We start from the raw sequence: 55,615 nt of genomic DNA, 5'->3' as shown, positions 1-55,615 counted from the left end.
CCGTCGGTGCCGTTCTTGAAGCCGATCGGGCAGCTCATACCCGACGCAAGCTGCCGATGGCTCTGGCTCTCGGTCGTGCGCGCGCCGATCGCGCCCCACGCGATCAGATCCGCGATGTACTGCGGGCTCAGCAGGTCGAGGAATTCCGTCGCCGTCGGCAAACCGATGCTGCTGACGTCGAGCAGCAACTGGCGCGCGCGCCGCAGGCCTTCGTTTATCCGGTAACTGCCGTCGAGACGCGGATCGTTGATGTAGCCCTTCCAGCCGACCGTCGTGCGCGGCTTCTCGAAGTAGACGCGCATCACGATCAGAAGGTCGTCGGAGAGCGCGTCAGCGGCGATTTTCAGGCGGCGCGCGTAGTCGAGCGCCTGATCGTGATCGTGGATCGAACACGGACCGACGATCGCGACGAGGCGATCGTCGCGACCGTGCAGGATATTGGCGATTTCGGCGCGGCTCTTTTCGACGAGCGTCTGCACGGCGGTGGGCACGGGCAGTTCGTCGAGCAGCAGCGCGGGGGAAATCAGCGGGCGCACGGCGCCGATGCGGACGTCGTCGATGCGCGTCGTGTCCTGGGTGGAGTCGGCCAAGCCGACTTCCTGGTCGCGTTGCGGGTTGTCGATGCGAGTCAAGGCGGTTCTCCCGGGGCGTGCAGTGAGCAAGTCGCGATTATCGCATTCGTTCGTTGCTCGCCCGGGTCATCGTGCCGCGTGCCTCAAAAAGGCGTGGTATCGACGATCGAACCCGTGCGCGCCGCCTCGACGATCGCCTCGGTGATGCGCAGATTTTGCAAGCCGTCGCGCGCGCTGACGATCGGCTGCGCCTCGCCGCGCACCACGCAGCCGAAATGCTCGATCTGATGCTTGAGCGGGTCGTCGCGCGTCATCTCGGCGACGCTCACGTCGAACGGCTTCCACCACGAGCGGTCCTCGGCGCGGCCGTACGTCTTGAGACGCATCGTCGGCACGGCGAGCGAACCGAATGTGCCCGCGATCACGTAGCAATCCTCGTCGGGATAGGTTGCGTAGGCCTTGTTCTCCTGCGAGGTCTGCTCCCAGCTCCGCGCGCTCGCGGCCGTATCGGACAGCATGAAGGTGCCGAGCGCGCCGCTCGCGAAGCGCAGGTTGATCGCGACCGTATCCTCGACCGGAAAGCCGCGCGTCGCGTGCGAGGCGAACGCCTGCACCGCGACGATATCGCCGCAGAGCATCCGCAGGTTGTGTACCTCGTGGATCATGTTGAGCAGGATCGGGCCCGCGCCCGGCTCCTTGCGCCACGGGGCATCGGCGAAATAGTGGTCGGGCTTGAAGAATACGGCGCTCCCCATCACCGCGACGAGCTTGCCGAGCCGCCCCTCGTCGATCAGTTGCTTCGCGCGCGCCATGACCGGGCTGTGAGCGCGATGATGACCGATCAGGATTTTCGCGCCCGTGCGCTCTGCTTCCTTCACGAGCGTCTCGGCTTCCTCGACGGTCGGCGCGACCGGTTTTTCCAGCAGCATCGGCACGCCGGCCTCGATGCATTTCAGCGCGTGCTCGACATGCAACTGGTTCGGCGTCGCGAGCACGACGCCGTCAGGGCGGTCCTTCCCGAACAGTTCGTCGAGCGAGCGATAGAGCGGCACGCCGGCCTTCGCGGCGATATCGACGGCGCCCGGCGAAGGATCGACGATCGCCGACAGCGTGCACGTCGGGCTCGACTGGATCACGCCCACGTGCGCGAGTCCGATATAGCCGGCGCCTGCCACGGCGATGCGTGTTTTGGACATTGCTGCGTCTCCTTGATATGACGATCGGTGACGATCGATCCCGATTGCACGATGCCTCGGGTTGGAGCTAGATTAATATGCATCCAGTTGAACACAATGCGGCCCCATGGAAAATCACAGTGCGCTCATAGCGAACAATGACGCGTTCCTGCGCGACCTCCAGTTGTTCTGCCTGGTCGCGCGCCGGGCGAGCTTCGTCACGGCATCGACGGAAATGGGGATCTCGCCCTCGCACGTCAGCAAGCGGATCGCGATGCTGGAGGCGAGCCTTGGCGTGAAGCTCTTCGCGCGCACGACGCGCCGCGTAAGCATCACGAGCGACGGCGAAGCAGCGTTTCAGTGGGCGCAGAAGATCCTCGAAGACGTGCAGGGCATGGCCGACGCGTTCGCTAGCCGCGCGAGCGGGCCGCGCGGCCTGCTGCGCATCGCGACAAGTTTTCGCCTCGGACGCAATCACGTCTCGCCGATCCTGTCGCTGTTGCGCAAACAATATCCCGATCTCGAGCTATGGCTCGAACTGCTCGACCGACGCGCGGACATGGTCGCGGAAAATTTCGACATCGATATCCGCGTCGGCGACGTACAGGAGCCGCACCTGATCGCGCATCGGATCACGGAGAGCGTGCGGATTCTGTGCGCGGCGCCGGATTACATCGCGCGCCGCGGGGCGCCGAAGCATCTGACAGAGCTTGCGCAACACGACTGCCTGCTCTTTCGCGGACGCGACGACCGCTTCGGCGTCTGGCGCCTGACCGGCCCGCACGGCGACGAAAGCGTCAAGCTAACGGGGCCGATGGCGTCGAATCATACCGATATCGTGCTCCAGTGGGCGCACGCCGGGCACGGCATTCTGATGGCGTCGGTGTGGGACGTCGCGGAGAGTTTGCGCACCGGCGCGCTCGTGCGCGTGCTGCCGAATTACCGGCAACAGGCGGACGTGCTCGCCGTGACGTCGACGCGGGCGTCGTCGTCAGCGAAGATTCGCGTGTGCGTCGATTTTCTGAAGGAACAGCTGACGAGCGGACCGTTCGCGCTCGTCACGCAGGGGGTTGGCGGCGTGTGAAACAGCGTTACGTCATGCGGCGTGGCGCATCGCGCTTGCGCCGCTTTGAGGTTTTGGCTGGCGGTGGTCGATTTCCGCCATTCCATAGTCGAGCGCGAAGCTGCGCGCCGTGCCTGCGCACGGAAAATGGCCCAGCACGCCGCTCGCGCGCTGCACGCCGTTGCATTCCTTCACGATCAGCATCGCCGCGTATTGACCCTCGTCGTACGCCGCGAGCGGTATGAGGAAAACATCCTTGTATGCGACCTCGGTATTTCGCATTGTCGATTCTCTCCAGGTTCGTCTGCCTTTTGCGCTCCCGGTAATGGTTTCCCGGTGCGTCGTTATGTTTATCATTGTGAGTAAACATAATTACCGACGCAGTCGGGGTTTCCCCTAAGGAAAATGTTTTTATTGCTGTTATCTGATGAAATATTCGCGCAGTAATGACTTCCTTCAGACGAAGAAGTCCTGCGGGAAGGTAATGTCGATGCGCAGGTCGTCCATCTTCACCGATTCGATGAGCGCGCCGAATTCATCTTCCGAGGACACTTCGACCGGCAGCGCAGTAGCGGGATCGAAGCGCAGACGATAGCGATGCACGCCCGCCACCGTCCGGCCGGAAGCGCCTTCGACCACTAAATGAGCGCCATCGATACGCATCACGCCGCCCTTTCCGAGCGCACGGACGTTACGCAGCAGCATGCCCAAATCGGACTGATCGACGCGATGCCCGTGCGGGCCGCGAATCATCGGGTTGCCGGGATCGAGCGCCAGAGAGGGAAAGCGGGGAAAGCCGAACGGCCAGACGCGCGCCGCCTGGGTTTCTGGACTGTAGATGAGCGTCGCGCCCGCGTGGGGGCGGACAAAATCCATCCGGATGAAGCCGGGCTTGCGAAAGCTGTAGCGAAGTTCGATCGCGTCGCCGTCGGCGGGGTGCGAGCGCAGGATCAGTTGGTAGTTCGTGAGCGCGTCGAAGCGCGTTTGGCTGCCGCCAGTGGATCAACGGAGGGCTCGCCGGCGGGCATCGTCAGGCTCCATCGCGAGGCTTCGCGTCCTCGCTCGCCATCCGCAGATACGCGGCCGCGAGCCGCCGGAGTTCGTCCTCGCTGGCGTCCTCGATGCCGATCAGCTTGTCGCTCGCCGCGCGATGCGACGCGATCAACTCATTCAACTTCAGATGCAGCGCGACGCTGTCCTTGTTCTGGCTCTGCTGGATCAGGAACACCATCACGAACGTGACGATGGTCGTCCCCGTGTTGATCACGAGTTGCCAGTTCTCCGAGTAGTGGAAGAACGGCCCCGTCACGCCCCACACCACCACCGAGGTCACCGCCAGCGCGAACGCGAGCGGGGAACCGGCCCAGCGCGTGACGGCGCTCGCAAATGCGTCGAAGGCCCGGGTGAGCGGATGGCCCGCCGCGTAGGCGGGGCTCGATGTATCGGGGACGGTCGCGAGTTCGTCGGTCGAAAGCGTGGCTTCCTTGCGCATCGTATTACTCCTTGTCTTTGAACATCGTAAGAGCAAGGCACATGCCTTACATCGACATTTCATAGACACACGGAAAACGTCAGTGCGCCACCTTCGCCGGCACCGCGCGACGCCTGAGCACCCTCGCCTGCAACACGATCACGAGCAGCAGAAACAGCCCGCGAATCACCGATTGCCAGTACGCCGACAAGCTGATGTACCCGAGCCCGTTCTCGAAGTTCAGCAGGTTGAACACGAGCCCGAGCAGTGCAACGCCCGCGATCGTCATCGCGATCGATCCTTCACCGCCGGTCAGCCGCGTGCCGCCCAGCACGACCGCTGAGATCGCGAACAGCTCCCAGCCGACGCCTTCATTCGGCTGCCCCGCGCCGAACTGCGCGGCGAGGATCGCGCCAGCGATGCCCGCGAGCAGCCCGCTCACCGCATACACCGCAACCAGCGTGCGGTCGACGTTGAGCCCCATCAGCCGCGACGCCTCCTCACTGCCGCCGATCGCGAGCGCGTGCCGCCCGAAGCGCGTGCTGCGCAACGCGATCCAGCCGAGCACGGCGAAAGCCGCGGCGACGAGTCCCGGAATCGGCAGATCGAACAGATCGCCCTGGCCGAACGCCGCGAAATTCGATTCCGCCGAAATCGCGACCGCGTCGTTGTGGCCGAGCAGCAGCGCGAGCCCGTGCGCGCCGAGGCTCGTCGCGAGCGTCACGATGAACGGCAAAATCCGCATGTGCGTGATGACGAGCCCGTTCAGCACGCCGACAGCCAGCCCCGCGCATGATCCCGCCAGCACCGCCGCGACGCCGCCGTGCGGACTCGCGAGCGCCGCGACCACGCTCGCGAGCGCGGCCACGGCGCCGACCGACAGGTCGATGCCGCCCGTGATGATCACGAACGCCATGCCGACGGAGATCAGCGCGAACATCGCGTTGTAGCGCCAGAACGACGTGATGTTGTATGCCGACGCGAAATGCTCGTAGCGCACCACGCCGAGGACGAGCAGCGCCACGAGCGCGATGAGGATCGGAAGGTTCTTTTTCATGTCGATGGCCTTTAAGCGCTCAGTGCCGGCGCCGCTGCACGTACACCGCCGCGATGATGATGCCCGCCTTGAGCACGAGCGCCGCCGCATCGGGAATGCCGTGCGCGAGCAGCGTGTAGCGCAGCAACTGGATGATGAGCGCGCCGATCAGCGTCCCCGCGATATACGCCTTGCCGCCCGTCAGCGCCGTTCCGCCGACCGCCACGGCCGCGATGGCGTCGAGTTCCGAGCCGAGCCCGATCACGTTCGCGTCCGACGAAGAATTCACCGAAATCGAGATCAGCCCCGCGAGTCCGGCGAGCGCGGCGCACACGGTGTACGCGATCATCTTCACGCGCGCGGTGGGGATGCCGCTCAGGTACGCGGCCTGTTCGTTGCCGCCCGTCACGAGCAGGTACTTGCCGAAGAGCGTCTTCCTCACGATCCACGCGAACAGCGCGACGAGCGCGAACATCAGCAAAATCTGAAACGGCACGCCCGCCACCTTGCCCAGCGCGATCCACTGGAACGCGGGGTTATTGAACGCCTGCAAGCTGCCGTCGGTGACGACCTGCGCGATGCCGCGTCCCGCGATGAACAATACGAGCGTCGCGACGATTGGCTGGACTTCGAGCCGCGTCACTAGAAAGCCGTTGAAGACGCCGCACGCAGCGGCCGCGAGAATCGGCAGCGTGAAGGCGAGCACGAGGCCGAGCGGCCCCTCGATGTTCATGAAGAGCATCGGCGCGAGCGCACCGGCAATCGCCATCGACGCGCCCACCGACAAATCGATGCCGCCCGTCGCGACAACGAGCGTCATGCCGATCCCGACGATCACGATCGTCACGACCTGCGTCAGATTGACGTTGAACGTCTGCAGCGACCAGAAGTGATCGGTGAAGATGAGGTTGAACACGATCATCGCGACGAGCACCGCGATTTCGCGCTGGATCGTCAGGCGATGTTTCTTCTTGGGCGTCGCCTCTGGCAGCGCCACGGCGGCGGGTTTTTGCGTCATGGCTTGGTTCCTTCGCTTGTCCCCACCGCCTGCGCGAGCGTCGATGCTTCGCCCGAACCGTAGGCAATCGCATCCATGATGGACGCCTCGCTCATGCGCGCGCCGTCGAGGCCGGCGACGGTTTCGCCGTCGCGGATCACGACCGCGCGGTCGGCCACCGCCGTCAGTTCTTCGAGTTCCGACGCCGAGAGCAGCACCGCGAGCCCCGAGTCGCGCAGCTCGCGCACGATCTTCGCGACGTCGGCTTTCGCGCCGACATCGATGCCGCGCGTGGGTTCGTCGAGCAGCAGGAGCTTCGGATCGGTTGCGAGCCAGCGCGCGAGCAGCACCTTTTGCTGGTTGCCACCGGAGAGTTCGCGGATCGGCTGGTCGGGCGAACGCAGCTTGATGCCGAGCGATTCAATGAAGCCATCGACGATCTCGCGCTGCCTCGCGACATCGACGACGCCGCGCTTCGTCAGCGTGCGCAGGCACACGAGCGTGAGGTTGTCGCGCACGGAAAGCTCCGGCACGATGCCTTCGGCCTTGCGGTCTTCGGTCAGATAAGCGATGCCGCGCGCGATCGCGTCCTGCGGCGACTTGAGCGCGACCGGCTTGCCGTCGATCGTCAGCGTGCCGCGCTGCGGACGGTCGGCGCCGAAGAGAAGGCGCATCGTCTCCGTGCGGCCCGAGCCAAGCAGGCCGGCGAGTCCGACGGCTTCGCCCGCGTGCACATCGAGCGTCACGTTGGTGACTTTCGCGCCGCTCGCGAGGCCCTCGGCGCTCAACGCGACGCCACCGCGCTTCGCCAGATTCGCCTCTTTCACGGCGCTGTCTTCCTGCACGACGGCAGCGAGCGTGCGCCCGAGCATCGTCGTCACGAGTTGCAGCTTGTCCATGCCTTCCATCGCGCTTTCGGCGACGGTCTGGCCGTCGCGCATCACCGTCACGCGGTCGCAGAGCGCATACAGTTCGTCGAGCCGGTGCGACACGAAGATCACCGCGCGGCCATCGTCGCGCAGGCGCCGCACGACGTTGAAGAGCAGTTCGACTTCGCGTTCGTCGAGCGAGGACGTGGATTCGTCCATGATGACCATCTTCGCGTCCGACGATACCGCGCGCGCAAGCGCCACCATTTGCTGGATCGCGGTCGAATAGTCGCGCACGGGTTTTTCGACGTCGATCTGCAAGCCGAACGAGTCGAGCAGCGCCTTTGCTTTGGCGCGCACGCTCTTCCAGTCGATCATGCCGAAGCGGCGCGGCTCGCGGCCCAGAAAAATGTTCTCCGCGACCGAGCGAAACGGCACGAGGTTGATTTCCTGATAGATCGTGCTGATGCCCGCCTCGCGCGCTTCCTTCGGCGTGCGGAAATCGACATCGCGGCCATCGAAACGGATCGTGCCGCCCGAGCGCCGGTAGGCGCCGGTGAGAATCTTGATGAGCGTCGACTTGCCCGCGCCGTTCTGGCCGATCAGCGCATGCACCTCGCCCGCCGCGACCGTCAGCCGCGCGTGGCGCAACGCCGCCACGCCGCCGAAACTGATGTCGATGTCCTGCATGTCGAGCAGCGGGCGCGCGGTTTGTGCCGGCGTTTCCATGTGCTGCGTCTCCTTCTGTCTTCGGTTCGCTTCAACCTTGAGTTGTCGGCCAGTCGCGCATGGCGACGCACCGCCACATCGGCGGCCTGCGACCTTCCGCACTAGCCGTCTGGCCCCCTCGGCGCCAGATGCCGCGCGCACGCATCCCCACGAACGAGGACGACCGCTTGGCACCGCTTGAGTCCAGCGTACAAAAGGAGCGGCCGCCCGCGGAAATCCGCAGACGCGCCGCTCCAAACACCTTCGCTATTACTCTTTCCAGCTCGTGTGCGCGATCAATACCCGTACTGCATGCTTTCCTTGACGTTGCTCTTGTCGTAGAAGCGGTCGGAGACCTTCACCCACGGCGGCACCGTTTCGCCCTTCGCGAACTTCTGCGCCACGTCGCAGGCGAGCGGCCCGAAGAACGGGCTCGACTGCACGCTCGCGCCCAGTTCGCCGGCCGCGATTGCTTCGAGTCCGCCCTTGGTCCCGTCGATCGTCACGAGCACGATGTCCTTGCCCGGCTGCTTGCCGGCCGCCTTGATCGCGGCGATCGCGCCGAGCGCCATTTCGTCGTTGTGCGCGTAGACGGCGGTCACGTCCGGATGCGCCTGGAGCAGCGTTTCCATGACCTGGCGGCCCTTGTCGCGCGCGAAGTCGCCGCTTTGCGACGCGATGATCTTCATGCCCGGATTCTTCGCGATGACTTCGTCGAAGCCCTTTTTGCGGTCGTTCGCGGCGGACGCGCCCGTCGAGCCTTCCAGTTCGATGATGGTCGCCTTGCCGCTCGTCGCCTTGACGAGCCAGTCGGCGGCGCGGTGTCCCTGGTCGATGAAGTCCGAGCCGATGAACGTGATGTAGTCGCGCCCGGCCTTCGCCATCGACTGGTCGACGTTACGGTCGACGAGGATCACCGGGATGCCGGCCTTTTTCGCCTGCAACACGACCGGCGCGAGCGGCTTTTCCTCGCGCGGCGGGAACACGAGCAAATCGACGTGCTGCGCGATCATGCTCTGGATGTCCGCGACCTGCTTAGCGGGCGAGCTGTTGGCGTCGGTCATGACCATCTGCCAGCCGCATTTCGCCGCGATGTCCTTGAAGCTCTTAGTCTCGGCGAGACGCCACGGGTTGTTGCTCTCGGTCTGCGCGAAGCCGACCTTCAATGGCTTCTTGTCGGCGATCTTGGGCAGGGCTTCGTCGGCGGCGCTGGCGATGCCGGCGGCTCCGAGGCCCGCGACAAGCGACAGCGCGACGAGCGATGCCGCGAGCGGACGAATGCCAGTGGCGCACCGGCGTGAGGTTTTTGTTCCAAGCGACAGCATGTCTTCCTCCGATAGGGATGTTTGCTTGTTCTGTGCTGCTGATGCTCACTGCGGTTGTTGTTCTTATGGCTTCCGAAGTCCGTCGATTATTTCACCCTGTTTTATTAATGGTCAATCACTAATATTATTAGTTGCGAGCTGTTTTGCTTCGGTAATTACCCTGACCGACGCGCGTTCGACGAGCGGTCCGTCGAGCTTCACCGTTCGATGCCGCACCGGTGCGCCGGCCGCGCGGTTGTGCTCTTCCTGCAGCAGCGTTTCGACCGCCCAGCGGCCTAGCTCGTAGTTCGGCAGCACCACCGTCGAAAGGGGCGGATGCGTGTGGCGCGCGATTTCCTGGTCGTCGTAGCCAAGCACCGAGACGTCTTCCGGTACGCGCAGGCCGAGTTGTTTCAGCGCCTCGATCGCGCCGAGCGCCATCAGGTCGTTCGCGCAAAAGATCGCGGTCGGCGGGTTGGGTTCGCGCATCAGCGAGAGCGTCTGCTCGAAGCCGGTGCCCGAACTCCAGTCGCCGTCGCGCACGAGTTCCGGCGCGTAGGGCAGGTCGGCGGTGGCGAGCGCCGTGCGGTATCCCTTCAGGCGGTCGCGTGCGGCGTCCTGCCACGGCTCGCCGTTGATATAGCCGATCCGCCGATGCCCAGCGTTCAGCAGGTGATCGGTCGCGGCGTGACCGCCCGCGACCTCCGCCGGCACCACCGACGACAGGTTCACGTCGCTCGTGTAGCAGTTGAGCAGCACGGTTGGCACCTGCGAGAGCGCGGCGGGCGGCGTCACGCGCCGCGTGTAGACGGTCGCGTAGATCACGCCGAGCACGTTCGGGTTCGTGAGCGTCGCATCGAGGACCTGCTGCTCGATCTCCGCGTTGCCGTGCGTCGAGTAGACAGCGAGCATGCGGCCGTGGGCGAACGCGGCATCGCGCGCGCCGTCGATGTTCACCACCGGATGCGGGCTCGTCGAGATTTCGTCGGCGAGATAGACGATCAGGTTGCGCTCGCCGGGGGCGTCGAGCGCGAGCGGCTCGCGCGCCGTCATCCGGTAGCCGAGTTCCTGCGCGGCCTTGAGCACCTTGTCGCGCGTCGTGCCGGAGAACTTGGCGCCGCTCGCGTTGTTCAGCACGAGCGAAACCGTCGATTGCGAGACGCCGGTCAGCTTCGCGATGTCGGTCATCGTCGGGCGGCGTTGCGTGGATTTTTTCATTGTGTAGGCCGCTCGCTGGCGGCTGATGCCTGCATTCTTGCGTCGCACGTTACCACTAATAATATGCACGGACAACGCTCGAAAACGTTGTCGGTGTTATTACTAATAATATTGACGGGGCTGTGTGGCGCGTGCGATTCTGCGCGAATTGCGTGCAACTCCATTGCATGGAGCCAGCGTACGGCGCGTGGCTGAAGCAAGCGCGCTCAGGCTTAGACGCTTGGGATCGGAGTACGGCGCTGGAGCGCCAACTTTGAACGACAACGCCAACTCGGCCGACAGAGCCAAGCCTGGCCGACAAAGGAGACGACGCTATGCCCCGATACGACGAAAGCGCCCGCGATACGCTCGCCGCCGCGTTCGAACGCGATGGCTTCGTCATGCTTCCCGAGCACTTTCCGCGCGCGACGCTCGAAGCATGGCGCGCCGCGTTCGCCCCGCTCCTCGCGCCGCATCGAAGCGCGGGCGACGGCAATCGCGGCCCGGGGCGCTTTTACGTGACATTGCCGTTCGAAGGCGAATTCGCCGACCCGTCGATCTTCTGCGACGACGACGTGCTCGGCATCGTCGAACGGGTGGCGGGTCCGGACCCGGTGATGTGCCAGCTCGCCACTGATACACCCGTACGCGACTCTGTGTTCCAGGACTGGCATCGCGACACGCCGCCGCTCTTCGACAACTTTCCGGAGACGCCGTCGTTCCAGCTTGCGGTGAATTTTCCTCTTGTCGATGTGGACGAGGAGAACGGATCGCTCGAAACGACGCGCGGCACGCATCGCATATCGCGTGAGGACGCACTCGCGGGCCTGGCTGACGGTCGCTACCCGCCCGAGCGCGTGCCGATGCGCCTCGGCGACGTGATGATTCGCGACGTACGCGGCCTGCATCGGGGGACGCCGAATCTCACCGACACACCGCGACCGATGGTCGTGATCGGCTATAGCCGCGCGTGGTATTTCCGGCCGGAAGTGCGTATCGATGTGCCGCGCCATGTGTTCGCCACTCTGCCTGCGCGCGCACGACGACTCTTGCGCTACAACCCGCAAGTCGAAGAAACGACGCGCATCTTCGACGAAAACTACCGGAACTTCGCATATTGAGCGCCGCACTCATCGAACTGCGGTTTGGCGCGCGTCACGTGCTGATCGCGCCGGACGTGGGCGGCGCCATCGCGGCGTACTTCGACGAAACCGATAAAGGCCCGCTCCACTGGCTGCGCCCTGCGACGCGCGAAGCGCTTGCGGCGCGCGATCCGCTCGGGATGGCGAGCTTTCCGCTGCTGCCATACTGCAACCGCATCCGCGAAGGGCGTTTCGTGTTCGACGGCCGCGCGATCGATCTCTCGGGCGACGGCAACGCCTTCGATCACGCGCTCCACGGGCACGCATGGCGCCGGCCGTGGCGCGTGGTTTCATCGACGGAGACGGCGGTCGAATTGCATTTCAGCCATGAACCCTCCGCCGAGCCCGCGCACCACTGGCCGTTTCGCTACGAAGCGGTGCAGCGTATCGCGCTCACCGCCGAAGCGCTGACCGTGACGATGACGGCGCGCAACCTGTCCGACCGGCCGATGCCGTTCGGCATGGGCCATCACCCGTACTACCCGCGCACGTCCGCGACGCGCATCCACGCGCGGGTTGCCGCGATGTGGCACGCGACACCCGACCTGCTGCCGACGCATCTCGCCACGCATCCGAGCGTCGACCGGCTGGCGTCGCCGGAAGGCATGCCCGCCGACTCCTTCGATCTCGACAATAACTACGCCGGCTGGTCGCGCAGCGCGACGATTGCGTGGCCGGACGAGGCGCGCGCCGTCACACTGCGCGCCGAGGCGCCGTTCGACCACATGGTGTTGTACGCGCCGTCGAGCGAGCCGTCGCTGTTGTGCGTCGAGCCGGTGAGCAATACCGTCGACTGGATCAATCTCGATGCCATGCGCGACGTAAAAGGCGGCTGTGTGCTGGCGCCAGGGGAATCGGTGAGCGCGTCGTTTGCCTGGGTGCCGTCTCGATAGGTCACGCGGGGCGATATGTTCGTCCGTTCGGCAGCCGCCGCGGTCAGTCGAGCGCCACCGAGCGCATCGACCGTCACGTCGGGCAAAGCGCGCAACCGCGCGAGGCACCGCAGGTCGCGGCGTTTGCCGAGAACGACATCGCGCCCCCGGCGGCGCTTCATCCAGATCGCGCCGTCGCTGCTGCGTTACGTCGCAGTAGTCACGCCCCGCCCAGCGCGTCGATGACCACGTCGAGCAAAGCGCGCAGCCGCGCGAGGCGCCGCAAATCGCGGTGATAGCCTAAAAAGACATCGCGCCCCGGTGGCGTTTCGGCCAGTTCGACACGCCGCAGTTCCGGCGTCGCGTCGCCGAGCGGGCAAGGCAGCACCGCGAAGCCGATGCCCTCCGCGCACATCCGCGCCTGCGCCTCGCGGTTGTTGCTCGTGAACGCGATACGCGCCTGCGGCAGCATCCGCTTCACCCACGCGACGTCCGGCAGCGTGCCGAACGCACTGTCCATGCTGATGAGCGCGTGGCCGTCGCCGCTGCCCGCGCTCGGCGGTACGAGATCGAGGTGTCCGTAGAGCGCGTAATCCATGTGCATGAGCTTGCGCTGGATGACGTCGGGCTCGTCGAACGGCGTGATGCGAAAGACGAGATCCGCCTCGCGCCGCGCGAGGTTGTAGCGCCGGGAATCGGTGACAAGCTCGATCGCGACGCCGCGCTGACGCGCCAGAAACCGCGCAAAAACCGGCGTAAGCACGTGCACGCCGAACCAGTCCGACGACGAAACACGCAGCAAGCCCGTCAATTGTTCCTCGCGGCCCGCGAGCGAGCGCGAAAACCCGAGCGCTTCTTCCTCCATCCGCTCCGCGTAGCCGAGGACGGCAGTGCCTTCGTCGGTCAGGATGAAGCCGTCAGCCGTGCGCTGGAAAAGCGTCTGTTCGACGGCTTCTTCCAGCGCGCGCAGGCGCCGGCCCATCGTCGGCTGCGTCTGGCCGGCGAGTTTCGCCGCCCCGCCGAGCGTGCCCGCCCGCGCGATCGCGAGGAAGATGCGGACGTCGCTCCATTCGAGTGCTCTGTCATTCATTTTCGTTTGGATGTCGTGCAAATTCGTCGATTGTCGTGCGGTATGGCATGGATGATTATGAACGCATCGCAACGTTTTTGAGAACCGATCATGTCCATGCAAGTCCTCGTCCTCAACCGCTACAACGGCCCGCTCGAACTCACCGAACTTTCCAGGCCCGAACCCGGCGCGGGGCAGGTCCTCGTGCGCATCGCGGCAAGCGGCCTCAATCCGCTCGATACCAAGATCCGCGCCGGTGGCGCCGCGCATGCCAGGCATCCGCTGCCGCTCGTGCCCGGCATCGACATGGCGGGTGTCGTTGAAGCGGTCGGCGCGGGCGTCACCGCGTTCCGCCCCGGCGACGAGGTGTACGGCATGACGGGTGGCGTCGGCGGGATTCAGGGATCGCTCGCGCAATACGCGGCCGTCGATGCCGCACTGCTCGCGAGAAAACCCTCGAATCTCTCGATGCGCGAGGCCGCCGCGCTGCCGCTCGCGTTCGTCACCGCGTATTCGGGAATCGTCGATCGCGCCCGCGTACAGGCCGGGCAGACCGTGCTCGTGCAGGGCGGCGCGGGCGGTGTCGGCAATGTCGCCGTGCAACTGGCGCGTTCGCTGGGCGCGGGGGTCTCTGCGACGGTGAGCGCGCGGGATGTCGAGATCGTCGAGCGGCTGGGCGTCGCGGCGATCGATTACCGTGCGCAGACCGTCGAGCAGTATGCGGGGGCGGGGTTCGACGTCGTCGTGGATACGGTCGGCGGCGCGACGCTCGATGCTTCGTTCGCGGCGGTGAAACATTTCGGGCACGTGGTGAGCGCGCTCGGATGGGGCACGCATGCGCTCGCGCCGCTGTCGTTTCGCGAGGCGACTTACTCGGGCGTGTTCACGCTGTATCCGCTGTTGAGCGGCGAGGGGCGAGCGCATCTCGGCGAGATGCTGGGCGTCGCGACGCGGCTCGCGGAGGCGGGGCAACTGGTGCCGCGGCTGGATTCGCGGCGGTTCGAGCTGGCGTCGGCGGGCCTCGCGTTCGACGCGATCACGGATGGGACGGCGCGGGGGAAGATCGTGGTCGATGTGATGTGATGAAGCGATTCGGCGTCGCAAAAAGGCCATGCTGAACGCCTCGGAAACCTGAAAAGCGGCAGGGCGTTGCGAGCGCGGCGGGCATATCCTGCGGCGCGACCGGATGACGCCCCAGCCGCACCCCAAAACCCGCCTCCGCTATCGCAGCATCCCAAACACCCCCACTCCGTTCCTTGTCCCGACATACACCTTGCCGTTCGCGATCGTCGGCGTGATGAACTTGTTGCCCTGCCCGAACTGGTCGCGCGCGCCCGACTGATTGCTGTTGTACAGCTCCGTCGCGAGATTCGTCGCGTCGTAGGCGTGCAGCACCGCGATCGTCCCGTTTTCCACCGCCCACACGACGCCGTTCGCGTTGCCATTCGCCGAGATGCTCGGCGTAGTTCCAGGCGAGCCGAATGTCTTCGGCGTGCGGCTGACGGGCCCCGCCGACAGCCGCGCGTTCGCGACGCTGAACGCCTTCAGCGAATCGCCGATCGAGCCGATGTACACCGTCCCGTTGAAATATGCCGGCATCCCGAATTCCGGACCCGTGATCTGCCCGCGAATCTCCTGATAGATATGGTCGGCGTTCGAATCGAACTTGCCCATCGAATCGCGGTTCACCACGTAGATGATCGAGTTCTTGCCCGCGCCGAGCGCGAGATGCCGGGTCACGCCGTTTGCATCGGTGAGATCGGGCAGAACGAGCACACCGCCAGAACCCAAATCCTCGTCGGCGTTCGACTGCTCAATCGTGTTCGACGCCTGAAAATAATCGGTGACCGTCATCGAAGGCGAGGGGCCGAGTTTCAAAAAGCCGTTGCCGTAGTCGCCGAGCGCGGGATGTTCGGCGGCGTTGAGCGTCGGATCGAAGGTGCCGTTGGCGTCGAGGAAATAGATCGACGTCCCGTCCGACGCCATGCCCGCGCCGCTCATCCAGATCGCCCCGCCCGAGCCGTTCGGCGTGAGGTTGAGCACGCTCGTCTGGGCGAGGGTGTCGGCGCTGTAGGCGATCACCCAGCCCGTGTAAGGCTGGATGTCGCAATGCGACGTCCAGCCGGTGTAGATCACGCCGCCCAGCAGCAGCAGCGACTGGCGCTCGGCGTACTGGCCCGGATCGAAGATCACGCGGCCGTTCACGCTGTTCGCGCCGTTGCCCGGAAAGGACGCCGTGATCTCCGTCGGACCGCCGAAAAGCTCCGCACCGGTCGTGAGGTCGAGCGCGTGGATGCGCTGGTGGTAAGCGTTCGCGCCGTCCTTCGACATCCCGACGACGTAGATCGCGCCATTCGGCCCGCGCGACCGGTCGATGACGGGTGTCGCCGTGATGCCGATCTGCGGCGTGATTTGCGGGCAGCCGTGGTCATCACTGGTCGTTTCGCCTGGGCCGAGCGTCGATTTGCGCCAGAGCACCGTGCCGGTGTCGGCGTCGAGGGCGTAGACGCTCGCGTTTTCGGTGGCGACGTAGAGCACGTTGTGCGTGCCGTTAGCGATTTTCAGGGCGGCGAGGTAGAGCGGCTGGGCATCGACGGGGCCATCGACGCTGAAAACCGCGAGCTTGCCGAAGGATGCGGCGTTGACCGTCGCGGGCGTCAGTACGGTTTCGTTCAGATGCTGGCCCGTGCGGGCGATGTCGTTGTGGTACGTGGCGACATCGGCTGCGTTGACGACCGGTGTGCCGCCCGAACCGCCGTTCGTGCCGCCGTTCGTGCCGCCGCTTGTGCCACCGTTCGTGCCACCGCTTGTGCCGCTTCCCGAGCCAGTGCCTGTGCCGCTGCCGGCCCCCGTCCCGCCGCCCGAAGCCGGACTAGCCTCCGATGCCGCGCCCGAACCGCTTGCCGGACTGGAGCCACCGGTCGTCGTCGATACTGGCGTCGAACTGCTGCCGCCACTGCAACCGGCGAGTGCGATTGCAAGCAACAGCGCGGAGAAACAAACCCAAAATCGGCCCAAGCAAGGCAAGCGGCTCATGAGCATTTCCCCTTCCGACACGCGAAAGCGTTCATCCGGATTATCGTCCGCTACGTCGGTATCGGCCGGACATGATCGGTTTCGGGCGTTTTTTTGGCGGATTCCACGGAGAACGCGGCGGATTGCTGCGTGCTCCGATCCCACGCGCGCGCAAGGCATTTGCCGGATAGGGTGCGGCGATGCCTGCGCTTGACGACGATGCCCAACGATGAGCAAACCTCGTACCGGCGCCGCTTCGAATGCAGTCGTAGAATCGTCGAGTCGAAACCCCTCACACCTCAGCGAGACCCGCCGATGAACGCCAACGCCTCCGAAGACTCCACTAGCCAGGCCGAGATCTGGCTGATCCGCCATGGCGAGACCGAATGGAGCCTGTCGCGCCAGCACACCGGCCGCACCGACATCCCGCTCACCGAGCACGGCCGGGCGCAGGCGCAAATGCTCGCGCCGATCCTCGCGCAGGAACATTTCGACCTCGTGCTGACGAGCCCGATGTCGCGGGCGATCGAAACGTGCCGGCTCGCCGGCCTGGGCGATCACGCGGAAGTCGAGCGCGAGTTGCGCGAATGGGACTACGGCATCTACGAAGGCCGCACGACGCCTGAAATCCGCGAGAGTGCGCCGGGCTGGTCGGTGTGGGAGTCGCCGATTCCCGAAGGCGAGAGCATCGGCGAGATCGAAGGGCGGGCGCGGGCGTTGGTGCAGCGTTTAGCGGCATCGCCGGGACGGATCGCGCTTTTTTCTCACGCACACTTCCTGCGCGTGTTCGCGGGCTGCTGGATCGGTGATTCGGCGGCGCTCGGCGCGCATCTGCTGCTCGATACGGCGACGATCAGCATTCTCGGCTTCGAGCGCGAAAACCGCGCGATCCGGCAATGGAACGTGCGGCATCCGGATATCAAATAACCGGCGCGCGCCCCATCCAGAGCGCGCGTCCTCACGGCAACGCGTAAGCGATCACATAATCCCCCGCCTTCGTCCCGAGCGACCCGTGCCCGCCCGCGACGACCACCAGGTATTGCTTGCCGCGCGCATCGTTGTAGCTCATCGGTGTGGCCTGCCCGCCTGCCGGCAGGCGCGCCTGCCAGAGCTTCTTGCCGTCGCGCACATCGTAGGCGCGCACGTAGTAGTCGAGCGTCCCTGACAGGAACGCGACGCCGCCCGCCGTCACGATCGTGCCGCCCAGGCTCGGCACGCCGAGCGGCATCGGAATCGGCAGTGGCGCGCTATCGCGGATCGTGCCGTTCTTGTGCTGCCACGCGATCTTGCCGCTTTTCAGGTCAACGCCCGCGACATAGCCCCACGGCGGCGCCTGGCACGGAATCCCGAGCGGCGACAAAAACGCGCTCAGTTCGAACCCGAACGGCGTGCCGCTCGCCTTCTTGATCCCGCTCGTCTCGCTGCCCTTGTTGCCGCCGTCCTCCGACGGAATCTGCTCGCGCGGAATCAGCTTGGACGTGAACGCCATGTAGTCCGGGTTGGCGATCAACACCTGATGCACCGGATCCACGGAGATGCCGCCCCAGTCGAACACGCCGAAATTGCCTGGATAGACAAGCGATCCCTGCAGCGACGGCGGCGTCAGCGGCCCGTCGTAGCGCAGCTTCCGGAACGCGATCCGGCACCACAACTGATCGAACGGATTGGTGCCCCACATGTCGCGCTCGCGCAGTTGCGGCGGATTGAAGTTGAGCGCCGAGACGGGCTGCGTCGGCGAGGTGTGGTCGCCCGGCGCTGCGCCTTGCGGCACGGGCGTCTCGGTGATCGGCACAAGCGGCTGGCCGGTTTCGCGATTGAGCACGTAGATGCTGCCCTGCTTGGTCGATGCGATCAGCGCCGGCTGCATGCCCTGCGCGGTCGGCAGGTCGACGAGCGTCGGCTGGCCGCCGACGTCCATGTCCCATAGGTCGTGGTGCGTGAACTGATAGTTCCAGCGCAGCTTGCCGGTCGCGACATCGAGCGCCACGACGCCCGCGCTGAAGCGCTCCGCTTCCTTCGTGCGCAGGCCGCCCCACTGGTCGGGCGTCTGGTTGCCCATCGGCAGATAGATGAGGCCGCGCTTCTCGTCGACGCTGAATACCGACCACATGTTCGGCGAGTTGCGCAAGTAGGTTTTGTCGGCGGCGATCGGCTCGGTCGCGCCGGGATTGCCCGCGTCCCAGTTCCAGACGAGGTGGCCGTCGCGGACGTCGAACGCGCGCACGACGCCCGAAGGCTCGTTCGACGATTCGTTGTCGGAGACGTGGCCGCTCAGGATCACGAGTCCGCGCGTGACGGCGGGCGGCGAGGTCGAGTAGTAGCCGCCGGGAGTGAACGGGCCGATGTTCGCGCGCAAGTCGATTTCGCCATTCTTGCCGAAGCCGGAGCAAGGTTTGCCGGTGTCGGCGTCGAGGGCGATCAGGCGGGCGTCGGCGGTGGGCAGGAAGATGCGTTTCGGGCAGTCGGCTGGCGTGGGGGGTGTGGCGGCGGTGGCGACTTGGGCTGCCGGGGCGCCGGGGGAGATCGCCGATGCAGCATTGCTCGCAAGCGCGGCCGTGTCTGCCGACGGCGCGTGAGGGCTTGCCGATGGTGCACCGCTCGTGAGGCTGGCGGGCTCGGTCGAAGGCGCCGCGCCGCTGGAGGAGGCCGCGCCACTCGGAGGCGTGGTGATGCTGGCCGTGATTGCATCGGTCGAAGGCGCGGCACCGCTTGCGGAGGCCGCGCCACTGACTGGCGCGGTAACGCCCGCCACGGTCGCATCGTTCGAAACTGCTGCGGCACGGTCACTCGCCGCCGATGCCGCCGACACCGCCGGATGCAATGACGCATCCCAGTACGACACTCCGCGACACGTCATGTGCTCCCAGTGCTTGAACCCGACGGGGCTCTTGATCTGCGGATCGAAGCGCCAGCGTTCCTTGCCGGTCGCGGCATCGAGCGCAATCACGCGGCTGTGCGGCGTGCAGACGAAAATCGTGTCGCTGACCTTGATCGGCGTGTTTTCGTCGGTGGTTTCGATGGGATCGTCGGGGCCGGGCATGTCGCCGGTGCGGAATTCCCACGCCACTTTCAGGTTGCCCGCGTTCTCGGGCGTGATCTGCGTGAGCGGCGAGTAGCGCTGACCGTGAGGCGAGCCGCCGTAGTCGGTCCAGTCGGCAGGGGCGCGCAGATCGTCGGGCAGCGCGCCGGAGGCCGCGCTCAGGTCGATGCGGCCGGGCCGGTCATGCGGATCGTAAAAGCTCGTCACGATGCCGAGCAGCACCGCGAGCACGGTCGCGGCGGCGAGCGGCGTGCGCGCGGCGCGGGGCGTCGCGGGCGGCCCGAACAGCGCGCCGCGATGCACGACGGGAATCAGAAGCCAGAGCGCGAGGACGACCCACACGCCGAGGCGCGGGAGCAACTGCCAGAAATCGAAGCGTGCCTCGGCGACGGCCCATATCGTCGATGCGAACAGCACCAGCGCGAAGAGCAGCAGCGCGGAGCGGCGCCGGATCAGGAGCAGCAGCCCGGTCACCAGCACGCCAATGCCGGCGATGAGGTAATACCAGGAGCCGCCGAGCATGACGAGCCCGACGCCGCCGATCGCGAGCAACGCGCCGATGACGATGAAGATGGCGGCCGTGACTGTCGTGAGCGGATGAAGTCGTGCGGTGGCGGACATGCGGCACCCTCTGGGCGATGAATGACGGAACACGGCCGACGTTGACCGAGGTTCGATGTGTTTGCTGGGGTGCGGACAGCAATCCCCATACCAAAGGGGGTTCACTGACGCCTAGGCGAAGCGGTCTCTACCGTTTCAAGCGGTGCTTGCTTTCTGGGGCGACGCAAGCGATTGGGCGCGGATGCGCCGGGGCGGAGATGGAAGGAAGTGAATTGAAAAATTCGCGGTAAGGCAAAACCAGACATTGGTTTGCCTTTCCAACGGGTCGGGAACGCGAGTATTGCTTGTCCCAGGGACGGTAACGCCAATAGACCGATACGATTCAAAGGAGCCCAAGCAAGCGCATTACATCAAACGCTGTAGGCATCCCCCCGCCCGTGCGCCGGCGGCCGCGCGTTGTCGAGCCCCTGCTTCAAATCCCACCGTTCCGAAAACCTGGGCGCACTCAGCCAGTGAATGAATTCATCCTGCCAGTTCCCCCAGGCGTTTTCGTCGAAATCGAATTCCTCGTCGATGCGGCCGCCGTCTCGCAAATAGGCCCCCACGAGACACTTGCCGTTCCAGTAGGCGACAGCCACGTCGGTCAAATCGGCGGTCGTGCCGGCTGGCAGGTCGCGCAGGAACATCGCAAGCTGTGCCCGGAAGGACGCGAATTCACAGGAGGCCATCGACAACTCCGCTTTGTCTGGTACGAGTCAGTGAAGAATGCACCGGGCCAGAAAGTCCGTCAATTTCCCGTCGTGTGGCGCGGCACATTCGCCCAGGGCCCGCACGACCCCGTTCCGAATCCGCTACCCATATCCCTAGCCAAATGCACCTTTATTAAGATCTTTCTCGAACTCCGACGTCCATTTCGTGCCGTGTCCCGTTCGATACGCCTTTTGCTTCAGCGTCGACTTGCGCACGATCGTGAGGTGCCCCTGCAACGGATAGACATCGTCGACGATGTCCATGTTGACCGTTTCCTCCAGCATGAAATCGTCTTCGTTCAGCTGGTGTCTACTCAGGATGACCAGGAAATCCGCTTTTTCGTCCTGCGCGATGACAGACATTTCAGCCTCCGCAATATTCCGCATGCGACCGTTTCAAGTTAGCACATGCATCGCCGCCCTGCCGAGGATGCCGCGCGACACGGTTAAGATGAGCGCCGGGTCGATCATCGGACGAAGGTCATGACACGCAGATTTGCAGCGTTATCGCTAAGCATTCTTCTTGCGACGGCCGCGACCGCCGCCTCGGCCGACGACACGGCGTGCGGCACGCTCGAAGGCGCCGACGCCGGGAGCGGCGCGTTTTCGTTGAACGAAGGGGAAGCGGTCGATCTGGTCAGCGCGGGCAAGCGGGTGCGCGGCATGCTGCACGTCTATCGCGACGACGCGGTGTTTCGCATCTACTGGCAGCCGGACGGCAGCCCTGAGAATTACGTGCTGGCGAATGCTGGAACCGACAGCGTCCGGCTCATCGCGACGCCGCCGCGTGGATCGCCCGTTCTGGAAGGCCCGGGGATGATGCCGAAGCAGCAAGTGTTGTCGTGTCCGAGCCTGTGAACCGCTAAGGCTTCGCAGCCGGAACATTTCCACCAGCGGCGGCGCGCCCCGGCGAGGGCGAGGGCGAGGGCGAGGGCGTCGTCGATAAAGTCGAGCCGCCGCGCATGACAGTCTGGTCGTCGTCGGCGGCTTTCGGCTTTTTTTGCTCCGACTGCTTCGTCAGCGCCTGCGTCTGAAGCAGCTTCTTCGTGCGGTCGTTGAGTTCCGCGTGAGCCGCCGCCGACGCGCAGCACGCGCCGATCAGGCAAAGCATCAGGATTCTGTTCATCGACGTCTCCTTGCGGGCGCCGGATGACACCCTGTTACTTGCTGGCGGCGAGCACCTTGCCGAACGCCTCCACCACCGGCCCGACGTTCGTCTCGTTCAGCCCCGCGACGCACATCCGCCCCGAGCGCAGGATGTACACCCCGAACTCCTCGCGCAGCCTGTCAACCTGCGCCGCCGAGAGCCCGGTGTACGTGAACATGCCACGCTGCTTCACATAACGCGACAGCGCCTCGCCGCGCACGTGGTCGCGCAGGCCGTCGTGGATCGCGACACGCATCCGAGCGATGCGCTGGCACATCGCCGCAAGCTCGCTTTTCCACGATGCCTCAAGCGCCGGCGTAGTCAGCACACGCGTGACGATCTTCGCGCCGTGCGTCGGCGGATTGCTGTAGTTCGAGCGCACCGAGCCGGTCAACTGGCCGAGCACGCGACCTGCCGCGTCCGCATCCTCGCAAATCACGTGCAGGCCGCCGCAGCGTTCGCCGTAGAGCGAAAAGTTCTTCGAGAACGAATTCGCGACGAGCGCCGTCACACCGCGCCGCGCCAGTTCGCGCACGGCGAAGGCATCGTCGTCGAGGCCGGCGCCGAAACCCTGGTACGCCATGTCCACGAAGGGCAGCAAGTCGCGCGCCTGAAGCACGCCGATCAGCCGCTCCCACTGCGCGCGGTCGAGATCGACACCCGTCGGGTTGTGGCAGCACGCGTGCAACAGGACGATGCTTTTTGCGGGCAGCGCGTCGATCGCGGCGAGCATCGCGTCGAACTTCAGGCCACCGGTCGCTTCGTCGTAGTACGGGTACGTATTCACCTCGAAACCCGCGCGCTCGAAGATGAAGCGATGGTTTTCCCACGTCGGATCGCTGACCCACACTTGCGATTTCGGGAAATAGCGCTTGATGAAGTCAGCACCGACTTTCAGCGCGCCCGAGCCGCCGAGCGTCTGCACCGTCGCGATGCGGCCGTCCGCGCGCGCCGGGTTCTCGCCGAACACGAGCGCCTGCACGGCGTCGCGATAATGCGCGAAACCGGCCATCGGCAGATAGGGTTTCGGGCCCGGCTCGTTCAGGATCGCCGCCTCGGCTTCGTGGACGGCGCGCATCACGGGCAGACGCCCCTCGTCATCGAAATAGATGCCGATGCTCAGATTGACCTTGTTGCTGCGCGGGTCCTTCTGGAAATCTTCGTTCAGGCTGAGGATCGGGTCGCCGGGATATGCATCGATATGTTCGAACATGATGTTTGCTTGTCGGTCGGAGCGGGAAAGCGGACGTCGTACCGACGGCCGCCGGGAAAGGCGCCAGACATGGCGCCCGGCTCAATCATCGATTATCGGCCACGGAAGGTTTGCGCGCCGTGACGGCCGTCGCGCTCGAAACAGCACCATCGCGCGAACGAAAGCGGTAGCTGATCGCGAGCACCAGCAGCCACACCGGAATCAGATACACGGAAAGCTGCAGGCCCGGCGTGATGTACATGATGACCAGAATGCCCGCCAGGAATGCGAGACACAGGTAGTTCGTGAACGGATAGCCGAGGCTGCGGAACGTGGTCGTCTGGCCGGCCTTGCGCTTGTCGCTGCGAAACTTCAGGTGAATGATGCTGATCATCGCCCAGTTGATGATGAGCGCCGATACCACGAGCCCCATCAGCAGTTCGAACGCCTTGCCCGGCATGAAGTAGTTGATCAGCACGCAGGCGCCGGTCGCGAACGCCGAGACGCCGAGCGCCGCGAGCGGAATACCGCGCCGGTTGACCTTCAGCAGCGCGCGCGGCGCGTTGCCTTGCTTGGCGAGGCCGTAGAGCATGCGGCTGTTGCAATAGACACCGCTGTTGTACACGGAAAGTGCAGCCGTCAGCACGACGGCGTTCAGCACGTGCGCGACGACGTTGCTGTTCATCGCGTGGAAAATCAGCACGAACGGGCTGCCGCCGGTCGCAACCTTTTCCCACGGATAAAGCGACAGCAGCACGCCAAGCGCGCCCACGTAGAAAATCAGGATCCGGTAGATCACCTGGTTGGTCGCGCGGGGGATGCTTTTCGAGGGATCGTCGGCTTCGGCCGCCGTGATGCCGACGAGTTCCAGCCCGCCGAACGAGAACATGATCACGGCCATCGCCATGACGAGGCCGCTCATGCCGTTCGGGAAGAACCCGCCGCGTTGCCACAGGTTCGTGACGCTGGCTTCGGGGCCGGCCGTGCCGGAAAACAGCAGATAGCCGCCGAACCCGATCATGCCGACGATCGCCAGCACCTTGACGATCGCAAACCAGAATTCCATCTCGCCGAAGGACTTGACGCTCGTCAGGTTGATCGCGTTGATGAGCCCGAAGAACACGAGCGCGGAGACCCACGTCGGCACGCCGGGCCACCAGTACTGGACGTAGATCCCCACCGCCGACAGCTCCGCCATGCTCACGAGGATGTACAGCACCCAGTAGTTCCAGCCCGACATGAAGCCGGCGAAGTGCCCGCAATACTTGTTGGCGAAGTGGCTGAACGAGCCGGCGACGGGTTCGTCGACGACCATCTCGCCCAGTTGCCGCATGATCAGGAACGCGATGGCGCCCGCGATTGCGTAGCCGAGCAGCACCGAGGGGCCCGCCATCTTGATCGTCTGCGCGATGCCGAGGAAAAGCCCTGTGCCGATCGCGCCGCCGAGCGCGATCAACTGGATATGACGGTTCTTGAGCCCGCGCTTGAGCTCTTCGCCGCCAGCGTTGCCTCCGTAGCCTTCTTTGCCTGAAACCATCTGTACTTGTCTCCGTTTTTCGATTTTGTGCGGGCACGAATTCGGGTGGATTTCGCGCCGCGCGCCGCCCGGCGTTCGTGGCGCCGGGTTTCGCATACCGGTTGCGTCGCTATTGGCCTGCGCGCAATTAAATTTCCGAGTCAACGTTTGCCGCTTATGTCGCCGCGTGCTTCCGCAGCGGGCGATTTTAGCTTATGCGCCTCTCGTGCAGCGGCACCCAGTGTATATTTGAGATGGCAAAATAGGATTTCATAAGGCACGCTGGCAAACCCTGACTGATGCACCGAAAACGCCATCTTCCCCGCTAAAAGGAAATAAAAGTGCATAACGTGACGCTCGACCGTATCGACATGCGTCTGCTCGGCGCGCTGCAGGAAAACGGCCGGATGTCGAACCTCGAACTCGCGCAGGCGATCAAGCTTTCGCCCGCGCAGACCTTGCGGCGTCATCGGAGGCTGGAGGAAATCGGCGTGATCCGCCGCTATGAGACGCGGCTGGACGCCGAGAGCCTCGGTTTCGGCGTCGTCGCGTTCATCCAGGTGACGATGGAGCGCGGGCATATCCGTGACCTGATGAAGTTCAAGGAGTTCGTCGCGAAGCTCGCGCAGATCCAGGAGTGTTTTTCCGTCACCGGCGATATCGATTACGTGCTGAAAGTGGTCGCGCGCGATCTGAGAGCGCTGTCCGAATTCCTGCTCGACACGCTCATGCAAATCCCCGGCGTGAGCCGCGTCCAGTCGATCGTCTGTCTCGACGAACTGAAAGGCACGAGCGCGATGCCGCTCGAAGTCTGACCGCTTCTTTCCCTGGAAAGACGGCGACACGATCAACGATGAATTGAGGCGAAAAACCCGCGCTGTTCCAACGATTGGATTCGAGGCCGAGACCCCACACTTGACTCATCCACTCAAGAGGACGCCGACATGTCGCACAGCATCGAATACATCGCCGAGATCGAACCGCGCAGCGCAACCGCCCTGAAGTCGGTGTCCATTCTCGATCTCCCCGCCACCGAAGCTGATCTCATGCTCGCGCTCGACAAGGCGTCGGCCAACATCATGCGTCTTGCCGGCAAGCTCGGCTGGACCGCGACGGGCAGCGCCGCCAGCGCCCGCGAAGACGAGCTGGCACTCAAGGAACAACGCGCACTGGCGCACAAGCTGATCGAGCGGCTGCTCGCGCTGCCCTCGGCGCCCGTGCGTCACTGATCGACCGCAACACCTTTCACTCGCGCATCGAAAAGCGCACTTGCCACGTTTCGGGGAAAAGCAATGAACTGGATGATCGTTCTGGGAATCTGGATGATGGTCGCGTTTTGCGTCGTATTGTTCGTCCGTGGCGCTCAAGTGCGCGATCCGGGTTTCGAGCGCCGCGCCGATGCGGATGACCGCGAAGCCTTCGCGCTCGGCCGGGGCCGCACGCTCAGCCTGGATTGAGTCCGGCTGATTAAAAAAGCCGCGTCGAGCGACGCGGCGGTCTGCTTCAAATCTTCAATCTTCAAGTCACTTCACATCACATCGCGGAAAGCGCGGCCCGCAGGCCGAGCAGATAACTTTCCACGCCAAATCCGCAAATCTGTCCTTTCACGATCTCGGCGAACACCGACTTGTGGCGAAACTCCTCGCGCGCGTGGATGTTGGACATATGGATCTCCACGATCGGCACCGTCAGAATCGCGAGCGCATCGCGGATGCCGTAGCTGTAGTGCGTCCACGCGCCCGCGTTGATCAGCACAGCGGCAGCGTTGTCAGCGTAGGCCTTGTGGATACGGTCGCACATGTCGCCTTCGCTGTTCGTCTGATAGCTCTCCACTTCCACGCCCAGTTCCTTGCCGAGCGCCTGCAGCTTGGCATCGATTTCGTCGAGCGTGACCGTGCCGTACTGCTTCGGGTCGCGCTTGCCGAACATGTTGTGGTTGATGCCATGAAGCATCACGATCTTTTTCATGATTGTTCCTTCGGTTGAACGGATGGGGCTGTTGATTGACTCGGGGCGCAAAGCCGCGGCGGAGAAGGCGGCGGGCGCATTTTAATGCGCCGCGCTGTCGCCGGGTTCAGGAATGATTTGAACGGAGAGGAACCGGCCGCGCCCCGTGGCGCGGCCGTCTCATGCGTACCTTACGCGGACGCCTTCACCAGCTTCTCGTCGGCGACGGTCTGCGCGCGCAGGCGGTCGTACTCGGCCTTGTCCATCGGACGGGCATCGGGTTCGCCGAGCTGGCTCATCGGGATGCGATACGTCTCCCGCGCACTCCACGCCGCCAGCGCCGCGATGATTGTGACAGCCAGAGTGATCGTGCCCACCGTCATCGGGATGTTGTTCGACCCTGGAGGCGCGACCGTCGCGAAGACCGCTGGCAGCAACGCTGTGATCAGCGTGCCGACGTTCTGGGAGATCGCCATCGCCGAGACGCGGGCGCGGGTCGGGAACAGTTCCGGGTAGAAGCTCGGGAAGATCGCGTTGTAACCCTGATAGACCACGCCCCACATCAGGATCGACATGAGGAACGCCAGCGGCACGCTATGGATGCTGATCGCGTACAGGTAGCCGAACGACAGCACGCCAGAAGCGACCGCCCCGACCGCGACCGGAATCTTGCGGCCAATCCGGTCCGACAGATCGCCGACATACGGAATCACCAGCACGGCGACGATATTCCCGACGACCGGAATCCAAAGGTAGACGCTCTTCGGAAAGCCGACGCCATAGGCCGCCTGCACCGCATAGGCGGCACCGAAGATCGTCGCGACGACCGGGATCACGTTCATCAGCGCCATGCAGACGACGCGGATCATGTCCTTCCAGCAGTAGACGAAAGCTTCCTTGATCGGCGACTTCGGCAGCGCGGCCGCATCGGCTTCGTTGGCGAACGCCGGGGTTTCGTCGACTTCGCGGCGGATGATGTAGCCCGCGAACAGCACGCCGGCGGACAGCAGGAACGGAATGCGCCAGCCCCAGGAATTGAACGCCTCTTCCGGCATGAAGTACGCGAGCGGCAGGAAGATCGCAGCGGCCAGGATCTGGCCGGCCTGCACGCCCTGCAGCGTGAAGCTCGCGTAATAGCCGCGTCGGCCGAAAGGCGCGTGTTCGAGAATCATCGAACTGGCGCCGGAGATTTCGCCGGCGACCGCGAAGCCCTGTGCCAGGCGCAGGATCACGAGCAGCGTCGGGGCAAGCATGCCGACCTGGTGATACGTCGGCAGGAGACCGACCGCCATCGTCGATCCGCCCATCAGGAACATGCAGACCAGCAGCACGGTTTTACGGCCGTGCGTATCGCCCCAGTGGCCGAGGAAGAACGCGCCGATCGGACGCGCCACGTAGCCGACACCATAAGTCGCGAGCGACGCGACGATCGCCACCTTCGGATTACCGGACGGGAAGAACAACTGTGGGAAGATCAGCGCGGCAGCCTGCGCGTAGATGAAGAAGTCGTAATACTCGAGCGCCGAGCCGATCCAGCCGCTCGCCGTAGCTTTCTTGGTCTGCTTGCGGTGATGGTTGTCGTCGGGATCGACGGGGCCGCCTTTCGACAGCGAATTCGTTTCCATGTTGTCTCCTGATTCTCGAGCGTTGGGACAGCTTCTCGGGCCACCTCTCCGACACACTGACTGCGATGGATTGCCCACGAAGGGCGCTCCGCGTCTTCTTCGATACCGTATTTCTTTTGATAACTCCAGTGCTCGTTACGGGTTGATCGAACTGGCTGCTCGACGGGCAGTTCCAGAATCGCCATGCCATGGAACAGAAACAAGCCGCCTTCGATCATCGCGCTTGAACCGTTGCCTTACGATGAGGCAAAACCCGATGACGATTGGCCCGAGGCACGCTTGCATTCGGGCACGCGAGCGGAGCGGCGCACGATTCGGGCCTGATCTAAGCACGCGTTTTCGCGTTTGTGCACTGCAACCCGTAGCGCTAAATTACTATGCGAGTGCGCAATCATAATGCGGCCGGACGGAAAATCAGAATGCGTTTTGAGCGCACAATCGTGCGAGGGATAGTGTGCTGGTAACGAGGCCGAGGGAGGCACGCAATGTCGTCTGCACTGAACTATATGCGGCTCTACGCCGATGATGGCGGCGGCGAATCGCATTTCGAACCGGCAGTCATCGAGACGTTCACGCGCGATTTCGCGCCTCCCGCGCCAGCCTTCGGCGTTTCAAGTTTTGTACCGGCTTTACGTAGCGGCTTCCTGCTGTTGCCTGCGGGATGGATCGGCGAGTTGCATCCGTCGCCGCTTCGCATGTGGATATTTGTTCTTCAGGGAGAGATGGAGTTCGAGGCATCGGACGGCGAATGTCAGCCGGTCCGCACCGGCGACGTCCTCCTTCTCGAAGATACGACCGGGCGCGGGCATCGAAGCCGCGTGATCGGCGATACGGCGGCTAGACTGGCCGTCGTCGAACTTCAGCCAGCGCGCGCCTAATCCCTCAACCGGATCTCGGAGACGAACACAAACGGTGCGGCGACATCGCCGCCGTGGAAATACCCGCTGCACGCGCAGACCGCGAGCCGTTCCAGGTTCTCCGAATCGTGATGCGCCGCTTCGGTGCGTTGAGGCTTCGGCGGTCGGCGCCATGCCTTGGCAAGCCGCGCTGCCATGTCAAGTCGAGTGAGCATTTTCATTCGTCTCTCCCTACGCTGGGATGATCCCTCTCCCAAGCATAGGCCTCCAATAAAACGAACTGAACGATGGATAGGTCATTTCGATATTGGCCTGAGCATAGGGCTCGGAAAGCGCCTTCCATACGCCCAGCCGAAAATGCTTATTGCTTTTGATTGTTTCAAAGTGGTGCGTGTCCGGTATAGGTTTACTGCATGAACCTACCCTCCGTCTCATCAAAACCCGTCGCGTGGATCGCCGGTGTCGGTGCATCGGCCGGGCTCGGTGCCGCCGTCGCACGCCGCTTCGCCAAGGAAGGCTTCGCCGTCGCGCTGACGGGGCGCACCGCATCGCGCGTCGAAGCCCTCGCCGATGAAATCCGTGCCGCCGGTGGCGATGCCTACGCATTCCCCGGCGACGTGGCGGATGAGACATCGATCAAACGCATTGCCGCGCGCGTGAGCGAAATCGGTGCGCTGCATGCGGCGGTCTTCAACGCGGCGAGCGGCATCCGCGCGCCGTCGCTCGACCTCACCGCCGTGCAGTTCGAAGACGCGCTGCGCGTCAACGTGATCGGCGGCTTCGTATTCGGTCAGGCCGCTTTGCGCGCGCTGCTCGACAACGGTCGCGACGCAGAGGCATCGCACGGTCTCGGCACTCTGCTCTTCACCGGCGCCACCGCCGCGCTGCGCGGAAGGCCGCCGTTTGCCGCATTCGCAGCCGCCAAGGCCGCGCTGCGCTCGCTGTCGCAGAGCTTCGCGCGCGAGTTCGGGCCGCGCGGCATCCACGTCGCGCACGTCGTAATCGACGGCGGGATCGATGGCGAACGGCTGCGTCAGGGCGCGCCGCAGCGCGTCGAACAGGCAGGCGCCGACGGCCTGCTGTTGCCCGACGCCATCGCCGAGACCTATTGGCAACTTCATATGCAGCATCGAAGCGCCTGGACGCAGGAAGCCGACCTGCGCCCCTACAGGGAATCGTTCTGACGAGGAGCACCTGGCCTGACAGCGAAGCGTGAGTAAGGCTGCATCCGTGAACACGAGCTAACCTAAGCACGTTTTATTGGTTGGACTGTCGTTTGCCTGAAGCGAGAATTTCCGGTAACGCGCTGAATACCTCGCGCCCGATTCCTCGCTTCCATTCTTCAGGTTCAATCCAATGACGGCCTCTTACTTGTCGTTCCGTTCACACGGACTCAAAGGTTCCCTCGTCGCGGCGTGCGTGGCGGCCTCAGTGCTCATGCTCGCCGCCTGCAAGCCCCAGGACGGTGCGACGCAGGCATCGGCGAATGCGGCGTCGGCTCGTCAGGAAATCACATACTTCAAGTATCCCGACAACCCGGCGTTCGACCTCGTCTACCTCGCCGACAAGCTCGGCTATTTCGAGAACACGAGCACCCGTCCGAAGTACGTCGGCAAGGTCTCGGCGCCGCAGATCATTCCGCTCGTCGGGACCGGCGAGATCGATTTCGGCACGCGCATGGTGCCGCTCGTCATCTCGGCGATCGCGAGCGGCGCGGACATCAAGGTCGTGTCCGCCGGCGGCGAAACGCTGCCCGACGCGCCGCACATGAAATATTTCGCGCGCAAGGACTCGGGCATTCGCGAGCCGAAAGACTTCGAAGGCAAGACGGTCGCGTTCAACAGCTTCGGCGCATGCGCGGAGTTCGTGACGAAGAAGTATCTGTCGCAACATGGCGTGGACGTGTCGAAGGTGAACTGGCTCGTCGTGCCCGACAATCAATCGCAGCAGGCGCTCGTCACGAAAAACGTCGATATCGCGATCATTCATCCACCGTTCTCCGGTGCCGCCGAGCACGATGCGCAGCTTCACAAGCTGTGGAGCGACTGGGACGAAGACGGCGGTCTCGGCGGCATGGCGCCGTATAGCGTGAACGGCGCATTCGCGCGCGCGCATCCGCAGGCGGTGAAGGATTTCGTGAGCGCGATCGCGAAGGCCGGCAACTGGGTCAACGAGCACCCCGAAGAAGCGCGCGAGCTTACGGCCGAACGGCTCGGCATCGACGTGAATCTCGTCGAGCGCTATGCGTATGTAAAGGACCTCGTCGTCACCGAGCCGCCGATTCAGTACTACATCGACATCCTCGAACAGGCCGGGAAAATCCCCAAGGGCAAGGTCGCGGTGAAGGACGTCTATACGAACGAATTCAACGCGCTCGCCGGCAAGCAGTCACAAGCAAATGCAACGCTGCGCGCCGCCGGGAGCCGCTCATGAGCGAGACGGCGCGTCATCGCGACAAGATCGTCGCGCGCGATCTCTCGCTCGCCTATGCGAGCCAGACCGTGCTGAAGGGCTTCGATCTCGCCGTGCGCGAGGGCGAGTTTCTTTCGCTGCTGGGGCCTAGCGGCTGCGGCAAATCGACGTTTCTCAACATCCTCGCCGGGCTCGTGCCGCACACGTCGGGCGATATCCGCATCGACGGGCAGCCGGTCGTCGCCGTGCGCGACAAGCTCGGCGTCGTGTTTCAGGGTTATGCGCTCTTTCCATGGCGCACGGTGAGGAAGAACGTCGAGACCGGGCTTGAGATTCGCGGCGTGAGCCGCGCGCAACGCAGAGCGGAGGCGGAGCGGTATCTGCAACTCGTCGGCCTGATCGATTTCGCCGATCACTATCCGCATCAGCTTTCTGGCGGCATGCGCCAGCGCGTGGCGATCGCGAGGGCGCTTGCTTATGGTCCCGAGGTCCTGCTGATGGACGAGCCGTTCGGCGCCCTCGATGCGCAAACGCGCGAGTCGCTGCAACAGGAACTGCTCGGCATCTGGGAGCAGAGCGCGAAGACGGTCGTGTTCGTCACGCACAGTATCGATGAAGCGATTTTTCTGTCGGACCGGGTGGCCGTCATGGGACGTGGGCCGGGACGTGTGAAGGAGATCATCGACGTCGATCTGCCGCGTCCGCGTGGGCCGGCGATTCGTCATTCGGCCGCGTTCATCGCGCTCAGCCAGCGCGCCTGGAACAGCCTGAGCGCGGAGATCGGCGCGTTGCGGAGCGTCGCGGCTTCTGTCGAGACGCCTGACGACATCTACGCCGGAGCGCCCCATGTCTGATCAGATCGTCAGGGCGCGCGAGATTCCGATCGCTGCTGAACGTCGCAAAGCCGCCGCGCCATCCGTCGAACGACGCGCCCGACTCTGGGCCACGTTCGATCGAAGCATCGCGCTCGTCGGCTTTCTCCTGCTGTGGGAACTGCTGCCGAGGCTCGGAATGGTGAGTGCAGCGTATCTCAGCCCGCCGTCGGCCGTGTTCGTCGCGATCGCCCGGCTCTTCGATGGCGGCGAAGTCTGGAAGCACCTGAGCGCCAGCGCGATCCGCTCGATCAGCGGACTGTTGCTCGCAGTCGCAGGCGGCGTCGTCTGCGGCTTCACGCTCGGATGGTTTCGCCGCGCCGAGCGCATCGCCGATCCGCTCTATCAGTTGCTGCGCCAGGTTTCCGCGTTCGCGCTGTTTCCGGTCTTCATGCTGTTCCTCGGGATCGGCGAATCGTCGAAGATCGCGATCATCGTGTGGGCCGCGTTCTGGCCGGTGCTGCTCAATACGATCTCGGGCGTGAAGCAGGTCGAGCGCATCTTCATCGACGGCGCGCGGTCGATGGGTGCGTCGCAAGGGTTCATCTTTGCGAAGGTCGTGCTGCCTGCCGCGTTGCCCGAAATCCTGACGGGCATCCGGATCGCGGGCGCGTACAGCATCACGGCGCTCGTCGCGGCCGAGATGATCGGCGCGCGCTCGGGGCTCGGCTTTTACACGCTGAACTCGCAGGAGACGTTCCAGATTCCCGACATGTACGCCGGCATCGTGCTGCTCGCGCTCTTCGGGCTCGCGATCAACCAGAGCCTGTCGCTGCTCGAGCGGCGGCTGCTCAGGTGGCGAGTGGGCCTGGCACAGAATGGCTAGAGTCGGCCTTTCCGATGCAGGCGCCGGGTGGCTTCGCTGGCTGCCGGCCAGATTTGCCGCGCTCGCTGTTTTAGCCGCGCTGTCGCGGGAAGATACCCTGCGAACCTACTTCGATACCGATCGCGCTTTCGCCGCGGCATCCGCGCGAGGCACGCTGATCGTGGCCGTGCCGCCGCGGCCTCAGCCAACGCTGACCGTCGGCCACGTCGACCGGACGTTGCGATCGCCCGATCCCTTCTCCGCCGCGCTCGCCAACGACCTCGGACGCCGCGCCGGACTGCCGGTCACGTTCGTGCTCGCCGAGCCGCGCGCGGCGCAAGAGGCGGTGCGCTCGGGCAAGGCCGATGTAGCGATTGCCGGCCTGCCGTTCGCGCCCGAAGCATCGCTCGCCTTCGCGCCGACGTCCTATTCGACCGGACGCGGCCTCGCGCTCGTGCTGCGGCATGGCAACGTGAAAGACTGGGACGATCTGCGCGGACGTGCGATCTGTGCATCGGCGGGAAGTCCTTTCGCGGCGCAAGCGGCGCGGCGTCATCACGCAACATTGCAAAGCTTCGAACGTCCGCTCGACGCCCTGCTCGCGTTTCAGGCCGGTGAATGCGCGGCACTCGTCGACGATGAACTCGTCGTCCGCGCTTTGCTCAAGCAATCCGGCTGGGCCTACTATCGCGCGCTGCCGGGCACGATCGCGGCATCGCCCGCGTTCATTGCCTCGGCGGGCGGCGATGTCCCCACTGCCGCCTCAATCGATGACGCCGTGCGCGACTGGCGCCGCGAGCGCTGGTTATCGGCCGTGCGTCAGGACCTCGCAAGCCGTCTCGCCTTCGACATGTTCAACGCGGAGAACGACTTGTATTGCCATTGAAGATGGTCAGGCTCATTGACCCTGCACCTGCCATTGCAGGACCGGATGCGTGGCGCCCGCCGGAATGACCCACGTTCCGCCCGGCCCAAAATTCCACGATGGTGCGAAGCTCGCGGGTGTGCTCATCTGCGCGGTCGTGAGTCCGTTCGCGACTGGCACATATGGGCCGCCGTCCGTCTGGCCGCTCGCCTGGACGTCCCAGTAGACGTTGGTCGAGCCCGGGTCGTTCGAATCAAAAAGGCCGCCGCGTGGCCCCGGTCCGATTCCGTTCGTCACGATGGAAACCGAGAACGACTCGTCCACCTTGCCCCCGTTTTCCTCCACGAGCCCCGCGGCGCCGGCGATCTCGCCGCCGACGTTCGCCGCCGCATACGATTGCCGCACCGTGCCGGTGTTCCGCCCGACCAGCCCGCCGCTCGTCGAATGCGAGCCGCCGCCCACCAGCCCCGTCGCGAACGATTGCAGGATCGTGCCGCTGTTCACGCCGACGAGGCCGCCGAATTCTCCCGAGCCACCGACATCCGCGCTGCTCCAAGAGCGCTCGATGGTCCCATCGTTCTGGCCGACAAGTCCGCCTCCGTAGATCGCGATCGTTTCGGGCGAGCCGACGCTGCCGATCGAATACGAGTTCGTGATCAGCCCGCGATTGCGTCCCGCGAGGATGCCGCCGGTGCCGCCGGATGCGGGGTCCGCTATGCCCGAGATGCCAAGATTGCGCACCACGCCTGCCGTGCCGATCACGGCGAAGAGGCCCGCATACACGCTCGTCGACGGATCGTAGAGCGTGCTGCCGACGCCGCGCAGTGCGTGACCGAAACCGTCGAATTGTCCGTTGAACTCCGCGTCCTTGCCGACGCCGATGCCGTTGAACGGCGGATCGCCCGTCGCTCCGCCGGTCACGTCCTTGCCGAGCGCATAGACCCCGTTGAGATCGTCGGTAACGTGCGTGAGGTCGGTGATCGAATTCACCAGCCGGTACGCCGTGAACTGCGTCTTCAGGCCGCTGTAGGCCGCCGCGCTCCACGCTGCGTTTGTGCGAATCGTGCCTGGTACGAAGGCGCCGTTCATGTCGTGGAGCGCCGCGACAAAGCCCGTGCTGCGCGACCAGTCGATGGTCCCGCGATTCGTGACGCCCGCGCCGTTGTCGATGCCGCTCGCGTCCGCGCGCAGCGTCAGGTTGCCCGCGCCGGTGTTGCCGAGCGTCGTCGTCGAACCGATCGCGATCGAGTGGAACGCGTTGACCGCAAGTGACGCGCCGCCATTCCAGCGCAAGGTCGAGACAAGGTTGATGTCGCCCTGCGTCGCATTGAGCGCAACCGACGCGCCCCGCGACAACTGCGTCGCGAGGATCGCCGCCGTGAGTGGCCCGACGTCGAGCCTCGGCGTGCTCAGGTTCCATTGCGCCGCGTGGATGTCGGCGTCGTCGAGATGGAGGGCGTTGGCCGTCGTATCGACCGTGCCACCGTTACCGGACGCCAGGGTCGCGTCGATGCGGCTGTGTACATGCGCCGTGCCCTGCGGCGCCACGAGCCACACGTGCCCGTCGCGCGTGGCGGTGCCGGTCGCGCGCAGCGCCGTGCTGTTCCCGGCGAAGGCGAACACGTTGCCGTCGGCGGCCTGCAACGCGATCTGGGCTGCATCGATCGAGCCTTTGTTGACGGCGTCTCCGCGGCTCGTGGCCTGCACGTAGGTTTGAGGCGCGCTCGACGTATCGCGCACGAGTACCTGGTCGCCCGCCGCAAGCTCGGCCGAGCCCCTCGGCGCGCTGATCGTGCCGTCGTTTTCCACCAGCGTGCGCGCAATGAGAAACACGTCGCCGCCGCTGGAACTGATCTTGCCGAGGTTCACCACCGCGCCCGTCCCGCCGCCGCCGAAGGTCAGCGTGTTGCCCGCCATGAACGCGTCGTTGCCGACGTCGAGCGCCGATGCGACAAAGCGCCCGCCCGTTGTCACCACGCCGCTCGTGCCGATCACGACGCCCTGCGGGTTGATCAGGTAGAAGCTGCCGGTGGCGCTCAGACTGCCGTCGATGCGCGAGACGTCCGTGCCGGTCACGCGGCTGAGGGTCGCTCCCGAGCCGTTGTTCACGATCACGCGGTTGCCGTTGCCAATCGAAAAACCGCGCCAGTCGATGATGCCGCGCGTCGAGCTCTGCGTGATGCTCACGGCGTCGGCCTGCGTGCCGATCGTGCCCGCGCCGCCGACGAAGCGGCCATCCTGCGGCAGCGGGCCAGCGGCGAACGCGCTCGAAATCTGAAGCACGGCGAGCGGCACGGCGGCGCGCCAGTCGAACGTTCGCCTGCGCTGACATCTGGTGGACCGTCCGCGTGGCTGCGTGGAGAGCGCGAACTTCGACATGTCAGGCCTCTTCAGTTTTGGTCTGCGTTGAAAGGGCCCCGGTCGCGACTATGCCGTTCTTACCGACAGGAACTCGCTGCGGATTGAAAAGGTAGAAGTGGCTTGTCGCGGTGAGCGTGCCATCGATCAGCGAGCGTTCGTTACCGATGACGCGCGCGATCGTCCCGCTTTCTGCCGAGAACGCAAACCTGGCGCACGCGCGAGCGCGATCCCGTCGAGCAGGGGTCGCTCGCCATGTCCGTCTCCGTCGTTTTGCGAAGCTAACTAATAGCGCCCGGTGTACTTGCGTACCGCACGGCGCATTTAACTTTAGCAGACCATTTCAGAAAAGCCAGGCGGCCTGAAACATCGGTGAGACGGCTCTTTCGGCCATGAAGCGAAGCCGCTGCCAGGCACGCGTCGTTCGCGCTTGCAGCAGGAGAGTTGTCCGTGATGCCCTCGGCGGCCAGTTATCAAGTGAGGCGGCTGGAATAAATAATTGGGCGTGCGGCTCGAAGCTGCGCAGCTTCGAGAATCGGCTTTTTGTCGAGCTTGAAGAATGAAGCGGGCAGGAGCAGGCAGCACCGCGCGGAGACGGCAAGCGGCCCGGCCGCTGAATCTGACACGTTTGTGCGTGGCCGCGTTTGCGCCCTTCAAGCCCGCTGCAGAAGATCCATCGCTTTTTCGGCATCGGCCAGCGAATCGACGGCGAGATAGGCAATGAACTGCGTGCCGAGTACCGCAGCCGAGACACCACGAAGATTGATCCCGCCGTCCGCCAGTATCTGGCTCAATTGCGCGATGATCCCCAACTGGTCCATTCCCATGACGCGCACGGAATGCAGGCTCGGGCTGACGTTGAACCCCACCTGAGTCGCGGCGCGGACTTCCTGCTCGCCCTGCAGCGGCGCGACGAATACGACGCCCTTCCCCGGCGATTCCGGCGTCCTCCGCGCAACGACAAACTGTAAATCGGCGGCGGCATCGCGCAACGCATTTAATACATGCGCCAGCCCGCCCGCCTTGTCGTCGATGGTGGCCGCCCACACATCGACAAGTTCTACGCTGAGTTCCATGACAGTCCCTCCCGCCTGACACATCTTCCCTATAAAAATCTACTTCACCGAGGGCGTGCGGGCAAGGTCGGAAGCTGGAGTTTCAGCGAGTGCCATACGGTTGATCAGCATCAATACACGCTGCGCGATGCGGCTATCAGCGCCTGCCTTCCCTCGATCCGGCGTTCGGAAGATGCGACCCTGCACCGACGCTCGACTCCCGTACGACCAGTTCCGGCACCGCGAAAAACTGCACGGGCGGCTTTTCACCACCTGCGGATTCGTTCAGCCGCGCCAATAGCGTCTCGCTTGCCATCGAGCCGAGCTTGTCGGCCCCTGCGGACAGCGTCGTCAGAGGCGGATTCGTATGCTCGGCAGCCACCACGTTGTCGCAGCCGACCACCGCCAGCGCCTTGCCCGCGCGTTTGCCCATCCTGTCGAGTTCGTGCAGCACGCCGATCGCCACCTGATCGTTGTAGCAAACGACTGCTGTCGGCCGGGGCTTCATTTCGAAGATCGCGCGCACCGCCTGACGCCCGCCTTCAGGCGTCAGTTCGACGTCGATGATCCAATCGTCGGCGACCGGCAAGCCGTGTTTCGCCATCGCCGACATGAAACCTTCCCGCCGCTGCTTGGCCACCGCATAACCCTTGCGATGCCCGGCGAACGCGATCCGCGTATGCCCTTCGCCAATCAGGTGCTCGGTAGCCAGCGCGAACCCGTAGCCGTTATCGACACCGACGGTATCGACGTCGACGCCCATCGGCCGCATCACGAGCACGAGCGGAATGCCCCACGACTGGATCTCGCGCGGCAGTTGATCGTCGGTTCCCAATGCCGGCGACATGATGAGACCCGCGACGTTCTGCTCGCGCATCGAGCGCAGCACGCGCGTCTGCGTCGCGATGCTTTCGGCGGTGTGCGCCATCAGCGTCGTGTAGCCCGCCTGCGCGAGCACCCGCTCGATCGCGACCAGTAACTCCACGAAGAAAGGATTGGTCAGGTCGTTGATCACCATGCCGATCGTCGTGCTGCGCCGCCCTCGCAGCGCCGCGGCGCCACGGTTGTACACGTAGCCGAGACTGCGGGCTGCCTCGCGCACCTTCTCGGCGGTCTCCGCCTTGATACGCGGACTTTCCTGAAGCACGAGTGAAACCGTCGACTTCGAAACGCCCGCACTCGCGGCGATGTCCTGAATCGTCGGACCAGATTTCATGTTGCTATGCACAATTGGAACGTTCCAAAAAGTGTTTGACATCGATAATCCAGTCTACTACATTGATTGGAACGATCCAACGCTCAGAAATTGGAACGTTCCAACGGAGAGAGACATGTCGACAAAAGTTACCTGGGCGATGATCGGCGCGAGCACGATCGCCGACGAATGGATGGTCGATGCGATCCGCTCGCAAGGGGGCACGATCGCGGCAGTCGTGAGCGGACAGGCGGAGCGCGCCCGCGCTTTCGCCGACAAGCACGGCATTGCCGCGCCGTCGACCGATCTCGACGCCGTCCTGGCCGATCCCGCGATCGACGCCGTCTATATCAGCAGCACCAACGAGAAGCATCTGCCACAAGTGCTGGCCGCCGCGAAAGCGGGCAAGCATGTGCTCTGCGAAAAGCCGCTCGCACTCGCTGAAACCGAAGCCGCGCAGATGATCGAAGCGTGCGCAGCGCAGAAAGTCGTGCTCGGTACCAACCACCATCTGCGCTGCGCGGCGACGCATCGAAAGATGCGCGAACTGATTCGCGCGGGCGCCGTCGGCACGCCGCTCTTCGTGCGCGTCTTTCACGCGGTGTCGCTGCCGCCTCATCTGCGCGGATGGCGAGTCGAGCGGCAGGACGCGGGCGGCGGCGTCGTGCTCGACATTTCGGTTCACGACGTCGATACGCTGCGCTTCCTTCTCGACGACGAACCGGTTGAAGTCAGCGCGATGACGTCGTCAGGACACATGGGCGCGGCGGGTCTCGCCGACGGCGTGATGGCGATCATCCGCTTCCAGAACGGCGTGCTCGCTCAAATTCACGACGCGTTCACCGTCCCCTTCGCGCCGACGGGCCTCGAAGTCCACGGCTCGGCCGGGTCGCTCTTCGCGCGAGACGTGATGACGCAGCGACCGCTCGGCGAAGTGCAACTGCGCAATGCCGAAGGCACGCACGACGTCGCCATCGATCACGCCAACCTTTACGCGACCTCCATCGCCCAGTTTCATCGCGCGATCCGCGACGGGGAAAGCCCGGCCGCGACCGGCATCGACGGATACCGCTCGCTCGTCGCCGCGCTCGCGCTCGTCGAGTCCGCCGAAGCGGGCGAGCACATCCGCGTTTCGAATCAGTTTGCCCGTTGAGCACGTCAGAGGAGACGCACCGTGGGTTCTAGCAAGGTCATTTCACTGGAGAAGGCAGCGAGCCTGATCAACGACGGCGACACGGTCACCGTCAGTTCATCGAGCGGGCTCGGTTGTCCGGACGCAATGCTCGCCGCCATCGGCGCGCGCTTCAACAAGGAGAATCATCCGCGCCGCCTGACGCTGCTCCATCCGATCGCCGCTGGCGACATGTACGGCATCAAGGGCATCGATCACGTCGCGAAGAAGGGGCTTGTCGATTGCGTGATCGCCGGCTCGTTTCCGAGCGGCCCGTCGAGCCTGCCGATGCCTGATATCTGGCACATGATCGTCGACAACGATATTCGCGCCTACAACCTGCCGAGCGGCGTGCTGTTCGACATGCATCGCGAAGTCGCGGCGAAGCGCCCGGGCGTGTTGACGAAAGTCGGCCTCGATACCTTCGTCGATCCGTCGCGGCAAGGCGGCGCGATGAATGCGCTCGCCACGGAGCACCCGATCGTCGAGAAGGTTTCTTTTGCCGGCGAAGAGTGGCTGTATTACCGCAACTTCGTGCCGCAAGTCGCCATCGTGCGCGCCACGACTGCCGACGAGCGCGGCAACCTCTCGTTCGAGCACGAAGGCGCGCTCCTCGGCGGACGCGATCAGGCGCTCGCCGTGCGCAACAACGGCGGCATCGTGATCGCGCAGGTCAAGCGTGTGGTCAAGGCCGGCTCGCTGCACACGCAGTCGGTACACATTCCGTGCAACCTCGTCGACTACGTCGTGGTCGATCCCGAGCAAAAGCAGACCACGCAGATCGACTACGACCCGGAGATCAGCGGCGAAGTGAAACTGCCGGACAGCGCGTTCGCTTTCGCTGACTGGAACGCGGACAAGGTCATTGCACGGCGCGCGGCGATGGAACTCGCGCAGAACGACGCCGTGAATCTCGGCTTCGGCATCTCGGCGAACGTGCCGCGCATCGTGCTCGAAGAAGGCTATCGCGACGACGTGACGTGGGTGATCGAGCAGGGCGCGGTTGGCGGCATTCCGCTGCTCGGCTTCGCGTTCGGCTGCTCGGGCAACGCGGACGCGATCATGCCGTCGCCTTCGCAATTCGTGTACTTCCAGGGCGGTGGATTCGACGTCTCGCTGCTCTCGTTCCTGCAGGTCGATCGCGCGGGCAACGTCAATGTGTCGAAGCTGCCGAGCAAGCCGTATCTGACGGCGGGCTGCGGCGGATTCATCGACATCACGACGCATGCGAAGCGCATCGTGTTCAGCGGCTTCTTCACGGCGGGCGCGAAGCTCGAAGTGGGCGACGGGCGCCTCACGATCGTGAAGGAAGGCAAGAAGAAGTTCATCGCCGATGTCGATCACGTGACGTTCAGCGGGCGGATGGGCCGTGAGCGCGGGCAGGAAGTGCTCTACATCACGGAGCGCTGCGTCCTGCGCTTGAGCGACGCCGGACTGGAGGTGACCGAAATCGCGCCCGGCATCGACTTGCGGCGCGACGTGCTGGACCAATCCGACATCGAGTTGCGCGTCTCGCCTTCACTCAAGGTCATGGATGCGGCGATTTTCACGGATGCGCCATTCGCGCTGAAGCTCAAGGAGGCACGTCATGGCTGAGCGCCGATTCATCCAGATCGAGCGGAAAGGACCAGTCGGGATCGTCATGCTGGATCGTCCCGAGAAGTTGAATTCGCTCACGCCTTCCATGCTCGACGAGCTGGAAGCCGCAGCGGCCAGCCTCGAATCCGATGCGACGCTGCGTGCCGTCGTGCTCACGGGCGCAGGCGAGCGGGCGTTCTGCGTCGGCGCTGACATCAACGAATGGGCGGCATTGGCGCCGCTCGACATGTGGCGCGTGTGGGTCGCGCGGGGTCATCGCATCTTCGATCGGTGGGCAGCGTTGCGCTTGCCCGTTGTGGCGGCGATCAACGGTCCCGCGTTCGGCGGCGGGCTGGAACTTGCAGCGGTCGCGGACGTGCGAGTCGCCGATCCGGCCGCAACCTTTGCGCTGCCCGAAGCGAGCATCGCGACGTGCCCCGGATGGTCCGGCACGCAGCGGCTCGTTTCGCTGATCGGCCCGAGCCACGTCAAGTCGCTTGCGCTGACGGGCCGCAGGATCGATGCGCAACGCGCGTACGCGATCGGCCTGATCGACGAGGTCTCCGATTCGAAGCAATCGCTGAGCGCCGCGCTTGCAATCGCGGAAAAGATCGCGACGCTCGCGCCGGTCTCCGTGCAACTCACCAAACAACTGATCAACGCCGCCGCCGGCTTCGGGACGGGTGCAACGCTGGAAGCCATGGCCGGCGCGCTGTCCGCGACCACAAACGACGCGCAAGAAGGCATGGCGAGTTTCCGCGAACGTCGCAACGCGAATTACGAGGGTCACTGAAATGACGAATCAACTTGCAGTTCCCGCAGCTTCCGCGCTTTTGAGTACGGCTGAAGCGCCGAAGCACGAAGCGTTCACCGGGCAAATGTACATCGACGGCAAATGGATCGAGTCCTCCGACGGACAACGCTTCGAACGTCGCAGCCCGGCGCATGGTCACGTCGTCAGCTCGTTTCCCGAGGCGACGCCGGCCGATGTAGAAGGTGCGATTCAAGCGGCCGAGAAAGCGTATCGGCATGGGCCCTGGCCGAAGCTCAAAGGCGTCGAACGCGCGCGCGTCCTGCTCGCGGTCGCGCAGGGCATCAAGGCGCGCGTCGAGAAAATGGCGCTGCTCGAATCGCTCGAAACGGGCAAGCCGTTGACGCAAGCGCGCGGCGAAGTATCGGGCTGCGTCGATCTCTGGGAATACGCGGCGAGCCTCGCCCGCACGACCAGCGGCGATGCCTACGACACCCTCGGCGAGGACATGCTTGGCATCGTGCTGCGTCAACCGGTCGGCGTGGTCGGATTGATCACGCCGTGGAACTTCCCGATCTGGATTCTTTCGCAGAAGCTACCCTTCGCGCTCGCCGCCGGCTGCACCTGCATCGTCAAACCGAGCGAGCTGACGTCGAGCACCACCGTCATGCTGATGGAGATTCTCGAGGAAGCGGGCGTGCCGGCGGGCGTCGTCAACGTGGTGACCGGTAAAGGCCCGAGCGTCGGGCAGCCGCTCGCCGAACACCCCGCCATCGACATGCTCTCGTTCACCGGGTCCACGCGCGTCGGCAGCATGCTCGGCGGACTTGCATCGAAGAACCTGAAGAAGGTCGCGCTCGAACTCGGCGGCAAGAATCCGCAGATCGTCTTCCCCGACTGCGACTGGCACGCGATGATCGATGCGGTCGTCTTCGGCGTGTACTTCAACGCCGGCGAATGCTGCAACAGCGGCAGCCGCGTCATCGTGCACGAATCGATCGCCGAGCGGTTTGCTGAAGCCGTCGTCGAGCGCGCGCGGCAGGTTCCGGTTGGCGACCCGCTGCACCCGGACAGCAAGATCGGCGCGATCGTCAGCGAGAACCAGTTGAACGACATCCTCGGCAACATCGAAAAAGGCGTCGCGGCGGGCGCGCGGTTGCGCCTCGGCGGCAAGCGCTACGACGCGAACGGCCTCTATCTGGAGCCGACCATCATCACCGACGCGACGCCCGCGATGAGCATTGCGCGCGACGAAATCTTCGGGCCGGTGCTCGTCGTCATCCCCTTCTCCGATGCTGCGCAGGCGATCGACATCGCCAACGACACCGCTTATGGCCTGTCCGCCGCGGTCTGGAGCCGCGACATCGATACGTGCCTGACGGTCGCGCGCGGCGTCGATGCCGGAACGGTCTGGGTCAATACGTTCCTCGATGGTTATCCGGAGTTGCCCTTCGGCGGATTCAAGTCGAGCGGGGTCGGACGCGAACTGGGCAAGCAGGCGGTCGAGGACTACACCGAGACCAAGACGATCCAGCTCCATATCGGCGAGCGAAAGAACTGGTGGTTACCGCGTACCGCTGCCTGAGAAAGGCCGCGCCAATTCAAAGCAGTGAACTCAGAAATATCCCTCGAAAGAAGGGAACCTCATCATGGAGACGAAAATGTTCAAGAAGCAAATCATCGCGATTGCTGCAACCCTGCTCGCAGGTCACGGCGCGTCCGCGCTCGCCGCCGATGCCAAGACGGTCGAAGTCATGCACTGGTGGACGTCCGGCGGCGAAGCCAAGGCTCTGGGCGTGCTGAAGGACAACCTGAAGGAACGCGGTTACGCGTGGAAGGACAGCCCGATCGCGGGCGGCGGCGGCGAGGCGGCCCGCACGGTGCTCAAGGCGCGCGTGGCGTCGAACAATCCGCCTGACGCGATCCAGATGCTCGGCTTCACGATTCCCGAGTACGCCGCCGAAGGCTATCTCGCGAATCTCGATCCGGTCGCGACGAAGGAAGGCTGGGACAAGCTCGTGCCGCCGCCGATCCAGCGCTTCTCGAAAGTGGACGGCCACTGGATCGCGGCACCGGTCGACGTGCATCGCACGAACTGGATCTGGGCCAACAAGAAGATTTTCGATGAACTCAAGCTCACGCCGCCGAAAACCTTCGACGAACTCGTGACGGCCGCCGCCGCGATCCGCAAGGCCGGCTACATCCCGCTCGCGCACGGCGGCCAGCCGTGGCAGGAAGCGACGATCTTCGACAGTGCCGTGATGTCCGCGGGCGGTCCGAAGTTCTACCAGCAGGCGCTCGTCAAGCTCGACACCGGCGCGCTTGGATCGAAGACGATGGAAAAGGCGTTCGACCAGATGCGCGCGTTGCGCGGCATGGTCGATCCGAACTTCCCGGGACGCGACTGGAACCTCGCGACGTCGATGGTCATCAGCGGCAAGGCCGCGATGCAGATCATGGGCGACTGGGCCAAGGGCGAATTCGCATCGGCGGGGAAGAAGGCCAATGTCGACTACCTGTGCTTCCAGTATCCGGGCACCGAAGGCACGTTCATCTTCAACACGGACCAGTTCGCAACGTTCAAGAAGGGTGAAGCGAGCGTGCCGGGCGAGCAGGCGTTCGCCTCGACCATCATGGACAAGGGCGTGCAGGCGCGCTTCAACCAGATCAAGGGCTCGATTCCGGCGCGGCTCGATGTGCCTGAAGACGGCTTCGACGAATGCGGCAAGAAGTCGATGACCGACCTGCGCTCGGCGTTGAAAGCCGACGCGATGGTAGGCAGCTTCGCCCACGGTCACGCGATGCCCGACGGCCCGAAGACCGCCGTGTACGACGTGGTGACGCACTTCTTCAATTCGAACCAGTCGTCCGCGGATGCCGTGAAGGCACTCGTGTCCGCTGTGAACAATTCGAAGTAGCGCTTCGCGCCTGCGAGTCGGATGCCGCTCGCGGCATCCGTCCCATCCGCTGTACTCGACGTTCAGGTGATGCCATGTCATTTCAAAATCGCGCCCATGTGGCGCCTTCCGCCCCGGCAACAACCCCGCCCAGCACGCGCACGACGATCAGGCATTCGTCGTTGCGCAACCGCTTCGAAGCGATCCTGCCGAAGATCGTCCTCAGTCCGACGCTCGTCATCACGCTTGTCTTCGTGTACGGGTTCATCGCGTGGACGACGGTGTTGTCGTTCACCCGTTCGCGGGCCTTCGCCAATTTCAACTGGGCGGGCTTCCTCCAGTACTCGCGCGTCTGGGAACACCCTCGCTGGCAGGTCGCGATCAACAACCTGGGAATCTACGCATCGCTGTACGTCGTGCTGTGCATGGCGATCGGGCTCGGGCTCGCCATCCTGCTCGATCAGCGAATCCGCGCTGAAGGCGGCTTGCGCGCGCTGTTCCTTTATCCGATGGCACTCTCGTTCATCGTCACGGGCACAGCGTGGAAGTGGATTCTCAATCCGGGGCTCGGCCTGACGAAGCTCTTCCACGACTGGGGCTGGTCGAGCTTCGAGTTCAACTGGATCATCGACGACAACATGGCGATCTACACCGTCGTGATCGCCGCGGTCTGGCAGGCGTCGGGCTTCGTGATGGCAATGTTCCTCGCGGGCCTGAGAGGCATCGATCAGGAGATGATCAAGGCCGCTTCGATCGACGGTGCGCGCATGCCCGCGATCTATCGGCGAATCATCATTCCGCAGTTGCGTCCGGTGTTTATTTCCGCGTTCGTGATCCTCGTTCACCTCGCCGTGAAGAGCTATGAACTGGTGATCGCGCTGACGGGCGCCGGCCCCGGGTACTCGACCGAGCTGCCATCCACCTTCATGTATTCGTTCACCTTCACGCGCAACGAACTCGGCATGGGCGCCGCCAGCGCCGTCATGATGCTCTGCACGGTGGCCGCCATCATGGTTCCGTACCTTTACTCCGAGATGAGACCGCGTCGCAAGAACGACGGCCATTGAACGAACACTCACAGCCTCAAGGAGACGATGATGGCTAGCAAGACTTTCGATTCGCAAATGGTTGTCGGCAAGCACGACTATGTCGCGCGGATTTTCATTTATTCGCTTCTGCTCATCACGGCCGTGGTCTATCTCGTGCCGCTGCTCGTGATGATGCTGACTTCGTTCAAGCCGCTGCCCGAGGTCTATGCGGGGAACATCCTCGCGTTGCCTCAGCAATGGACCACCGAGGCATGGCAGAAGGCGTGGGGATCGGCGTGCGTCGGCCTCGACTGTTCAGGCGTCAAGGGCTTCTTCTGGAATTCGTTCCGGCTGGTGTTCTTCGCCGTCGGCCTCTCGACGCTGATCGGTGCGCTCAACGGCTATGTGCTGACCAAGTGGCGCTTCAAGGGCGACAACGTGCTCTTCGGCCTCGTTCTGTTCGGCTGCTTCATCCCGTTCCAGATCGTGCTGATCCCGATGGCGTCGTTTCTCGGCAAGGTCGGGCTTGCGCAATCGATCACGGGTCTCGTGTTCGTTCACGTGGTGTACGGCCTGTGCTTCACGACGCTCTACTTCCGCAACTACTACATCGCGTTTCCCGATGAGCTGGTCAAGGCAGCGATGATCGACGGCGCGCGCTTCTTCCGCATCTTCTTCCGGATTCTGCTGCCGAACTCGGTGCCGATCATCACCGTGACCGTGATCTGGCAGTTCACCAACATCTGGAACGACTTCCTGTTCGGTGCATCGTTCACGACGGGCAGTTCCGCGCCCATCACCGTGGCGCTCAACAACATCGTCAATACATCGACTGGCGTGAAGGAATACAACGTCCAGATGGCAACCGCCATGATCGCCGCGTTGCCGACGCTGCTCGTTTATGTCGTAGGTGGTCGATTCTTCGTTCGCGGTCTGATGGCCGGCTCGGTCAAGGGGTAAAACATGTCTTCTCTGCACATCTCCAAAGTACGCAAGGCCTACGGTCCCACCGAGATCCTGCGCGAAATCAACATCGACGTGAACGATGGCGACTTTCTGGTACTCGTCGGGCCTTCGGGCTGCGGCAAGTCCACGCTGCTCTCGCTGATCGCGGGCCTCGACACGCTGTCGAGCGGCGAAATCCGCATCGACGACGACAAGGTCAACGACCTTCATCCGAGCGAACGCGATATCGCGATGGTGTTCCAAAGCTACGCGCTGTATCCGAACATGACGGTCGCGCAGAACATCAGCTTCGGCCTCGAAATGCGGAAGGTGTCGAAGGTGGATCGCGAGAAAGCCGTGCAGGACGCGGCCAAGCTGTTGCAGATCGAGCACTTGCTCAATCGCCGGCCGGGGCAGTTGTCGGGCGGGCAACGTCAGCGCGTCGCGATGGGCCGCGCGCTGGTCCGCGATCCGAAGATCTTCCTCTTCGACGAACCGCTCTCGAATCTCGATGCGAAGCTGCGCGTCGACATGCGTACCGAGATCAAGAAGCTGCATCAGCGGCTCGGCTCGACGATTGTCTACGTGACGCACGACCAGATCGAAGCGATGACGCTCGCTACGCGCATAGCGGTCATGAAGGGCGGCATTCTTCAGCAGTTGGGCACGCCGTCCGAGGTCTACAACACGCCGGCCAACACCTTCGTCGCGACCTTCATGGGATCGCCGTCGATGAACCTGATTCCCGCACGGATAATGGGCAAGAACGGCGCGCTGCATTTCCTCATCGGCGACGGTGACAAGACGATCGACGTCGAGTTGCCGCCGCAACCCGATGCCGTAGCGCGATACGCCGGGAAGAAGGTCATCGCGGGCTTGCGGCCGGAAGCGATCGGTGTCGAGAACGAGCGTTCCGCTTCGGCGCTGCGCAATGTGCCCGTCACGATCCTCGTCCTCGAGCCGACCGGACCCGACACGCTCGCCGTGCTCGAAATGGGCGGCATGGAAGTGTCGGCGCGGCTCGGCGCGGACATGCCGCATGCGCCGGGAGAAAAGTGCGAGTTGCGCGTGGACCTGTCGAAGCTCGTGCTGTTCGACGCCGAGACCGAAGAGCGCATTCGCTGAGGGGCAGCCATGAGTGATTCCGAATCGCGGTCGCCGACCGCGTTGATAACCGGCGGACGCCGGGGCATCGGCCGGGCCGTTTGCGTCGAGATGGCGACGCGGGGATTCGACATCGTCTTTACCGACATCGTGCGTGATGAAGATGTCGACGAAACGTGCGCGCTCGTGAAAACGCACGGCCGGAAGGCGCTGTTCGTGCAGAGCAACCTGAACGAAGTCGAGTCCCACGCCGATGTGGTTCGCGAAGCGGTTCGCTTCAACGGCAGCATCGAGTGTCTCGTGAACAACGCGGGCATCGGCTCGCCGAGTCGCGGTGATCTGCTCGACGTGTCGCCGCAAGCGTTCGACATGGTCGTCGGCGTGAATCTGCGCGGCACGTTCTTCATGTCGCAGGCGGTCGCGCGCCATATGGCATCGACCCAGTCCAGTCACCCGCGCTCGATCATCACGGTGTCGTCGGTTTCGGCGGAAATGGCCTCGCCTGAGCGGGCAGAGTACTGCCTCTCCAAGTCCGCTCTGCCGATGATGACCAGGCTACTCGCGTTGCGGCTCGCGAGCGCGGGAATCGCCGTGTTCGAAGTGCGGCCGGGAATCATCCGGACGCCGATGACGGAGGGCGTCGCGCAAAAGTACGAGGCGCGTTTCGCGGAAGGCCTCGTGCCGAGCGGACGATGGGGCGAAAGCGCCGAAGTCGGAAAGGCGGTCGCCGCGCTCGCCGACGGCACATTCCGGTTCTCCACGGGAAGCGTTCTGAACGTGGATGGCGGTCTCTCCATTCCCGCCTTTTGACGAAGTTGACTGACATGAAAACGACGACATTCGACTACGTGATCGTGGGCGGCGGCTCGGCGGGATGCGTGCTCGCCAACCGGCTTTCCGCCGATCCGGCGGTCAAGGTCCTGCTGCTCGAAGCCGGCGGCTCGGACCGCCATCCTTTCTTCGCGATGCCCGCGGGCTTCGCGAAGATGACGAAGGGCATCGGCTCGTGGGGATGGCACACCGTGCCGCAGAAGCACTTGAACAACCGCGTCCTGCGCTTCACGCAGGCGAAGGTGATCGGCGGCGGCTCGTCCATCAACGCGCAGTTGTACACGCGCGGCGTCCCCGCCGACTACGACGATTGGGAACTCAAGGCGGGCGCGACCGGCTGGTCCTATCGCGACGTGCTGCCCTACTTCAAGCGCTCGGAGAACAACCAGCGCTTCGCCAACGAGTATCACGCGTACGGCGGACCGCTCGGAGTGTCGAATCCGATCAGCCCGTTGCCGATCTGCGAAGCGTTCTTTCAGGCGGGACAGGAACTGGGCATTCCGTTCAACCCCGATTTCAACGGCGCGTGCCAGGAGGGGCTCGGCTATTACCAGTTGACGCAACTCAATGCGCGCCGGTCGTCCGCTGCGACGGGGTTCATCAAGCCCGTGCTCGGGCGCTCGAACCTCACCGTATGGATGCAGGCCAGAACATTGCGCGTGCTCGTCGACGCGAAGCGGGCGATCGGCGTGGAGATCGTCGTCGGTGACAGTCGCGATCCGCAAACCGTTCTAGCGGCGCGTGAGGTCATCGTGTCATCGGGCGCGATCGGGTCGCCGAAGCTGCTGATGCAATCGGGGATCGGCCCGGCTGCGCATCTGGAATCGGTCGGCGTGAAACCGGTTCACGATTTGCGCGGCATCGGCGAGAACCTGCAGGATCATCTGGACCTCTTCGTCATCGCGGAGTGCACGGGCGACCACACTTACGACAAATACAACAAGCTGCATAACGCCGCCTGGGCGGCGCTGCAGTATCTGGTGCTGAAGAAGGGACCGGTCGCGTCGAGCCTCTTCGAGACCGGTGGATTCTGGTATGCGGACCGCGATTCGCCGTCGCGCGACCGGTCGCCCGATATCCAGTTTCACCTCGGGCTGGGGTCAGGCATCGAAGCGGGCATGGCGAAGCTGAAGAACGCCGGTGTCACGTTGAATACGGCGTATCTGCGACCGCGTTCGCGCGGAACCGTACGGCTCTCGAGTGCCGATCCCGCGGCCGCGCCCTTGCTCGACCCGAACTACTGGTCCGATCCTCACGATCGCGACATGGCGATAAAGGGATTGCGCCTTGCACGCGACATCATCGGTGCGCCTGCGATGAGGCGCTACGTGCAGAGCGAAATCCTTCCGGGCTCGCGCGCGAACTCGGATCAGGAGCTATTCGAGTACGCATGCGCGAACGCGAAGACCGATCACCATCCGGTCGGCACGTGCCGCATGGGCGCCGCGAGCGATCCGGACAGCGTCGTGACGCCTGATCTCCGGCTCATCGGTCTAGAAGGACTGCGCGTGGTGGACGCATCGGTCATGCCGTTCGTGCCGTCATGCAACACGAATGCACCGACGATCATGGTCGCCGAAAAAGCCGCCGACATGATCATTCAATCCAGACATTGAGAGGCTCTCATGAAGATCAATTTGCCAGAGCACGACGGCGCGATCGGGACGTACGTCATGCAGCAACGCGAAGACGCCGTGGCGCCCGCGACGGTTCCTTCGTTCAATCGCATCGCGTATGCGGCGGCGCACGTGGTCGTCAATCCGCGCTTCGCTTACGAGCCGTGGGGCGACTCGCCGCGCGTCGACTGGGACGCGACGCTGGCGTTTCGCGAGTATCTCTACGGGCTCGGCTTCAAGGTTGCCGAAGCGATGGACACGGCGCAGCGGGGCATGGGAATCGGCTGGCCGACTGCGGCCGAACTGATCCGGCGCAGCGTTGCTCACGCGCGCACGATTCCAGGCGCCGACCTCGCGTGCGGAGCGGGCACGGATCATCTGGATAACACGCGCCGCCATTCGCTCTCGGACATCATCGCGGCGTATGGCGAGCAGTTTGAAGTCGTCGAGTCGGCGGGTGGACGGCCGGTCATGATGGCGAGTCGTGCATTATGCGCAGCCGCTCGTTCCGACGACGATTACAAGAAGGTCTATGACGCGGTCATCTCCGCGTCGCGCAACAAGGTCGTGCTGCACTGGCTCGGCGATGCGTTCGACGCTTCCCTCGCCGGATACTGGGGCAGCAGCGACGTCAGCACCGCGATGGCGACGGTGCTCGACATCATCCGGCAGCACAGCGGCAAGATCGAGGGCATCAAGATGTCGCTGCTGAACGCGGAATACGAGCGGCAGTTGAGAGCGCAGCTGCCCGAGGGCGTGGCGATGTTCACCGGCGACGACTACAACTACGGCGACCTGATCGCGGGCGATAGCACCGGCAAGTCGCACGCGCTGCTTGGCATCTTCGATCCGATTGCGCCGGTGGCATCGCGGGCGCTCGTCGCGCTCGCGGCGGGCGACGTGGATCGCTATTACGCGTTGATCACGCCGACCGTCGCTTTATCGCGCGAATTGTTCGTCGCGCCGACGCAGTATTACAAGGCTGGCGTCGTGTTCCTCGCGTGGCTCAACGGCCATCAGAATCACTTCTCGATGGCAGGCGGCATGCAATCCGCGAGATCCGCGCTGCATTACGCGGACGTGTTCAGAAAGGCCGACGCGGCTGGCGTGCTGATTCGTCCGGAACTGGCCCGGCGCCGGATGGGCGAGTTCCTGAGCCTGCATGCGGGGATTGAGAACTAACGCGCGGTTGGTCCGTCGTAAAGCGAACCGCCCCGTCAGGAAAACAACCCCGACGGGGCGAAGCGGACTTCAGGTCGCGAGGTCGAACCGGTCGAGGTTCATCACCTTGACCCACGCCGCGACAAAGTCCTTGGTGAACTTCTCCTTCCCGTCCTCGCTTGCATAGACCTCGCTCAGCGCCCGAAGCTGCGCGTGCGCACCGAAGATCAAGTCGACGCGGCTGCCCGTCCAGGTGCGCTCGCCGCTCTTGCGGTCATGTGCTTCAAACACGTCCAGGGAGAGCTGTTTCCACTCCGTTCCCATATCGAGCAGGTTGCGGAAGAAGTCGTTGGTGAGCGTCTCCGGTTGCTTCGTGAGGACACCCTGCGCGTCCTGCCCCGCGTGGACGTTCAGCACCCGCAAGCCGCCGATCAGCACCGTCATCTCGGGCGCGGTCAGCGTCAGCAGTTGCGCCTTGTCGATGAGCAGCGCCTCCGCCGACACGCGGCTCTTGCCCTTGTAGTTGCGGAAACCGTCGGCGAGCGGTTCAAGGGCCGAGACGGACTCGACGTCGGTTTGTTCCTGCGACGCGTCCATACGTCCCGGTGTGAACGGCACAGTGAGCTTCTGACCGGCCTTCTCCGCCGCTTGCTCGATACCAGCGCTCCCGCCGAGCACGATCAGATCGGCGATCGAAATCTTCTTGCCGCCCGATTGCGCGCCGTTGAAATCGCGCTGGATGCCTTCGAGGACGCTCAGCACCTTCGCCAGTTGCTCGGGCTGGTTGACCGCCCAGTCCTTCTGCGGCGCGAGGCGAATGCGCGCGCCATTGGCGCCGCCGCGCTTGTCGCCGCCACGGAACGTGGATGCCGACGCCCACGCCGTCGTCACCAGTTGCGACACCGACAGCCCCGACGCCAGAATCTTCTGCTTGAGCGAAGCGATGTCCTGCTCGTCGACGAGAGGATGATCGACGTCCGGAATCGGGTCCTGCCACAGCAGTTCTTCAGCAGGCACTTCCGGCCCGAGATAGCGGACGCGCGGTCCCATGTCGCGGTGCGTCAGCTTGAACCAGGCGCGCGCGAAGGCGTCGGCTAGCTGGTCGGGGTTCTCCAGAAAGCGGCGCGAGATCTTCTCGTAAGCCGGGTCGAAGCGCAGCGACAGATCGGTGGTCAGCATCGTCGGCAGCAGCTTTTTCGATGGGTCGTGTGCGTGCGGGATCGTCGCGTCGGCGTTCTTCGCGACCCACTGGTTCGCGCCAGCCGGGCTCTTGGTCAGTTCCCATTCGTGGCCGAAGAGATTCTGGAAGAAGCCGTTGCCCCACTGCGTCGGGGTGCTGGACCAGGTCACTTCCAGCCCGCTCGTGATCGTATCGCCGCCCCTGCCACTGCCGAAACTGCTCCTCCAGCCGAGGCCCATGTTTTCGAGTCCAGCGGCTTCCGGTTCGGGACCGACGTTATCGGCGGGCCCGGCGCCGTGCGTCTTGCCGAACGTGTGGCCGCCCGCGATCAGCGCGACGGTTTCCTCGTCGTTCATCGCCATGCGCGCGAAAGTTTCGCGGATGTCGTGCGCCGCCGCGTTCGGGTCCGGATTACCGTCGGGGCCTTCCGGGTTCACGTAGATCAGGCCCATCTGCACCGCGCCCAGCGGATTCTCCAGGTTGCGGCCGTTGTCGGTGCGGCTGCTTTCGGCGCCGTGCAATTCTGCATCGGCTACGATCACGCCTTCATCTTCGGGGCTGCCGGCCGCGCCTTTGCCATAGCGGACGTCGCCGCCGAGCCACGTCTTTTCATTGCCCCAGTAGACGTCCTGATCCGGCTCCCATACGTCCTCGCGGCCGCCGCCGAAACCGAAGGTCTTGAAGCCCATCGTTTCCAGCGCGACGTTGCCGGTCAGGATCAGCAGATCCGCCCACGAAAGGCTCTGGCCGTACTTCTGCTTGATCGGCCAGAGCAGGCGTCGGGCCTTGTCGAGGCTGACGTTGTCCGGCCAGCTATTGAGCGGCGCGAAACGCTGCTGTCCGCGTCCGGCGCCGCCGCGCCCGTCGCCGATGCGGTACGTGCCGGCGCTATGCCACGCCATGCGGATGAAGAGCGGGCCGTAGTGGCCGAAGTCCGCAGGCCACCACTCCTGCGAATCGGTCATCAGCGCCGCGAGGTCTTTCTTGACCGCGGCCAGGTCGAGGCGCTTGAACGCTTCGGCGTAGTTGAAGCTGTCGCCGAGCGGATTGGATTTCGCGGAGTGCGTGGCGAGGAGGTCCAGCCGTAGCTGCTCGGGCCACCAGTCGCGGTTCGTCGTGCCGCCGCCGGCGGCATGGTTGAACGGGCACTTTGCTTCGTCAGACATGAGTTATCTCCTTGTGAGGACCTACCCACTACCTGTGCTGTTGCGCGTCAGACTTGTAAAGTATTTCGGAAGATTCGCGCCTGCTGGTCGTCGCTCGAGGCGCTCGATTTTCGCTTGCGTTGGACGAGCACGGCTCGCGTCGGGCGAGAGTCCGCCAGCTAAATATATGCGCGAGCCGCAATCAAATGTAGTCGATTCCTGCAATGCAGGTGATAGGGCACGGCTATAGCAAGCTTCACGTTTGCTGCATCGCGAAAGAAATCTGTGCCCTTTCAAAGGCAGGCATATCGCCGTCGATTGACACGATGCAGCAAATCGGATTTTCCTTGGGGTTTCGATAGCGTTTTATAGCGTCGATCTATCTGCATCATTACGGGAATCGATTGGAAGCTTCCCTATTCCGCACCTACCGTAGACTAAGCGCGAAAATCCGCTCAGATAACATAACCGCTCGGGGAGTTGAACATGGTCAAGGTGGTTGGCAAGCTCCTTACTGTGGTCAAGCAGGATGGCGAAACCGTGGTGCGCGCGCTCGAACGCTCGGAATACCCTTCCGCGCTCAAAGACATTCTGCGGTCCGCTCATTGCGGCTTGTGCAACGTGTGGTGCGTCCTCGATTCGAATAACGCCGATGGCGCCGTTTTCGGATGCCAAAGCGACGATTGCTCGGACAACTGCATCCTGACGAAGCACGTGATCGGCGACGAAACGTATTGGGCCTGTCAATGCGTCGCTAAAAGTCCGCCGAAGAACATCCTTCCGTTTCATCGGCGTTCCGAACATCCCTCGCCGGGTCATACGGTGTCGTCTCGTTAAAGCCGGTGTCGCCTCGTTAAAGCGTCGAGTCTTTCCGCGCCTTCGTCGAAGCGCGCGCAGGCGCCTTCTTTTTCGCTTTTGCCTGATTGAATTCGATAGCGGCTCTGACGAGAGCTTTTAGCGCACGCTTACTGATCTTGTCGCCTTCGAAAAAATCGATCGCGCGACGCTGGTTGCCTTCGAGGCCCGCGTTGAAGAGCTTGTCGGGGTCCAGCAGGCTCGCCCCGTTCGCGAACGTCAGCTTCACCTTGCCTTTGTGCGCATTGGCGACCGCGATGATCCCCTCGAGCGACCAAACCGGGCTTCCCATCCACTTCCATTCTTCGATGATTCCGGCGTCGGTTTCGAGGATGCACTGGCGCACGCCGGCGAACGTCTTGCCGCGCCAGTCGGTGATGCCCGCGATCAATTTGTCGATATTTTCCGATGGATTCATTGCTCCTCCCGTCCCAAATCACGAGGATATTAACGTAGCAATTCGTCCATTAGAAGGCATGCTCACTTGTGAATCCAAGTTAAGGATGCTTTGAATCCAGCGGCGGTTTTTACGTCCGGAGAGGGATAAAGTGCACTCACATCCACAACACCAGAAGGACGGAGACATGAAAACGTATCGCATCGCAACTATCCCTGGCGACGGCATCGGCAAGGAAGTCGTTCCCGCAGGCCAGCAAGTGCTCGAAGC

The 55,615-nt window shown here is 64.1% G+C and carries 53 protein-coding genes and 1 pseudogene (1 of these 54 cut by a window edge); 28 read left to right on the top strand and 26 right to left on the bottom strand.

The features are described from left to right. Both AWB65_RS23505 and AWB65_RS23500 read right to left on the bottom strand, forming a co-directional pair. Positions 1 to 632: the 5' portion of a 3-deoxy-7-phosphoheptulonate synthase gene (locus AWB65_RS23505; RefSeq protein WP_087669429.1), read on the bottom strand. Its footprint begins 487 nt before the window's first position; the window shows 632 of its 1,119 coding nt (coding positions 1-632); its start codon is at positions 630 to 632; its stop codon lies beyond the left edge, outside the window. A gap of 83 nt (positions 633 to 715) precedes the next feature. Further along, positions 716 to 1,768 (bottom strand): Gfo/Idh/MocA family protein, encoded by a 1,053-nt coding sequence (locus AWB65_RS23500; RefSeq protein ID WP_087669428.1) that lies wholly within the window; start codon positions 1,766 to 1,768, stop codon positions 716 to 718. Positions 1,769 to 1,874: 106 nt separating this feature from the next. Between AWB65_RS23500 and AWB65_RS23495 the strand changes: the two genes are divergently transcribed. Further along, positions 1,875 to 2,831: a LysR family transcriptional regulator gene (locus tag AWB65_RS23495; protein ID WP_087669427.1), complete on the top strand. Its 957-nt coding sequence runs from the start codon at positions 1,875 to 1,877 to the stop codon at positions 2,829 to 2,831. Between the two features lie 12 nt (positions 2,832 to 2,843). Here the strand turns inward: AWB65_RS23495 and AWB65_RS23490 are convergent, their stop codons facing one another. The 8 genes from AWB65_RS23490 to AWB65_RS23455 form a co-directional block, all read right to left on the bottom strand. Continuing rightward, entirely contained in the window at positions 2,844 to 3,092 is a 249-nt protein-coding gene (locus AWB65_RS23490) for a hypothetical protein (protein WP_087669426.1), read from the bottom strand. 174 nt (positions 3,093 to 3,266) lie between these two features. After that, positions 3,267 to 3,686: a hypothetical protein gene (locus AWB65_RS23485; RefSeq protein WP_087669425.1), complete on the bottom strand. Its 420-nt coding sequence runs from the start codon at positions 3,684 to 3,686 to the stop codon at positions 3,267 to 3,269. A gap of 154 nt (positions 3,687 to 3,840) precedes the next feature. Further along, positions 3,841 to 4,302: a low affinity iron permease family protein gene (locus tag AWB65_RS23480; RefSeq protein ID WP_087669424.1), complete on the bottom strand. Its 462-nt coding sequence runs from the start codon at positions 4,300 to 4,302 to the stop codon at positions 3,841 to 3,843. Between the two features lie 79 nt (positions 4,303 to 4,381). Then, a complete protein-coding gene (locus AWB65_RS23475; protein WP_087669423.1) occupies positions 4,382 to 5,338 on the bottom strand; it encodes an ABC transporter permease in 957 nt (318 codons plus the stop codon). A 19-nt stretch (positions 5,339 to 5,357) separates the two neighbouring features. After that, positions 5,358 to 6,335 carry an ABC transporter permease gene (locus AWB65_RS23470; protein WP_087669422.1) on the bottom strand — a complete coding sequence of 326 codons (978 nt, stop codon included), beginning with the start codon at positions 6,333 to 6,335 and terminating at the stop codon, positions 5,358 to 5,360. After that, positions 6,332 to 7,912, bottom strand: coding sequence for a sugar ABC transporter ATP-binding protein (locus AWB65_RS23465; protein WP_087669421.1), 1,581 nt, complete (start codon positions 7,910 to 7,912; stop codon positions 6,332 to 6,334). Before AWB65_RS23465 ends, AWB65_RS23470 begins: the two co-directional genes overlap by 4 nt. Before the next feature lie 275 nt (positions 7,913 to 8,187). Continuing rightward, positions 8,188 to 9,216 (bottom strand): ABC transporter substrate-binding protein, encoded by a 1,029-nt coding sequence (locus tag AWB65_RS23460; protein WP_087669420.1) that lies wholly within the window; start codon positions 9,214 to 9,216, stop codon positions 8,188 to 8,190. A gap of 111 nt (positions 9,217 to 9,327) precedes the next feature. After that, positions 9,328 to 10,383 (bottom strand): LacI family DNA-binding transcriptional regulator, encoded by a 1,056-nt coding sequence (locus tag AWB65_RS23455; protein WP_087669448.1) that lies wholly within the window; start codon positions 10,381 to 10,383, stop codon positions 9,328 to 9,330. Between the two features lie 344 nt (positions 10,384 to 10,727). Between AWB65_RS23455 and AWB65_RS23450 the strand changes: the two genes are divergently transcribed. Together AWB65_RS23450 and AWB65_RS23445 are read left to right on the top strand one after the other, a co-directional pair. Further along, positions 10,728 to 11,513, top strand: a complete 786-nt coding sequence (locus AWB65_RS23450) for a phytanoyl-CoA dioxygenase family protein (RefSeq protein ID WP_087669419.1) — start codon at positions 10,728 to 10,730, stop codon at positions 11,511 to 11,513. Continuing rightward, entirely contained in the window at positions 11,510 to 12,427 is a 918-nt protein-coding gene (locus AWB65_RS23445) for an aldose 1-epimerase (RefSeq protein WP_087669418.1), read from the top strand. The genes AWB65_RS23450 and AWB65_RS23445 overlap by 4 nt, the downstream gene beginning before the upstream one ends. Positions 12,428 to 12,626: 199 nt before the next feature. Here AWB65_RS23445 and AWB65_RS23440 read toward each other — a convergent pair whose 3' ends face one another. Next, on the bottom strand, positions 12,627 to 13,496 hold the full coding sequence (locus AWB65_RS23440; RefSeq protein WP_087669417.1) for a LysR family transcriptional regulator: 870 nt from the start codon (positions 13,494 to 13,496) through the stop codon (positions 12,627 to 12,629). A 90-nt stretch (positions 13,497 to 13,586) separates the two neighbouring features. Between AWB65_RS23440 and AWB65_RS23435 the strand changes: the two genes are divergently transcribed. Then, positions 13,587 to 14,558: a zinc-dependent alcohol dehydrogenase family protein gene (locus AWB65_RS23435; RefSeq protein WP_087669416.1), complete on the top strand. Its 972-nt coding sequence runs from the start codon at positions 13,587 to 13,589 to the stop codon at positions 14,556 to 14,558. A 138-nt stretch (positions 14,559 to 14,696) separates the two neighbouring features. Here AWB65_RS23435 and AWB65_RS23430 read toward each other — a convergent pair whose 3' ends face one another. Continuing rightward, positions 14,697 to 16,511, bottom strand: coding sequence for an outer membrane protein assembly factor BamB family protein (locus tag AWB65_RS23430; protein WP_087669447.1), 1,815 nt, complete (start codon positions 16,509 to 16,511; stop codon positions 14,697 to 14,699). Positions 16,512 to 16,805: 294 nt separating this feature from the next. Here AWB65_RS23430 and AWB65_RS23425 point away from each other — a divergent pair, with 294 nt between their 5' ends. Then, the gene (locus AWB65_RS23425) at positions 16,806 to 17,417 is read left to right on the top strand and encodes a histidine phosphatase family protein (protein ID WP_087669415.1); all 612 of its coding nucleotides are present in this window, start codon (positions 16,806 to 16,808) and stop codon (positions 17,415 to 17,417) included. A 31-nt stretch (positions 17,418 to 17,448) separates the two neighbouring features. On the opposite strand, the gene AWB65_RS23420 is transcribed toward AWB65_RS23425, so the two are convergent. From AWB65_RS23420 to AWB65_RS23410, 3 genes are all read right to left on the bottom strand, one after another. Beyond that, complete coding sequence (locus tag AWB65_RS23420; RefSeq protein WP_087669414.1) at positions 17,449 to 20,151, bottom strand: outer membrane protein assembly factor BamB family protein; 2,703 nt, start codon at positions 20,149 to 20,151, stop codon at positions 17,449 to 17,451. Positions 20,152 to 20,501: 350 nt separating this feature from the next. Beyond that, a complete protein-coding gene (locus AWB65_RS23415; RefSeq protein WP_087669413.1) occupies positions 20,502 to 20,819 on the bottom strand; it encodes a hypothetical protein in 318 nt (105 codons plus the stop codon). Positions 20,820 to 20,954: 135 nt separating this feature from the next. Next, positions 20,955 to 21,203 carry a hypothetical protein gene (locus AWB65_RS23410; RefSeq protein WP_087669412.1) on the bottom strand — a complete coding sequence of 83 codons (249 nt, stop codon included), beginning with the start codon at positions 21,201 to 21,203 and terminating at the stop codon, positions 20,955 to 20,957. Positions 21,204 to 21,323: 120 nt separating this feature from the next. Between AWB65_RS23410 and AWB65_RS23405 the strand changes: the two genes are divergently transcribed. Then, entirely contained in the window at positions 21,324 to 21,698 is a 375-nt protein-coding gene (locus tag AWB65_RS23405; protein WP_087669411.1) for a hypothetical protein, read from the top strand. Positions 21,699 to 21,702: 4 nt separating this feature from the next. Here the strand turns inward: AWB65_RS23405 and AWB65_RS23400 are convergent, their stop codons facing one another. From AWB65_RS23400 to AWB65_RS23390, 3 genes are all read right to left on the bottom strand, one after another. Further along, a complete protein-coding gene (locus AWB65_RS23400; protein WP_087669410.1) occupies positions 21,703 to 21,966 on the bottom strand; it encodes a hypothetical protein in 264 nt (87 codons plus the stop codon). A 34-nt stretch (positions 21,967 to 22,000) separates the two neighbouring features. Continuing rightward, on the bottom strand, positions 22,001 to 23,200 hold the full coding sequence (locus AWB65_RS23395; RefSeq protein ID WP_087669409.1) for an amino acid aminotransferase: 1,200 nt from the start codon (positions 23,198 to 23,200) through the stop codon (positions 22,001 to 22,003). Positions 23,201 to 23,285: 85 nt separating this feature from the next. Next, positions 23,286 to 24,716 carry an amino acid permease gene (locus AWB65_RS23390; RefSeq protein ID WP_087669408.1) on the bottom strand — a complete coding sequence of 477 codons (1,431 nt, stop codon included), beginning with the start codon at positions 24,714 to 24,716 and terminating at the stop codon, positions 23,286 to 23,288. A gap of 320 nt (positions 24,717 to 25,036) precedes the next feature. Between AWB65_RS23390 and AWB65_RS23385 the strand changes: the two genes are divergently transcribed. The 3 genes from AWB65_RS23385 to AWB65_RS36695 all read left to right on the top strand — a co-directional run bounded on the left by AWB65_RS23385 (position 25,037) and on the right by AWB65_RS36695 (position 26,152). After that, positions 25,037 to 25,510 carry an Lrp/AsnC family transcriptional regulator gene (locus tag AWB65_RS23385; RefSeq protein WP_087669407.1) on the top strand — a complete coding sequence of 158 codons (474 nt, stop codon included), beginning with the start codon at positions 25,037 to 25,039 and terminating at the stop codon, positions 25,508 to 25,510. A 129-nt stretch (positions 25,511 to 25,639) separates the two neighbouring features. Beyond that, positions 25,640 to 25,924: a hypothetical protein gene (locus AWB65_RS23380; RefSeq protein WP_087669406.1), complete on the top strand. Its 285-nt coding sequence runs from the start codon at positions 25,640 to 25,642 to the stop codon at positions 25,922 to 25,924. Positions 25,925 to 25,987: 63 nt separating this feature from the next. Beyond that, positions 25,988 to 26,152 carry a hypothetical protein gene (locus AWB65_RS36695; protein WP_200821774.1) on the top strand — a complete coding sequence of 55 codons (165 nt, stop codon included), beginning with the start codon at positions 25,988 to 25,990 and terminating at the stop codon, positions 26,150 to 26,152. Between the two features lie 76 nt (positions 26,153 to 26,228). Here the strand turns inward: AWB65_RS36695 and aroQ are convergent, their stop codons facing one another. Then, a complete protein-coding gene (gene aroQ, locus AWB65_RS23375; protein ID WP_087669405.1) occupies positions 26,229 to 26,663 on the bottom strand; it encodes a type II 3-dehydroquinate dehydratase in 435 nt (144 codons plus the stop codon). Between the two features lie 170 nt (positions 26,664 to 26,833). Continuing rightward, on the bottom strand, positions 26,834 to 28,267 hold the full coding sequence (locus AWB65_RS23370) for an MFS transporter (RefSeq protein ID WP_087669404.1): 1,434 nt from the start codon (positions 28,265 to 28,267) through the stop codon (positions 26,834 to 26,836). A 485-nt stretch (positions 28,268 to 28,752) separates the two neighbouring features. Here AWB65_RS23370 and AWB65_RS23365 point away from each other — a divergent pair, with 485 nt between their 5' ends. Next, on the top strand, positions 28,753 to 29,145 hold the full coding sequence (locus AWB65_RS23365; RefSeq protein WP_087669403.1) for a cupin domain-containing protein: 393 nt from the start codon (positions 28,753 to 28,755) through the stop codon (positions 29,143 to 29,145). Here AWB65_RS23365 and AWB65_RS23360 read toward each other — a convergent pair. Next, the gene (locus AWB65_RS23360) at positions 29,142 to 29,345 is read right to left on the bottom strand and encodes a hypothetical protein (protein ID WP_112006216.1); all 204 of its coding nucleotides are present in this window, start codon (positions 29,343 to 29,345) and stop codon (positions 29,142 to 29,144) included. The genes AWB65_RS23365 and AWB65_RS23360 overlap by 4 nt on opposite strands. Positions 29,346 to 29,537: 192 nt before the next feature. On the opposite strand from AWB65_RS23360, the gene AWB65_RS23355 reads away from it, so the two are divergent. From AWB65_RS23355 to AWB65_RS23335, 5 genes are all read left to right on the top strand, one after another. Further along, positions 29,538 to 30,308 carry an SDR family NAD(P)-dependent oxidoreductase gene (locus tag AWB65_RS23355; RefSeq protein ID WP_087669401.1) on the top strand — a complete coding sequence of 257 codons (771 nt, stop codon included), beginning with the start codon at positions 29,538 to 29,540 and terminating at the stop codon, positions 30,306 to 30,308. 253 nt (positions 30,309 to 30,561) lie between these two features. Then, on the top strand, positions 30,562 to 31,557 hold the full coding sequence (locus AWB65_RS23350; protein WP_374729760.1) for an ABC transporter substrate-binding protein: 996 nt from the start codon (positions 30,562 to 30,564) through the stop codon (positions 31,555 to 31,557). Next, entirely contained in the window at positions 31,554 to 32,390 is an 837-nt protein-coding gene (locus AWB65_RS23345; protein WP_087669399.1) for an ABC transporter ATP-binding protein, read from the top strand. Before AWB65_RS23350 ends, AWB65_RS23345 begins: the two co-directional genes overlap by 4 nt. Continuing rightward, a complete protein-coding gene (locus AWB65_RS23340) occupies positions 32,383 to 33,234 on the top strand; it encodes an ABC transporter permease (protein ID WP_200821773.1) in 852 nt (283 codons plus the stop codon). Before AWB65_RS23345 ends, AWB65_RS23340 begins: the two co-directional genes overlap by 8 nt. Then, the gene (locus tag AWB65_RS23335) at positions 33,227 to 34,099 is read left to right on the top strand and encodes a type 2 periplasmic-binding domain-containing protein (protein ID WP_087669398.1); all 873 of its coding nucleotides are present in this window, start codon (positions 33,227 to 33,229) and stop codon (positions 34,097 to 34,099) included. The genes AWB65_RS23340 and AWB65_RS23335 overlap by 8 nt, the downstream gene beginning before the upstream one ends. Positions 34,100 to 34,111: 12 nt before the next feature. Here the strand turns inward: AWB65_RS23335 and AWB65_RS23330 are convergent, their stop codons facing one another. Continuing rightward, positions 34,112 to 36,457 carry a two-partner secretion domain-containing protein gene (locus AWB65_RS23330; protein ID WP_087669397.1) on the bottom strand — a complete coding sequence of 782 codons (2,346 nt, stop codon included), beginning with the start codon at positions 36,455 to 36,457 and terminating at the stop codon, positions 34,112 to 34,114. Positions 36,458 to 36,850: 393 nt separating this feature from the next. Between AWB65_RS23330 and AWB65_RS35760 the strand changes: the two are divergent. Continuing rightward, positions 36,851 to 36,931: pseudogene (locus AWB65_RS35760) on the top strand (hypothetical protein); the annotation flags it as partial. Between the two features lie 158 nt (positions 36,932 to 37,089). Here the strand turns inward: AWB65_RS35760 and AWB65_RS23325 are convergent. Both AWB65_RS23325 and AWB65_RS23320 read right to left on the bottom strand, forming a co-directional pair. After that, positions 37,090 to 37,512 (bottom strand): ACT domain-containing protein, encoded by a 423-nt coding sequence (locus AWB65_RS23325; protein ID WP_087669396.1) that lies wholly within the window; start codon positions 37,510 to 37,512, stop codon positions 37,090 to 37,092. A gap of 136 nt (positions 37,513 to 37,648) precedes the next feature. Next, a complete protein-coding gene (locus AWB65_RS23320) occupies positions 37,649 to 38,707 on the bottom strand; it encodes a LacI family DNA-binding transcriptional regulator (protein ID WP_087669395.1) in 1,059 nt (352 codons plus the stop codon). Between the two features lie 115 nt (positions 38,708 to 38,822). Here AWB65_RS23320 and AWB65_RS23315 point away from each other — a divergent pair, with 115 nt between their 5' ends. From AWB65_RS23315 to AWB65_RS23265, 11 genes are all read left to right on the top strand, one after another. Further along, on the top strand, positions 38,823 to 39,839 hold the full coding sequence (locus AWB65_RS23315) for a Gfo/Idh/MocA family protein (protein WP_087669394.1): 1,017 nt from the start codon (positions 38,823 to 38,825) through the stop codon (positions 39,837 to 39,839). A 21-nt stretch (positions 39,840 to 39,860) separates the two neighbouring features. Continuing rightward, positions 39,861 to 41,453 (top strand): acyl CoA:acetate/3-ketoacid CoA transferase, encoded by a 1,593-nt coding sequence (locus AWB65_RS23310; protein ID WP_087669393.1) that lies wholly within the window; start codon positions 39,861 to 39,863, stop codon positions 41,451 to 41,453. Further along, complete coding sequence (locus AWB65_RS23305; RefSeq protein ID WP_087669392.1) at positions 41,446 to 42,228, top strand: enoyl-CoA hydratase/isomerase family protein; 783 nt, start codon at positions 41,446 to 41,448, stop codon at positions 42,226 to 42,228. The genes AWB65_RS23310 and AWB65_RS23305 overlap by 8 nt, the downstream gene beginning before the upstream one ends. 1 nt (position 42,229) lies before the next feature. After that, positions 42,230 to 43,771: an aldehyde dehydrogenase family protein gene (locus AWB65_RS23300; protein ID WP_087669391.1), complete on the top strand. Its 1,542-nt coding sequence runs from the start codon at positions 42,230 to 42,232 to the stop codon at positions 43,769 to 43,771. A 76-nt stretch (positions 43,772 to 43,847) separates the two neighbouring features. Then, positions 43,848 to 45,104, top strand: coding sequence for an ABC transporter substrate-binding protein (locus AWB65_RS23295; protein ID WP_087669390.1), 1,257 nt, complete (start codon positions 43,848 to 43,850; stop codon positions 45,102 to 45,104). Positions 45,105 to 45,178: 74 nt separating this feature from the next. Continuing rightward, entirely contained in the window at positions 45,179 to 46,150 is a 972-nt protein-coding gene (locus AWB65_RS23290; RefSeq protein ID WP_087669389.1) for a carbohydrate ABC transporter permease, read from the top strand. A gap of 30 nt (positions 46,151 to 46,180) precedes the next feature. Beyond that, the gene (locus AWB65_RS23285; protein WP_087669388.1) at positions 46,181 to 47,071 is read left to right on the top strand and encodes a carbohydrate ABC transporter permease; all 891 of its coding nucleotides are present in this window, start codon (positions 46,181 to 46,183) and stop codon (positions 47,069 to 47,071) included. A 3-nt stretch (positions 47,072 to 47,074) separates the two neighbouring features. After that, the gene (locus AWB65_RS23280; protein ID WP_087669387.1) at positions 47,075 to 48,181 is read left to right on the top strand and encodes an ABC transporter ATP-binding protein; all 1,107 of its coding nucleotides are present in this window, start codon (positions 47,075 to 47,077) and stop codon (positions 48,179 to 48,181) included. 9 nt (positions 48,182 to 48,190) lie between these two features. Next, the gene (locus tag AWB65_RS23275) at positions 48,191 to 48,970 is read left to right on the top strand and encodes a 3-ketoacyl-ACP reductase (RefSeq protein WP_087669386.1); all 780 of its coding nucleotides are present in this window, start codon (positions 48,191 to 48,193) and stop codon (positions 48,968 to 48,970) included. A 14-nt stretch (positions 48,971 to 48,984) separates the two neighbouring features. Continuing rightward, the gene (locus AWB65_RS23270; protein ID WP_087669385.1) at positions 48,985 to 50,607 is read left to right on the top strand and encodes a GMC family oxidoreductase; all 1,623 of its coding nucleotides are present in this window, start codon (positions 48,985 to 48,987) and stop codon (positions 50,605 to 50,607) included. Positions 50,608 to 50,616: 9 nt separating this feature from the next. Beyond that, the gene (locus AWB65_RS23265) at positions 50,617 to 51,789 is read left to right on the top strand and encodes a dihydrodipicolinate synthase family protein (protein WP_087669384.1); all 1,173 of its coding nucleotides are present in this window, start codon (positions 50,617 to 50,619) and stop codon (positions 51,787 to 51,789) included. Positions 51,790 to 51,858: 69 nt separating this feature from the next. On the opposite strand, the gene katG is transcribed toward AWB65_RS23265, so the two are convergent. After that, entirely contained in the window at positions 51,859 to 54,114 is a 2,256-nt protein-coding gene (gene katG, locus AWB65_RS23260; RefSeq protein ID WP_087669383.1) for a catalase/peroxidase HPI, read from the bottom strand. A 465-nt stretch (positions 54,115 to 54,579) separates the two neighbouring features. On the opposite strand from katG, the gene AWB65_RS23255 reads away from it, so the two are divergent. Next, the gene (locus tag AWB65_RS23255) at positions 54,580 to 54,930 is read left to right on the top strand and encodes a hypothetical protein (protein ID WP_087669382.1); all 351 of its coding nucleotides are present in this window, start codon (positions 54,580 to 54,582) and stop codon (positions 54,928 to 54,930) included. Positions 54,931 to 54,946: 16 nt separating this feature from the next. On the opposite strand, the gene AWB65_RS23250 is transcribed toward AWB65_RS23255, so the two are convergent. After that, positions 54,947 to 55,366 (bottom strand): DUF1801 domain-containing protein, encoded by a 420-nt coding sequence (locus AWB65_RS23250; RefSeq protein WP_087669381.1) that lies wholly within the window; start codon positions 55,364 to 55,366, stop codon positions 54,947 to 54,949. Positions 55,367 to 55,615 lie beyond the last annotated feature (249 nt).

Source organism: Caballeronia humi (genome assembly GCF_001544475.1).
Taxonomy (GTDB): domain Bacteria; phylum Pseudomonadota; class Gammaproteobacteria; order Burkholderiales; family Burkholderiaceae; genus Caballeronia; species Caballeronia humi.
This window is presented reverse-complemented; position numbering and strand designations above follow the sequence as displayed.

Excerpts from the sequence above, each read along its gene's own strand:
- AWB65_RS23440 (WP_087669417.1), bottom strand. The coding sequence starts at position 13,496 with ATGAATGACAGAGCACTCGAATGGAGCGACGTCCGCATCTTCCTCGCG.
- katG (WP_087669383.1), bottom strand. The coding sequence starts at position 54,114 with ATGTCTGACGAAGCAAAGTGCCCGTTCAACCATGCCGCCGGCGGCGGC.
- AWB65_RS23480 (WP_087669424.1), bottom strand. The coding sequence starts at position 4,302 with ATGCGCAAGGAAGCCACGCTTTCGACCGACGAACTCGCGACCGTCCCC.
- AWB65_RS23410 (WP_087669412.1), bottom strand. The coding sequence starts at position 21,203 with ATGTCTGTCATCGCGCAGGACGAAAAAGCGGATTTCCTGGTCATCCTG.
- AWB65_RS23250 (WP_087669381.1), bottom strand. The coding sequence starts at position 55,366 with ATGAATCCATCGGAAAATATCGACAAATTGATCGCGGGCATCACCGAC.
- AWB65_RS23465 (WP_087669421.1), bottom strand. The coding sequence starts at position 7,912 with ATGGAAACGCCGGCACAAACCGCGCGCCCGCTGCTCGACATGCAGGAC.
- AWB65_RS23470 (WP_087669422.1), bottom strand. The coding sequence starts at position 6,335 with ATGACGCAAAAACCCGCCGCCGTGGCGCTGCCAGAGGCGACGCCCAAG.
- AWB65_RS23395 (WP_087669409.1), bottom strand. The coding sequence starts at position 23,200 with ATGTTCGAACATATCGATGCATATCCCGGCGACCCGATCCTCAGCCTG.
- AWB65_RS23490 (WP_087669426.1), bottom strand. The coding sequence starts at position 3,092 with ATGCGAAATACCGAGGTCGCATACAAGGATGTTTTCCTCATACCGCTC.
- AWB65_RS23255 (WP_087669382.1), top strand. The coding sequence starts at position 54,580 with ATGGTCAAGGTGGTTGGCAAGCTCCTTACTGTGGTCAAGCAGGATGGC.
- AWB65_RS23500 (WP_087669428.1), bottom strand. The coding sequence starts at position 1,768 with ATGTCCAAAACACGCATCGCCGTGGCAGGCGCCGGCTATATCGGACTC.
- AWB65_RS23335 (WP_087669398.1), top strand. The coding sequence starts at position 33,227 with ATGGCTAGAGTCGGCCTTTCCGATGCAGGCGCCGGGTGGCTTCGCTGG.
- aroQ (WP_087669405.1), bottom strand. The coding sequence starts at position 26,663 with ATGAAAAAGATCGTGATGCTTCATGGCATCAACCACAACATGTTCGGC.
- AWB65_RS23315 (WP_087669394.1), top strand. The coding sequence starts at position 38,823 with ATGTCGACAAAAGTTACCTGGGCGATGATCGGCGCGAGCACGATCGCC.
- AWB65_RS23420 (WP_087669414.1), bottom strand. The coding sequence starts at position 20,151 with ATGTCCGCCACCGCACGACTTCATCCGCTCACGACAGTCACGGCCGCC.
- AWB65_RS23355 (WP_087669401.1), top strand. The coding sequence starts at position 29,538 with ATGAACCTACCCTCCGTCTCATCAAAACCCGTCGCGTGGATCGCCGGT.
- AWB65_RS23405 (WP_087669411.1), top strand. The coding sequence starts at position 21,324 with ATGACACGCAGATTTGCAGCGTTATCGCTAAGCATTCTTCTTGCGACG.
- AWB65_RS23360 (WP_112006216.1), bottom strand. The coding sequence starts at position 29,345 with ATGAAAATGCTCACTCGACTTGACATGGCAGCGCGGCTTGCCAAGGCA.
- AWB65_RS23290 (WP_087669389.1), top strand. The coding sequence starts at position 45,179 with ATGTCATTTCAAAATCGCGCCCATGTGGCGCCTTCCGCCCCGGCAACA.
- AWB65_RS23330 (WP_087669397.1), bottom strand. The coding sequence starts at position 36,457 with ATGTCGAAGTTCGCGCTCTCCACGCAGCCACGCGGACGGTCCACCAGA.
- AWB65_RS23280 (WP_087669387.1), top strand. The coding sequence starts at position 47,075 with ATGTCTTCTCTGCACATCTCCAAAGTACGCAAGGCCTACGGTCCCACC.
- AWB65_RS23285 (WP_087669388.1), top strand. The coding sequence starts at position 46,181 with ATGGCTAGCAAGACTTTCGATTCGCAAATGGTTGTCGGCAAGCACGAC.
- AWB65_RS23460 (WP_087669420.1), bottom strand. The coding sequence starts at position 9,216 with ATGCTGTCGCTTGGAACAAAAACCTCACGCCGGTGCGCCACTGGCATT.
- AWB65_RS23415 (WP_087669413.1), bottom strand. The coding sequence starts at position 20,819 with ATGGCCTCCTGTGAATTCGCGTCCTTCCGGGCACAGCTTGCGATGTTC.
- AWB65_RS23320 (WP_087669395.1), bottom strand. The coding sequence starts at position 38,707 with ATGAAATCTGGTCCGACGATTCAGGACATCGCCGCGAGTGCGGGCGTT.
- AWB65_RS23345 (WP_087669399.1), top strand. The coding sequence starts at position 31,554 with ATGAGCGAGACGGCGCGTCATCGCGACAAGATCGTCGCGCGCGATCTC.
- AWB65_RS23265 (WP_087669384.1), top strand. The coding sequence starts at position 50,617 with ATGAAGATCAATTTGCCAGAGCACGACGGCGCGATCGGGACGTACGTC.
- AWB65_RS23295 (WP_087669390.1), top strand. The coding sequence starts at position 43,848 with ATGTTCAAGAAGCAAATCATCGCGATTGCTGCAACCCTGCTCGCAGGT.
- AWB65_RS23430 (WP_087669447.1), bottom strand. The coding sequence starts at position 16,511 with ATGAGCCGCTTGCCTTGCTTGGGCCGATTTTGGGTTTGTTTCTCCGCG.
- AWB65_RS23485 (WP_087669425.1), bottom strand. The coding sequence starts at position 3,686 with ATGGATTTTGTCCGCCCCCACGCGGGCGCGACGCTCATCTACAGTCCA.
- AWB65_RS23400 (WP_087669410.1), bottom strand. The coding sequence starts at position 21,966 with ATGAACAGAATCCTGATGCTTTGCCTGATCGGCGCGTGCTGCGCGTCG.
- AWB65_RS23340 (WP_200821773.1), top strand. The coding sequence starts at position 32,383 with ATGTCTGATCAGATCGTCAGGGCGCGCGAGATTCCGATCGCTGCTGAA.
- AWB65_RS23275 (WP_087669386.1), top strand. The coding sequence starts at position 48,191 with ATGAGTGATTCCGAATCGCGGTCGCCGACCGCGTTGATAACCGGCGGA.
- AWB65_RS23390 (WP_087669408.1), bottom strand. The coding sequence starts at position 24,716 with ATGGTTTCAGGCAAAGAAGGCTACGGAGGCAACGCTGGCGGCGAAGAG.
- AWB65_RS23450 (WP_087669419.1), top strand. The coding sequence starts at position 10,728 with ATGCCCCGATACGACGAAAGCGCCCGCGATACGCTCGCCGCCGCGTTC.
- AWB65_RS23370 (WP_087669404.1), bottom strand. The coding sequence starts at position 28,267 with ATGGAAACGAATTCGCTGTCGAAAGGCGGCCCCGTCGATCCCGACGAC.
- AWB65_RS23300 (WP_087669391.1), top strand. The coding sequence starts at position 42,230 with ATGACGAATCAACTTGCAGTTCCCGCAGCTTCCGCGCTTTTGAGTACG.
- AWB65_RS23305 (WP_087669392.1), top strand. The coding sequence starts at position 41,446 with ATGGCTGAGCGCCGATTCATCCAGATCGAGCGGAAAGGACCAGTCGGG.
- AWB65_RS23325 (WP_087669396.1), bottom strand. The coding sequence starts at position 37,512 with ATGGAACTCAGCGTAGAACTTGTCGATGTGTGGGCGGCCACCATCGAC.
- AWB65_RS23270 (WP_087669385.1), top strand. The coding sequence starts at position 48,985 with ATGAAAACGACGACATTCGACTACGTGATCGTGGGCGGCGGCTCGGCG.
- AWB65_RS23350 (WP_374729760.1), top strand. The coding sequence starts at position 30,562 with ATGCTCGCCGCCTGCAAGCCCCAGGACGGTGCGACGCAGGCATCGGCG.
- AWB65_RS23425 (WP_087669415.1), top strand. The coding sequence starts at position 16,806 with ATGAACGCCAACGCCTCCGAAGACTCCACTAGCCAGGCCGAGATCTGG.
- AWB65_RS23475 (WP_087669423.1), bottom strand. The coding sequence starts at position 5,338 with ATGAAAAAGAACCTTCCGATCCTCATCGCGCTCGTGGCGCTGCTCGTC.
- AWB65_RS23495 (WP_087669427.1), top strand. The coding sequence starts at position 1,875 with ATGGAAAATCACAGTGCGCTCATAGCGAACAATGACGCGTTCCTGCGC.
- AWB65_RS36695 (WP_200821774.1), top strand. The coding sequence starts at position 25,988 with ATGAACTGGATGATCGTTCTGGGAATCTGGATGATGGTCGCGTTTTGC.
- AWB65_RS23455 (WP_087669448.1), bottom strand. The coding sequence starts at position 10,383 with ATGACCGACATCGCGAAGCTGACCGGCGTCTCGCAATCGACGGTTTCG.
- AWB65_RS23435 (WP_087669416.1), top strand. The coding sequence starts at position 13,587 with ATGTCCATGCAAGTCCTCGTCCTCAACCGCTACAACGGCCCGCTCGAA.
- AWB65_RS23365 (WP_087669403.1), top strand. The coding sequence starts at position 28,753 with ATGTCGTCTGCACTGAACTATATGCGGCTCTACGCCGATGATGGCGGC.
- AWB65_RS23380 (WP_087669406.1), top strand. The coding sequence starts at position 25,640 with ATGTCGCACAGCATCGAATACATCGCCGAGATCGAACCGCGCAGCGCA.